32 protein-coding genes and 1 tRNA gene are annotated in these 41,902 nt (G+C 58.3%); 10 read left to right on the forward strand and 23 right to left on the reverse strand.

Going from position 1 to position 41,902, the window contains the following annotated elements; all coding sequences use genetic code 11:
• Nucleotides 1-149: 149 nt before the first annotated feature.
• The 5 genes from ATHL_RS16580 to ATHL_RS16600 form a co-directional block, all read right to left on the reverse strand.
• Nucleotides 150-3,098 carry a tetratricopeptide repeat protein gene (locus ATHL_RS16580; RefSeq protein ID WP_062196073.1) on the reverse strand — a complete coding sequence of 983 codons (2,949 nt, stop codon included), beginning with the start codon at nt 3,096-3,098 and terminating at the stop codon, nt 150-152.
• A 12-nt stretch (nt 3,099-3,110) separates the two neighbouring features.
• Entirely contained in the window at nt 3,111-3,494 is a 384-nt protein-coding gene (locus ATHL_RS16585) for a hypothetical protein (protein WP_062196074.1), read from the reverse strand.
• A gap of 227 nt (nt 3,495-3,721) precedes the next feature.
• A complete protein-coding gene (gene infC / locus ATHL_RS16590; RefSeq protein ID WP_084001653.1) occupies nt 3,722-4,327 on the reverse strand; it encodes a translation initiation factor IF-3 in 606 nt (201 codons plus the stop codon).
• A 187-nt stretch (nt 4,328-4,514) separates the two neighbouring features.
• Nucleotides 4,515-6,323 carry a threonine--tRNA ligase gene (gene thrS / locus ATHL_RS16595; protein ID WP_062196130.1) on the reverse strand — a complete coding sequence of 603 codons (1,809 nt, stop codon included), beginning with the start codon at nt 6,321-6,323 and terminating at the stop codon, nt 4,515-4,517.
• Between the two features lie 296 nt (nt 6,324-6,619).
• Nucleotides 6,620-6,693: transfer RNA gene (locus ATHL_RS16600), tRNA-Val, on the reverse strand.
• A gap of 79 nt (nt 6,694-6,772) precedes the next feature.
• Between ATHL_RS16600 and ATHL_RS16605 the strand changes: the two genes are divergently transcribed.
• The 5 genes from ATHL_RS16605 (at nt 6,773) to ATHL_RS16625 (ending at nt 11,346) form a co-directional block, all read left to right on the forward strand.
• Complete coding sequence (locus ATHL_RS16605) at nt 6,773-7,039, forward strand: YbeD family protein (protein ID WP_062196078.1); 267 nt, start codon at nt 6,773-6,775, stop codon at nt 7,037-7,039.
• Nucleotide 7,040: 1 nt separating this feature from the next.
• Complete coding sequence (locus tag ATHL_RS16610) at nt 7,041-7,991, forward strand: DMT family transporter (protein WP_084001657.1); 951 nt, start codon at nt 7,041-7,043, stop codon at nt 7,989-7,991.
• A 79-nt stretch (nt 7,992-8,070) separates the two neighbouring features.
• Nucleotides 8,071-9,003 (forward strand): DnaJ C-terminal domain-containing protein, encoded by a 933-nt coding sequence (locus tag ATHL_RS16615; RefSeq protein ID WP_062196079.1) that lies wholly within the window; start codon nt 8,071-8,073, stop codon nt 9,001-9,003.
• 34 nt (nt 9,004-9,037) lie between these two features.
• Nucleotides 9,038-10,204 (forward strand): S1C family serine protease, encoded by a 1,167-nt coding sequence (locus tag ATHL_RS16620; protein WP_062196082.1) that lies wholly within the window; start codon nt 9,038-9,040, stop codon nt 10,202-10,204.
• A 47-nt stretch (nt 10,205-10,251) separates the two neighbouring features.
• A complete protein-coding gene (locus ATHL_RS16625) occupies nt 10,252-11,346 on the forward strand; it encodes a baeRF10 domain-containing protein (RefSeq protein WP_062196083.1) in 1,095 nt (364 codons plus the stop codon).
• Between the two features lie 58 nt (nt 11,347-11,404).
• On the opposite strand, the gene ATHL_RS16630 is transcribed toward ATHL_RS16625, so the two are convergent.
• Nucleotides 11,405-12,673 carry a hypothetical protein gene (locus ATHL_RS16630; RefSeq protein WP_062196085.1) on the reverse strand — a complete coding sequence of 423 codons (1,269 nt, stop codon included), beginning with the start codon at nt 12,671-12,673 and terminating at the stop codon, nt 11,405-11,407.
• Between the two features lie 97 nt (nt 12,674-12,770).
• On the opposite strand from ATHL_RS16630, the gene ATHL_RS16635 reads away from it, so the two are divergent.
• From ATHL_RS16635 to ATHL_RS16645, 3 genes are all read left to right on the forward strand, one after another.
• Entirely contained in the window at nt 12,771-14,045 is a 1,275-nt protein-coding gene (locus ATHL_RS16635) for a glucose-1-phosphate adenylyltransferase (RefSeq protein ID WP_062196087.1), read from the forward strand.
• A 26-nt stretch (nt 14,046-14,071) separates the two neighbouring features.
• Nucleotides 14,072-15,439, forward strand: a complete 1,368-nt coding sequence (locus ATHL_RS16640) for a glycerate kinase type-2 family protein (RefSeq protein ID WP_084001659.1) — start codon at nt 14,072-14,074, stop codon at nt 15,437-15,439.
• A 211-nt stretch (nt 15,440-15,650) separates the two neighbouring features.
• Nucleotides 15,651-18,479 carry a cation-translocating P-type ATPase gene (locus tag ATHL_RS16645; RefSeq protein WP_062196089.1) on the forward strand — a complete coding sequence of 943 codons (2,829 nt, stop codon included), beginning with the start codon at nt 15,651-15,653 and terminating at the stop codon, nt 18,477-18,479.
• Nucleotides 18,480-18,571: 92 nt separating this feature from the next.
• Here ATHL_RS16645 and ATHL_RS16650 read toward each other — a convergent pair whose 3' ends face one another.
• The 5 genes from ATHL_RS16650 to ATHL_RS16670 form a co-directional block, all read right to left on the reverse strand.
• Nucleotides 18,572-19,189, reverse strand: a complete 618-nt coding sequence (locus tag ATHL_RS16650; protein ID WP_062196091.1) for a hypothetical protein — start codon at nt 19,187-19,189, stop codon at nt 18,572-18,574.
• A 170-nt stretch (nt 19,190-19,359) separates the two neighbouring features.
• A complete protein-coding gene (locus ATHL_RS16655) occupies nt 19,360-21,264 on the reverse strand; it encodes a glycoside hydrolase family 127 protein (RefSeq protein ID WP_062196093.1) in 1,905 nt (634 codons plus the stop codon).
• Nucleotides 21,265-21,300: 36 nt separating this feature from the next.
• Nucleotides 21,301-22,188, reverse strand: coding sequence for a carbohydrate ABC transporter permease (locus tag ATHL_RS16660; protein WP_062196098.1), 888 nt, complete (start codon nt 22,186-22,188; stop codon nt 21,301-21,303).
• 16 nt (nt 22,189-22,204) lie between these two features.
• Entirely contained in the window at nt 22,205-23,137 is a 933-nt protein-coding gene (locus tag ATHL_RS16665; RefSeq protein ID WP_062196100.1) for a carbohydrate ABC transporter permease, read from the reverse strand.
• A gap of 285 nt (nt 23,138-23,422) precedes the next feature.
• Nucleotides 23,423-24,865: an ABC transporter substrate-binding protein gene (locus ATHL_RS16670; RefSeq protein WP_062196102.1), complete on the reverse strand. Its 1,443-nt coding sequence runs from the start codon at nt 24,863-24,865 to the stop codon at nt 23,423-23,425.
• Between the two features lie 279 nt (nt 24,866-25,144).
• Between ATHL_RS16670 and ATHL_RS16675 the strand changes: the two genes are divergently transcribed.
• Nucleotides 25,145-26,428: a response regulator gene (locus tag ATHL_RS16675; RefSeq protein WP_062196104.1), complete on the forward strand. Its 1,284-nt coding sequence runs from the start codon at nt 25,145-25,147 to the stop codon at nt 26,426-26,428.
• Here the strand turns inward: ATHL_RS16675 and ATHL_RS16680 are convergent.
• From ATHL_RS16680 to ATHL_RS16695, 4 genes are all read right to left on the reverse strand, one after another.
• On the reverse strand, nt 26,379-28,616 hold the full coding sequence (locus tag ATHL_RS16680; protein WP_062196105.1) for an ATP-binding response regulator: 2,238 nt from the start codon (nt 28,614-28,616) through the stop codon (nt 26,379-26,381). The genes ATHL_RS16675 and ATHL_RS16680 overlap by 50 nt on opposite strands.
• 132 nt (nt 28,617-28,748) lie before the next feature.
• Nucleotides 28,749-29,945 carry an ABC transporter permease gene (locus ATHL_RS16685; protein WP_062196107.1) on the reverse strand — a complete coding sequence of 399 codons (1,197 nt, stop codon included), beginning with the start codon at nt 29,943-29,945 and terminating at the stop codon, nt 28,749-28,751.
• Nucleotides 29,946-29,958: 13 nt separating this feature from the next.
• A complete protein-coding gene (locus ATHL_RS16690; protein WP_062196108.1) occupies nt 29,959-31,209 on the reverse strand; it encodes an ABC transporter permease in 1,251 nt (416 codons plus the stop codon).
• 11 nt (nt 31,210-31,220) lie between these two features.
• A complete protein-coding gene (locus ATHL_RS16695; RefSeq protein WP_062196115.1) occupies nt 31,221-32,165 on the reverse strand; it encodes an ABC transporter ATP-binding protein in 945 nt (314 codons plus the stop codon).
• Between the two features lie 203 nt (nt 32,166-32,368).
• Between ATHL_RS16695 and ATHL_RS16700 the strand changes: the two genes are divergently transcribed.
• Nucleotides 32,369-33,736: a hypothetical protein gene (locus tag ATHL_RS16700; protein WP_062196116.1), complete on the forward strand. Its 1,368-nt coding sequence runs from the start codon at nt 32,369-32,371 to the stop codon at nt 33,734-33,736.
• Nucleotides 33,737-33,859: 123 nt separating this feature from the next.
• Here the strand turns inward: ATHL_RS16700 and ATHL_RS16705 are convergent, their stop codons facing one another.
• The 8 genes from ATHL_RS16705 to ATHL_RS16740 form a co-directional block, all read right to left on the reverse strand.
• Nucleotides 33,860-34,351, reverse strand: coding sequence for a DinB family protein (locus ATHL_RS16705; protein ID WP_062196117.1), 492 nt, complete (start codon nt 34,349-34,351; stop codon nt 33,860-33,862).
• Between the two features lie 39 nt (nt 34,352-34,390).
• Nucleotides 34,391-35,659, reverse strand: a complete 1,269-nt coding sequence (locus tag ATHL_RS16710) for an ABC transporter permease (protein ID WP_062196119.1) — start codon at nt 35,657-35,659, stop codon at nt 34,391-34,393.
• Nucleotides 35,660-36,943 (reverse strand): ABC transporter permease, encoded by a 1,284-nt coding sequence (locus ATHL_RS16715; protein ID WP_062196121.1) that lies wholly within the window; start codon nt 36,941-36,943, stop codon nt 35,660-35,662.
• 13 nt (nt 36,944-36,956) lie between these two features.
• The gene (locus ATHL_RS16720; RefSeq protein WP_062196123.1) at nt 36,957-38,519 is read right to left on the reverse strand and encodes an ABC transporter ATP-binding protein; all 1,563 of its coding nucleotides are present in this window, start codon (nt 38,517-38,519) and stop codon (nt 36,957-36,959) included.
• A gap of 143 nt (nt 38,520-38,662) precedes the next feature.
• Nucleotides 38,663-39,088, reverse strand: coding sequence for a SufE family protein (locus tag ATHL_RS16725; RefSeq protein WP_062196125.1), 426 nt, complete (start codon nt 39,086-39,088; stop codon nt 38,663-38,665).
• The gene (locus tag ATHL_RS16730) at nt 39,085-39,942 is read right to left on the reverse strand and encodes a sulfurtransferase (protein ID WP_062196126.1); all 858 of its coding nucleotides are present in this window, start codon (nt 39,940-39,942) and stop codon (nt 39,085-39,087) included. Before ATHL_RS16730 ends, ATHL_RS16725 begins: the two co-directional genes overlap by 4 nt.
• 189 nt (nt 39,943-40,131) lie before the next feature.
• Nucleotides 40,132-41,184, reverse strand: coding sequence for a BMP family lipoprotein (locus ATHL_RS16735; RefSeq protein WP_062196127.1), 1,053 nt, complete (start codon nt 41,182-41,184; stop codon nt 40,132-40,134).
• Between the two features lie 200 nt (nt 41,185-41,384).
• Complete coding sequence (locus ATHL_RS16740) at nt 41,385-41,717, reverse strand: YbjQ family protein (RefSeq protein WP_062196128.1); 333 nt, start codon at nt 41,715-41,717, stop codon at nt 41,385-41,387.
• Between the last annotated feature and the right edge of the window lie 185 nt (nt 41,718-41,902).

Raw genomic sequence — 41,902 nt, forward strand, 5'->3', positions numbered from 1 at the left:
GGGGATGGCAGGGGCGGCGGTGGTGGGCGTTTCAGAGGGCGGAACCACCACCGTGATCACCACCGGCGTAACCTCGGGCTTCGCCGAGGTTAAGGGGGCGCAGGCGATCAGCCCTGCCAGCAATCCGAGAACCAACCTCCATTTTTTCATCATGATCCTCCCTGATCTCCCAGGTACTGGAGCAGGTCCTCGCGGAACGAAAGGCAAAGCTTCTGCGCAATCTCCACACGGGTGATCTGATCCGGTGAGTTTTGGCCCACTTCCACACAGCGGGCATAACGATCGAGGGCCAGGTCGTAATCCTTCTGGCTCTGGGCAAAATTCTTCTCGCTTTCCGAAAGAAACCCAAGCCACTGATACGCTGTGCCCAGCGTTTGATACGTCTGCGCCAGATAGCGTTCGCGCCCGGCCTGCCCGAAAGGCTCAACCAGTGCCTCCAGCTCGCGTACTGCGCCTTCGGCCACAGTACGCGCCGCCGCAGAGTCGCCCAGGTAATAATGAATCTCGGCCAGCAGGCGCATGGCTGTTCCCTTCCCCAGGCGGGCGATGAACTCAACGGGGGTGCCGCTTTCTTCGCTCACCGAAGGCAAGGTCTCTGCCTGGTGATAGGCCTCCAGAGCCTGTTCTACCAGCGCTCTGGCCTGCCTTAGCTCTTCTTCCGGGTGGTTGGCGGGTGGTACCCGCCGCTTGGCCGATGCGAAAAAGACACTCCCCAGCCCGATGTAGGCGTTTCCATAGGCCGGATCGAGGGCAATTGCCCGACGAAAAGCCGCTTCGGCCTCATCGGTGAGGGCTTGCTGGGCCGGTAAATCGCTATCTGAGAGGAAAAGGCTTTCTCGCCCGATAAAAAATTGCACCGCTGCCGAATCAGGAGTAAACCCCTCGGCCTGGCGGAATGCCTGGAGTGCCTCCCGCTCCTGCCCAAAACGCATGCGAGTCAATCCGAGTGCCACCCACGCCAGGGTGCTGGCCTGGCGGTTGATCTCAGGTTGAATCTCGATGCCCGGGTGGGTTACATCGCGTATGAGCAGGTCGCCGCCGGTGGTATAACCGTTCGACGAGACCTCGAAGCGGTAATCCAGCTGGGGAGCCAGCCAGAATTCCAGCTTCAGGCGGGCTGGCTGCTGGCGGGTATCCATATCGCCAAACACAACCATCTGGGCATTCAGGCGCTCGGCCAGCGCCGCGGCAGATGCCGCCCGTTCGGCGGGGGTGAGGCCGGTGACGCGCCCGATCTGCACATTTTGCCGCTGTAATTCGGGGCCATCCTGCCAGACAAGCAGGTTGGGGTCGGTGGCCAGTTCACTGCGCAGTTTGTTGGCCACCCAGCCGCTCACCAGTTTTCCTCCCTCGCCGGGTACCGATCGCTGGTTGCCCTGTCCGTCAATCAGGCCGAACTCGGCCACCGCTATATTGAAGACGCCGTTCATCTTTGCCGGGGTTTTAAAACGGACGTTCAACCCGGTGAGGAAAAACAGCGCCACCAGCATCCCTGCCAGCGCCACAGCTGAGACCGGGAAGACCACCCGCCGCAGTACCAGTGCCTGCCGATACCGCCGCTCGCGCGCCTGTTCCTCTACCAGCGCCTGGCAGCTGGCCTGGAGGAAGGCCTGTTCATCCAGGCTGAGCAGGGTGGGGTTCTGACTGGCCCATTCGTTCACCTGTTGCAGGCGTTTTCCGCGGAAAAGCGCTCCGGGGTCTCGTTGCAAACGCAACCAGTCGGCGGCCCCATCGGTTAACTGGCGGTGCAACAACAACCCTTCGCGGTCTTCTTCCAGCCACTGGCGCAGGGTGGGCCACTCGCGAATGAGCGCCTCGTGGGCCACCTCCACCGTCTTTACATCGCCCGGTTCAACCACCCCCGTGGTCACCAGCCGCGCCTCGACGAGGATGGAAAGCACCGTGTCGATGGTCAATGGATCGATGGCGCGTGTGATCAGTTCAGAAAAAGGCGCACGCCTTCGCGTATCCTGCGCGTCTTCATTCAATTCCGTCAGCCGCAGGAAGATCATGCGCGCCACAGGGCGCTGTTCGGCGGTCAGCCGTTGTTGAAAAACGGCTTCAGCTGTGCGGGCAATCGCCCCGCGCACCCCTCCGGCCTCGGTATACCCTGAAAGCGTCATCGTGCGCTGCCGCCGCCGATTCCACGTCTCGAGCAGGGCATGAGAGAGAAGGGGTAATGCCCCAGGCTCGTTGCCGATGTCATCGAGCATCACCTCGACCAGCCCTTCCTGAATTTTCCAGTTTCCCAGGGCCGCCGGTTTGACGATGGCATCAAACAGTTCATTGCGCGTCATCGCCCCGATGAATTCCTGCTGACTGGCGACCAGATCGCGCAGACGGTCATACTGGGCCAGGCGGGCGTAAAAATCGGCCCGCAGTAAAATCAACACGCTGACGGGCTGGTCATCGGCGGGGTCGCAGATAGAGAGCAACGCTTCAAAGAACACCCGGCGTTCTTCTTCCTGATGACACTGAGAGAACACCTCTTCAAACTGGTCAATGACCAGAAACAGGCGCGGGCTTCCGCACCTGGCGAGAATTTGCCGGAGGATGAGGATCAGGCTGTGGGGGTCTTCCTGCAGGGATGTGACCGTTGCCGCCAGAGAAGCGGGGGATGCGGCGTCGTACGTAAGCGCTGCGGCCAGAGCATCGACGGGATGGGCGCTGGGCGTAAAAAGGCGGTACTCCCATTTCGGGCTGTCGGTAGGCGGCAGGGAATCGTCTCCCAGGCGCACCCCGCGTTTCAACGCCGGCACCACCCCCGCCCGCACCAGCGAGGATTTTCCGCTCCCCGAATCGCCGATCACCGCCAGAAAGCGTGTGCTTTTCAAACGGTTCACCAGCCGGGCGGTGAGCAACTCGCGGCCAAAGAAACGGTCGGCATCTTCCTCGTTGAAGTACTGCAGCCCCAGGTATGGAGGGGCTCCCGGCTCGGGAGGGAGGTTTTCGAGCTCTTTGACTTCCTGAGCGCTGATCAGGGTTGAATGAATGTTGATCGTCGCATGGCGGAAATCACCGGCGAGGTTGTACACATCGCCGGCAGGGTTCTGGTCTGGTTTCTTCGGGTTCTGCCGCGGCGTGGAGGGTTTTCTCATGAACGGGGAAGATTAACGGGTCATTTTTCCCACCGCCAGAACGATCTGTGTGGCGATGGAAAGAACCGTGGGCAGTACATCGGCCACGTTCTGAGCGGCCTGCTTGAGGCCTTCGCCGGTGATCTGCAACATCGTCCGGTTGGGCTTGGGTTCCTTCGCCTGTTCCACCAGTGCTTTGGCCGTCGCGGCCACGGCCTCCACCTGTTCTTTCTTCTCCGCCGGTACGGCAGCGGTCAGCTCTTTTGAAAGCTGGCCAATCAACTGCTGCAATTCGCGGCGCGAATCCTCGTCGCCGGTCTGCATCTGACCGACGGTTTGCTGGACATTCTCCAGAGTGGACGCGATATTGAGAATCGCACCGCGGAAGTCTCCCGAAAGGTTGTATTGATCGGGCATGGTTTTATTGCTCCCTGTCACCTTAAGCCGGTGAAGCTGTGGTTTTATGATATTTTATATCATATAAGTATAGTATATACTATTCACGCGGTGCAGACAAGGAAATGGGAAGGAAAAAACCACCCCTCCGCCCCCCAAAAGAAAAAAGCCCCGGCCATGCCGGGGCAAAAGGAAACCCGGCTCCGGGTGAGGGAGCCAGAAATCAGATGAATGGATGAAAGGGGCTTCTAGCTCTGAGCCTCGCCAGCGCTTTGCGCGGTGGGCGCAGGAGCTTCACTGCGTTTACGCCCCGGTTTGGCCGGTGAAAGCACCATGCTCATCACCCGCCCTTCCATGGCCGGGGGTTGCTCGATGGTAGCAATGTCGGCCAGTTCCTCGGCAATTTCACGCAGGTCTTCCAGCGCCAGCTCGGGGTAGGTCACTTCGCGCCCGCGGAAGCGGATGGTCACCTTGACCTTGTTGCCCTCCATGAGCCAGCGGCGGGCGTCGCGCGTCTTAAAACCGCGGTGATGCTCGTTGGTTTTGGGGCGCAGGCGGATTTCTTTTACCTCGATCTTGGTCTGCGCTTTCTTGGCTTCGCGTTCCTTCTTGGCGCGTTCGTAGAGGAACTTGCCAAAATCCATCACGCGGCACACGGGCGGCGTTGCTCCCGGAGCCACCTCGACCAGGTCGAGTTCAGCCTCTCGGGCAATGCGCAGAGCTTCTGAAATGGATACAACCCCCAGGTTTTCTCCTCCGGGGCCAATCAGGCGCACTTCCGGCACCCGGATCATCTCGTTGACACGAAAAGTCTGTGTACTTATGGTCTTCTCCTCACAACATGTGCTTACCAGATTGAAATCGTCCGACTCACCCTGTGGCGCTTCGAACCGTAAAAATCATACCATAAATGAGGGTGTAGATCAACTTTTCCGGCGCCCCAAACGCTAACAGGTGCGGTAGTTACCCGAGGTGAGGGTTACCCTGAGGGGGCAACCCTCACCGGTCAATATGTGGTTTCATGCCCCTCTGCGGAGCGGGTCATAGCTCTGCAGAACGGGTGCGAATGCGGTCGGTAATCAGCGCGATAAACTCTTCTACTGGCATAACCTGCTGACTGCCGTCGCGTTTGCGCAGGGCTACTGCTCCGGCGTTCATTTCTTTCTCACCGACCACCAGCATGTAGGGCACCTTCATCAATTGTGCTTTGCGGATTTTCGCGTTCATCCGGTCGGGCGTCAGGTCGGCTTCCACGCGCACGCCCAGGTCGTAAAGGCGGTTCTGCAGGTTGACCGCATACTCATTCTGGCTGTCGGTGATGGGAATGATGCGCACCTGTTCTGGTGAGAGCCACACCGGGAAGGCCCCCGCGTAATGCTCCAGCAGGAACCCGATAAGGCGTTCATGGGTGCTGAGAGGTGCGCGGTGCAGGCACAGAGGGGTTTCGGGCTGGCCGGCTTCGTTGGTAAAGGTTAATTCAAAGCGCGCCGGTTGGGCAAAATCTACCTGGTTGGTGGCCAGGGTAAACTCTCGCCCGATGGCACTGCGCACCTGCACGTCGATCTTGGGGCCATAAAAGGCGGCTTCGTCGGCGATTTCAATATACGGGATGCCGTTCTTTTGCATGGCCTGGCGCACCATATCCTCGGTTTTCTTCCAGAGTTCGGGGTTGTTCACGTACTTCTTCCCCAGCCCCCTGGGATGATGCGTGCTGAAGCGCATGTAGTATTCCTGAATACCGAACAGTTCGAAGTACTCCAGGTACATCTTGATCACATCTGTGAATTCCTGCTCGAATTGCGCTTCTGAGCAATAAATATGAGCGTCATTCATCTGCAGTGAACGCACCCGCATCAGGCCGAACAGCTCGCCGCTTTTCTCGTAGCGGTAGCAGGTGCCATACTCGGCCAGGCGCAGAGGCAGGTCGCGGTAGCTCCGCGGGCGGCTGGCAAAAATCTTGTGGTGCATGGGGCAGTTCATGGGCTTGACGTAATAACGCACCCCTTCCAGCTCCATGGGCGGGTACATGCTCTCGGCGTAATACGGCAAATGCCCCGAGTGCACAAAGAGGTCTTCTTTGGCCAGATGAGGGGTGCGCACCCGGACGTAGCGGTGCTTGAATTCCACTTCCTTGGCCAGTTTTTCAATTTCTTCGATGATCGCCCCGCCGCGCGGAGTCCACAGAGCCAGCCCCGGGCCAACTTCCTCGTCGAAGGTGAAGATATCCAGTTCGCGGCCCAGCTTCCGATGATCGCGTTTTTTGGCCTCTTCAAGGCGCCAGAGGTATTCTTCCAGCTCTTTCGGGTCATTCCAGGCCGTGCCATAGATGCGCTGGAGCATGGGGTTGTGTTCATCGCCGCGCCAGTACGCCCCCGAGACGTGGAGCAATTTAATGGCCTTCGGGTTAATCTCGGCTGTGTTCTCCACATGCGGCCCGCGGCACAGGTCCACGAAGGAATCGTGCTGGTAAATGGAGATTTCGGGCTTCTCTTCCACGGGGTTGCCGTCTTCATCTACTTCACCGCGCTCCAGCCCTTCAATCAGTTCCAGTTTATAGGGCTGATCCTTGAAGATTTGCCGGGCTTCCTCCGCGGAAACGACCCTGCGCACAAAGGGATGCTTTCCTTTGATAATTTCCACCATGCGCTTTTGAATTTGCTCCAGATCTTCCGGAGTCAGTGTGCGCGGGAGGTCGAAATCATAATAAAAGCCATCTTCAATCGCCGGGCCGATGGCGATTTTGGCGCCGGGGAACAGTTCCATCACCGCCTGCGCCATGACATGGGCAGTCGAGTGGCGGATGCGATAGAGTTTGGAATCCTCATAACGTTCACGCATTTTTGCTACCATTTCAGCACCTCCTTGCTGACCAGAATAAAAAAACTCCGCTGCCCGGGCTGGTTCACAGACCAGCTTTCTGGGGCGAGCGAAGTTCGCACGTGGTTCCACCCAGGTTCGCGCCCGCAGGCGCGCACTCATCAGGCCGGTAACGGGGCCAATCGTCTTGCCTTACTTCTGGGCCGGTTCGGGCAAGCCGCTCGCGGGTGGTTTTCATCGGCGTCCTTCCCGGAGGGGGTTCTCAGTCTACGACCCCGCTCTCTCTGTCGGTGTCCGCCGGTTACTCGTCCCGGTCGTCGCGTTTCCAGTGGGCGGTATAGGGCTCGAACCTACGACCTCACGGATGTCAACCGTGTGCTCTAACCAGCTGAGCTAACCGCCCGCGTGAGCCTTATTATAGCCAGATTAGGCGGGTTTTGCAATGGTAACCCGATGAAAAAATTATGATATACTCTATCGCTATGCCTCTTGATCGTGAAGTTTACGACTTTCCTACTGCCATTCCTCTCAAAGTCATTGGCCGCAATGAGGACGAATTTGAGCAGTTCGTGATGGGGCTGTTCTACAAGCATGTGCACGTCGAAGATATTCACCGTGTCAGCCAGAGGCTCAGCCGCGGCGACCGCTACCTCGCCCTCACCGTTACCTTTACCGCGCATTCCCGTGAGCACCTGGATGCCGTGTATGCCGAACTGCAATCGCACCAGCGGGTGCTCTTTGTGATCTGAAATGCCCTCGTCACCGCACAGCGCCTGGCGCGCCAACGCCCTGCTCATCCTCGTCACGGCCATCTGGGGCTTTGGCTTCGTGGCCCAGCGGGTAGGCATGCAGCACATCGGGGCGTTCACGTACAATGCCCTGCGTTTTGGCATCGGCAGCCTGGTTTTGCTGGCCTTCGTCCCGCTTCTGCGGCGCTTTAATCCACCTGCCGGCAGGCTGGAGGGGCGGGCTTTGCTTAAAGCCGGGGCAGCGGCAGGAACGTTGCTTTTCATTGCGGCTTACCTGCAGACGGCCGGGCTGGCTTACACCGGCGCAGGCAAAGCCGGGTTCATCACCGGCTTCTACGTGGTGCTGGTTCCCCTGCTGGGGTTATTCTGGCGGCAACGCACCAGCCCTTTCACCTGGGTGGGTGGAGCGCTTTCTCTGGCGGGGTTGTATTTGCTCACCATCAGCGAGAGCTTGCAGGTCAACCCTGGCGATCTGCTGGTGCTCTCCAGTGCTTTCTTCTGGGCGGCTCACATCCAGGCCATCGGGTATTTCTCCCGGCGGGTAGAGCCACTGTCTTTTTCCATTGTCCAGTATGTGGCGGTAGCACTTTTCAGCGCCCTCGTGGCGCCCTTTTTTGAAGGGAACACCCTTTCGCAAATCACTGCCGCCGCAGGCGCGGTGCTTTATGGCGGGGTGATGGTGGTGGGGGTATCTTTCACTCTGCAGGTCATCGCTCAGCGCGAGGCACACCCTGGCCATGCCGCTGTGATCATGGTCTCGGAAGCCATGTGGGGGGTCGTGGCGGGCTGGTTGCTGCTGGGTGAGGTGCTTACCCCGCGCGCGCTGGCCGGTTGTGCTCTGATGCTTGTGGCCATGCTTCTCTCTCAGGCAGGCTCTTATTTGTCTTTCAGCCTGCCCCGTCGCAACACCCAGCCTGAAGTGCTCAAAACCGATCGTTCAACCTCCCTGTGATCTGACGCATATAAGAAAATCGTTAGATCATTCCTCCATTGCTTGACTCTTCCTCCCCCCTGTGCGTAGAATCTAAAATATGGAATACAAAGACTATTACAAAATCCTCGGCGTAGATCGAAATGCCAGCGAGGAAGAAATCAAGAAAGCCTTTCGCAAGCTGGCCATGAAATACCATCCCGACCGGAACCCCGGCGACAAAAAAGCCGAGGAGACTTTTAAGGATATTAACGAGGCTTACGAGGTTCTGAGCGACCCTGAAAAGCGCCGCCGCTACGACCAGCTGGGTGAGTCGTATACCCGCTGGCAGCAGGCGGGCGGTGCTCCGGGTGGCTTTAACTGGAATGAGTGGTTTAGCGGTGCCCCCGGCGGAGTGCGCGTGGAGTATACCAACCTCGATGACCTCTTCGGCGGCGGCGCCGGGGGGTTCTCCGATTTCTTCCAGGCCATTTTTGGGGGTATGGGCGGCGGAGCGGCCACCCGCACGGCCACCCGCACGGCTCGCTCGCGCCCACCTGCGGTAGAGCATCCTGTGGAAATCACCCTGCAGGAGGCTTACCGGGGTACGGAACGCACCGTCACCATCGATGGGCGCCGGTTGCAGGTAAAAATCCCGCCAGGCGCCGATAACGGCACCAAAGTACGCATGGCCGGTGTGGGGCAGCCCGGCCCGAATGGCACCCGCGGTGATATCTACCTCGTCGTGCAGGTCATCCCGGACTCGCGCTTTGAGCGGAAAGGGAATGATCTCTATACCGATTTTGATCTCGACCTGTACACTGCCGTGCTTGGGGGCGAAGCCCGTGTGGATACGCCCGACGGGCAGGTTGTCCTCACCATCCCTCCGGGTACTCAGCCTGGCCAAACCTTCCGTCTGGCAGGGCGCGGCATGCCGCACCTGCGTAACCCGCAAAACCGGGGAGACCTGTTTGCCCGGGCGCGGGTATCCCTGCCACGCAACCTGACCCCGCAACAACGGGAATACTTTGAAAAACTGGCCCGGCTGAAGTGACCGCCGACCACGGATTGGATTTCAAGGAGGCACCATGAAACGCAGTTTTCCTCTGGCTTTTCTGCTGGTTGTGCTGGCGCTCACGGCCCTTTCCTGCCGTGTCAGCCTGCCGGGCGGGTTGCAGTCTGAGACACCCACCCTCATCCCCACCCTCAGGGTGGAGAAGGTTCCACAGGAGAACGCCCAGCCTCCACAATCTCTTCCTGACCTGGTCGATCAGCAAAACACGCTGGTCAACCTCTACGAACGGGTGAACCCCGGGGTGGTCTCGATCCGCGTGTACACCGCAGGCGGCGGGGGGCAGGGTTCGGGGTTTGTTTACGATACTGAAGGCCACATCATCACCAACTACCACGTTGTGCAGGATGCCGAAGACCTTGAAGTGGATTTCCCCTCCGGGATCAAGGTACGCGGGAAGGTTGTGGGCACCGATCTGGACTCTGATCTGGCGGTGGTCAAGGTTGACGTGCCTTCCAGCGAACTCACACCGCTTCCGCTGGGCGATGGCGAATCGCTCAAGGTGGGGCAAACGGTGGTGGCCATTGGCAACCCCTTCGGGCTGGCCGGCACCATGACCGCGGGGATTATTTCTGCCAAGGGGCGTACCCTTGAATCGCTGCGTGAAGCCCCCGGCGGAAACTATTTTTCGTCCGGCGCCATCATCCAGACCGATGCCGCCATTAACCCCGGTAACTCCGGGGGGCCGCTCATTGACCTGGACGGGAAGGTGGTGGGCATTAATCGCGCTATCGTGGCCAACAATGCCTTTGGCGAATCCACCAATAGCGGCGTGGGGTTTGCGGTCAATGTAGATATTGTCAAGCGCGTCGTTCCAGAGCTGATCAAGAATGGCAAATACAGTTATCCCTATCTGGGGGTGACCAGTCAGGAAGAAATCACCCTGCTCATGGCCGAAGAGCTGGGCCTGCCCCAGGCCACCGGTGCCTACGTGCTCCAGGTTACTCCGGGCAGCCCGGCAGACAAGGCCGGAATCCGTGCCGGAACGCGCCGTACCAGTGTGGCAGGGTTGTATGCAGGGGGCGATCTCATCATAGCGGTTGATGGGCAGGAGGTTCGCGTCTTTGGCGACCTGCTCACTTACCTGATGACCAAGAAAAGCCCCGGAGACACCATCGTTTTAACCATTTTGCGCGATAATCAACGAAAGGAGGTCAGCGTCACCCTCGCAGAACGTCCGTAAGCACGTTATCGTATTCGCTTACCCTTTCAATTGAATAGGAGGATGCCATGATAACCGAGCATGACTTGCGGGAGCTGGTGGAATTCACTGCCAACGCGCCGGTGCTCAGTCTGTATCTGAATCTTGACCCCACTCTGGGCAACGCAGATGCGCATAAACTGCGCGCGCGCAGCATTCTCAAGGATATTTATCTGCCGCAAGATGTAGAGGCTATCACCCGTTACCTGGATCATGAGTATAACTGGTCAGGGCGGGGGTTGGCGATTTTCTCATGCGCTCCAGAGGGATTCTTTCGCGCCTACCCGTTAGGTGTGCCCGTGCGGAGCGCTGTTCATATCAGCGACCGACCAAGTGTTAAAATCCTCACTGAACTGCTCGATAACTACGGCGGCTACGGCGTGGTCCTGATCGATAAACAGGGCGCGCGTGTATTTCACTTTCACCTGGGCGAACTGGTGGACCAGGAAGGCTTCATGGGCGAAGAGGTCAAGCACGTCAAACGCGGGGGGGCGTCGACCTTTCCGGGTCGGCGGGGGGGTGTGGCTGGACGCACCCGCGCCATGGAAGAGCAAATTGACCGCAACATGAAGGAGGCCGCCGAGTTCTGTGTGCGCTTTTTCGAATCCCGCCGTATCCGGCGTATTCTCATCGGCGGCACCGATGAGAACGTCAAACATTTGATGAATGATCTGCCTAAAACCTGGCAGAGCCTGATCGTCGGCACCTTCCCGATGAGCCTGACCGCCAACCAGAACGAAGTGCTGGCGCGCGCCCTTGAAGTGGGTGCCCAGGCCGAAGCCGAAAGCGAAGCTCAACTGGTAGATCAGCTTGTCACCGGCGCGGCCAAGGGCAGCGGCGCGGTGGTGGGGCTGGAAGATACCCTGGCCGCCGTCAACGATGGTCGCGTGCAACTGCTGGTGATTGCCGAGGGGTTCCGTAAGGTGGGGTATCGCCACCGGGAGACCGAAGCTCTCGCAGTGAAACCACCCGATGACGATGATCCCACCGCCTGGGAAAAGGTGTTCGATGTCATCGACCTTGCGGTCAACCGTGTCATGCGCAGCGGCGGTGAAGTGGAAGTCATTCACAGTGTAGAAGACTTTGAAAAGGTCGGGAACATTGGTGCCCTGTTGCGTTATTGATCTTCTCAGGCGCCGTTAAATTCGGGGGCTGGTAGAGAAGTGCCAGCCCCCGGATTTTTCATTTCACCATTTGTTGGAGTTGCTCAAAAGAGGTCACCCGGGCAATGGTGTTGAGGAACTCGGCCAGAGAGGCGCTTTTCTGGCGCAGTGCCTGCACAGCCGGGCCTACGGGATCTTCACCGGCGGCCCCACCGCCAGGGGTATCGTTGTAGGCACCGTAGAAGGCAAAATAGGCCTGATTAAGCTTGCGGATGAGATACCCGTGCTCCCAGAACACCTTGCGACGCGCTTCCATATAGGCCTCGGCTTCTTCGATCTTCCCTTCTGCCAGAAGGGCTTCAGCCTGAAGGCGGGTGATGCGCATCTCTTTACGGAAGTCGAACGATGGGGGGGTGGCTGGCTTCTCTGGCCCCGGAGAAGCAGGTGCCGGTACCTCTTCGGGAGGGAGCTTTTCGGGGTAAAAGCGCGCCACCACCGCCCGGCCGATTTCCTTGCCAGCGATGCTTGCGGTGGTTTCGTTGATGGTGCGCATTTCTGGTGAGGCGTCATAGAGCATCCCCAGAGGGCGGAGTGTGAGGTAATTGTGCGTCCACTCGTGCGCCACTACTTCGGTCAGCCAGTTCAGGTCGCTGGTCGATTGCACCATTGTGGGGTAGACCCCCACCCCGCCGATGCCCACGACCAGCGTCGACTTGTTGAGTGATCGGGCCACTTTTTCTTCGATGGCGATGCGTTCTTTCAGCGATAGTCCTGGCACCAGGGAAATGTTTGCCTCCTGTTCGATGCGCTCACGCGGAGATACGATGAGTGCGTAGGGCAGCGGGGTGACACGGTAAAGCACCGGCGGCAGAGGCTGCCCCCCGGTGGTCAGACCCAGGCTGGCGAGCACCGTACTGACCTGTGCCTGAAGGATGGACTCGGCCAGCGGGCCCAGGCGTGCCTCCTCGGCCTGAGCTGCTTCCAGTTCGGTGCGTTTCTCGCGCGAGGCAGTTTCGGGGTCTTTCACCGCCGGGTCAGCGTAAATGGTAGCCACTTCCCGATTCAACCCGTCGATTCTGGCTACCAGATCAAGATAACGGAATACCGCCTGCTTTTGATCTTCCAGGCTCAGGTAACGCGGTGCATCCAGAGCGGCCTGAGTGTTTTTTGTGGCCAGGGCATTGAGCACCCACTGCACGTATTCAAATTCGTCCCGCCGCACGAACGCACGCACCCGGTCGTAATCATCGGTAAACAGCCCATCACTGCGGCTTAAAACCAGCCCCAGCAGGAGCAGGAAGATTGTGCGTTGAAGAACTTCCTGAACAGTAAAAAGAATGCGCACCATGCGCCTGATTATAGCCGCATTCGGGGGTAGTTTTCTTTTTTCAAGGCATTGTATAATGGGTTCAAGAGCGGTGCAAAAAGGATAACAGGAGGAAACCATGCCTTCACTCGATAACATTCTGGCCATCATTCTGGGCGGCGGTCGGGGCAGCCGGCTTTATCCACTCACCAAACTTCGCTCTAAACCTGCCGTTCCTATGGGCGGTAAATATCGCCTGATCGATATTCCCATCAGCAATTGCATCAATTCCGGCATCTACCGCATCGCTGTCCTCACCCAGTTCAACTCGGTCTCCCTGCATCGCCACATCACCCAGACTTATGTCTTCGACGTATTCCACACCGGCGCAGTCTACATCTGGGCGGCAGAGCAAACCATGGAAAACGCTGACTGGTACCAGGGTACTGCTGATGCTGTTCGCAAACAGCTGTTTCAGATTCGCTCTGCCCGCGCCGATTACGTCCTGATCCTGGCCGGGGATCACCTTTACCGCATGGATTATTCTGAAATGGCGCGTTTCCACTGGGAGCACAACGCCGATATTACCGTAGCGGTACAGCCCGTGCGCGCCGATGAAGCCCACCGGTTGGGCATCCTCAAGCGCGATTCTGAAGGGCGCATTTTGCGTTTTGCCGAAAAGCCCAAAGACCCTGCCCTGCTGGCCGATCTGATCAGCCGTGATGACCCCATTCGCCCTTACCTCGGCTCGATGGGTATTTACATGTTTAAAACCAATGTGCTCATCGATGTGCTTGAAAACAACGCCTTCAACGACTTCGGCGGCCAGGTGATCCCCCATGCCCTGAACACGCACCGAGTCTACGGCTTCGATTTCGATGGCTACTGGGAAGACATCGGAACCATCCGCGCTTTCTACGAGACCAACCTTGCGCTGGCGGATCCCAATCCCCGTTTTAACCTCTACGATCCTCAGCGGCCCATTTACAGTCACGCGCGTTTTCTCCCCGGCTCTATCCTCGATAACTATGTCCTGGAGCACGTTTTGCTCACTGAAGGCTGTTCGCTGAAACGTTGTGAGGTGCGCCATTCGGTCATTGGCCTGCGCAGCCAGATTCGTTCTGGCACGGTGATTCTGGATAGCATCCTGATGGGCGCCGATTACTACGATTCTGGCTGCATGAGCGATGACTCAGATGAAGGCCCTGAACCATGCATCGGCATCGGGCGGGATTGTTTCATCCAGGGCGCGATCATCGATAAAAACGCGCGCATCGGGCGCAATGTGATCATCAAGCCCTTCCCCCGCGGTGTGGATATGGAGACCGAGAACTGGACGGTTCAGGATGGCATTGTTGTGGTTCCCAAAGGCGCCATTCTGACCGCCGGAACGATCATCGCTCCGAAAGTCTGACCCCACACCCGGCCACCGCCGCCGCGATGAACCCTGCTTCTTTTCTGACCGCATCCCTGCGTGCGCACCCGGCCGGTGAGGGCATGGCGCGCGTCATGGCCGCTGCGGTTAACGCCGTAGACCCCCGGGAGGCGGTACGGCGCTACCTGCGGCGAGAAGGCCAGCGCCTGTGGGTGGGAGATGAGCTTTATGACCTGCAAAGCGTGCGCCGCGTGTGGGTGGTTGGAGCCGGTAAAGCCGGTTACCCCATGGCGCAGGCGGTGGAAGATATCCTCGGCGCGTGGATCGCGGGCGGACTGGTGATTGTGAAAGATGGGTATGCCCCGGAAGCCGTCCGCCTTCCGCACATCGAAATCGCCTTTGCCGCTCATCCTGTTCCCGACGAACGCGGCGTAGAGGGTACGCGGCGCATCCTCTCCCTGCTTCAGCAGGCGGGTGCCGATGACCTGGTGCTCTGCCTGCTTTCGGGGGGTGGGTCAGCCCTGCTCACCGCCCCAGCGGAGGGCATTTCGCTTGCCGACGTTCAGGCGCTTACCAGCCTGCTCCTTGCCTGCGGGGCGGCCATTGATGAAATCAACGCTCTGCGGAAACACATCGATCAGGTCAAGGGGGGGGCGCTGGCACGCATGGCCGCCCCTGCCCGGGTTGCCGCTCTCATCCTCTCCGACGTTATCGGTGATCGGCTGGATGTCATCGCTTCAGGGCCGTGTTTCCCCGATGAAAGTACTTTTTCTGATGCCTGGAGCGTGCTTGAACGATACGCTCTGGCCGACCGGGTGCCCGAGTCCATTCGGGTGCATCTGCAGGCCGGACTGCGGGGTGAAACAGGTGAAACTCCCAAGCCCGGTGACCCGCTCTTTCAACGTGTACAAAACCTGGTTGTGGCCAGCAATTTACAGGCGGCGCGTGCCGCACTTCACCAGGCCCGTGCCGAAGGCTGGCATACACTGCTCCTGACCACCTTTCTCCAGGGAGAGGCCAGCCAGGCCGGGCGTGCCCTGGCCTCAATTGCCCGGCAGGTGGCCGCTACCGGTGAGCCGCTCCCCCGCCCTGCGTGCCTGGTCGCCGGAGGTGAAACCACCGTTACCCTGCACGGTCAGGGGCTGGGAGGGCGCAACCAGGAGCTGGCGCTGGGCGCCGTGGAAGATATGCGCGGCCTTGAAAACGCCTTCCTCATCGCCCTGGCTACGGATGGTGGTGATGGCCCCACCGACGCCGCCGGGGCGGTGGTGTCGGGTGATACGCTCGCCCGTGCGTTCTCCCGTGGCTTTCATCCCGGGCACTTCCTGGCGCGCAATGATGCTTATCACTTTTTCCAGCCCCTTGGAGACCTGTTGCTCCCCGGCCCTACCCGCACCAACGTCAACGACCTGACTTTTCTCTTCCTGCTCTGATGCGTTTTTGCTGCGTGGCTCTGTCTGGCTGTGGGTATTCAGGAACATTGACGGGGTAAAGCTCGGAAGATTGACCTTAGTACGCCGCCGCAGTTTGGGTTTATACTTCTACGAAGGCGATCTTCCCGGCAGGCGTGTGTAATCCGCGGTGCTCTGCGGCTGTGCTTAAGCCGGGGGTTGCCCACGCATCTTTACCAGCGAGGAGTTCTTCATGGAAAAACAGGTGGTACCTGCATCCAGGGATTCATCGGGCGAAGTGAGCATCACCTGGCACGCCATGAGCGCCAATGAGGTCATCCGTACCCTGAGTACTCACCTCGGAGAAGGTCTGACCTCAGAAGAGGCGGCGCGCCGGTTCGAACAATACGGCCCCAACCAGCTGGCCGAAAAACCCCGCCCATCTTTCTTTCAGCTTGTCCTCTCCCAGCTGAATAATTTTGTGGTCATTCTGCTCATCGTGGCCGCGGTGGTATCGGCCCTCCTCGGCGAATGGGTCGAGGCGGCGGCCATCCTGGCCATCGTCGTTCTGAATGCTATTCTGGGTGTGGTGCAGGAAAGCCAGGCCGAAGAAGCCCTGGTGGCATTGAAGAAAATGGCTGCTCCCGAAGCCCAGGTGCTCCGTGATGGACGGCGAGTGACCCTGCCTGCCTGGCAACTTGTCCCGGGTGACATCGTTTTCCTTGAAGCGGGTAATTACGTGCCCGCCGATGTGCGTTTGCTGGAGGCCGTCAACCTCAGGGTGGAAGAAGCCGCCCTTACAGGTGAATCGGTACCGGTGAGCAAGGTGGCTGTGGATCACATCGCCGCCGATGCCGCGCTGGGAGACCGGAAGAATACTGCCTTTATGGGCACGCTGGTTTCGTATGGACGCGGTAAAGGGGTGGTGGTGGCCACCGGCATGCGCACCCAGCTTGGCCTGATCGCCGGCATGCTGCAGAGTGTGGAAGAAGAAGAAACTCCCCTTCAGAAACGCCTCGACCAGCTCGGTAAAACCCTTGGCTGGGGGGCGCTTGCAGTGTGCGGGCTGGTTTTTGTGGTGGGGATTGCCCGCGAACTGCTGGACGGGCAGTTCAACCTTTCTGCGCTGGTAGAAATGTTCATGATCGCCGTCAGCCTGGCCATCGCCGCCGTGCCTGAGGGCCTGCCCGCGATCGTTACCATCAGCCTGGCGCTTGGCATGCGCGAGATGGTGCGCCGCCACGCCCTTATTCGCCGTCTGGCCTCGGTTGAAACCCTCGGTTCCGCCACCGTCATCTGCTCCGATAAAACCGGCACCCTCACCCAGAACGCCATGACCGTTACCCGTCTGTGGGTTGACGGGGTTACGCTGGAGGTTACCGGAAGCGGCTACAACACCAGCGGAGAATTCCTCCGTGATGGCCAGAAGGTTGACCTGCACGAATACCCGGCTGCCACCACGGCTCTGTGGGTGGGCACCCTGAACAATGACGCCCAGCTCGAACCCCTGGAAGGTGAGAACGGTTCTGGCAGTGTGCGCATCATCGGCGATCCTACTGAAGGCTCCATTCTGGTTGCCGCCGCCAAGGCGGGCATTTTCCAGGGTGAACTTGGCGCCCATTATCCACGCTCGCAAGAAATCCCCTTCGACTCGGCCCGGAAACGCATGGTTACCGTGCATCACATCGAAGAGGTCATTCCTGAAGACAGTTCTCCCATTTACAATGGCCACGTCCGCCAGTGGTATGCGGTGGTCGTCAAAGGCGCCCCGGATGTCGTTCTGGAGCTGTGCAGTCATTACCAGGACCTGCAGGATCATCCGCAACCACTCACTGCGGAGAAGCGCCAGCAAATCCTTGCCGCCAATGACGCCATGACTCGTGATGCCCTGCGCGTGCTGGGGCTGGCCTACCGGCTGGTGCCCGTTTTGCCTGAAGAAATCCAGAGCGAAACCCTCGAAAAAGACCTGATCTTCGTCGGGCTGGTCGGCATGATCGACCCCGCCCGCGCCGAAGTGCGCCCGGCTCTCGAGAAAGCGCGCAAAGCTGGCATCCGTACCATCATGATCACCGGAGATTACCCCAACACCGCACGTGCCATCGGCGAGAGCATTGGCCTGCTCAAGCCCGGGCGCCAGGTGCTGACCGGCCCTCAGATCGTCGAGATGGACGACGCCACCCTCATCCGCGAAATCGAACGTACCGATGTCTTTGCGCGCGTTTCGCCTGAACACAAAATGCGCATTGTGGATGCCCTGCGCGCCAACCACGAAGTGGTTGCCATGACCGGCGACGGCGTCAACGATGCTCCGGCTATCAAACGCGCGGATATTGGCGTGGCCATGGGCATCACCGGCACCGATGTGGCCAAAGAAACCGCCGATATGGTGCTCACGGATGATAACTACGCCAGCATCGTGGCCGCCATCGAGCAGGGGCGCATCATCTACAGCAACATCCGTAAGTTCGTCTACTACCTGCTTTCCTGCAACCTGGCTGAAATTGCCACCATTTTCCTTTCCACGGTGGTGATTGGTAAATCGGCTCTCACCGCCTTGCAGCTTCTCTGGCTCAACCTGGTTACCGACGGCGCGCCTGCCCTGGCCCTTGGCACCGAAAAGGGCGACCCTGACATTATGGAACAACCCCCGCGCCCTCCCCAGGAACCGATTATCAACCGCAATATGCAGATCGGCATTGGCTTTCAGACGCTTGCCATTACCGCGGTCACCCTGCTGGCTTTCTGGATTGGCTCTACCGATCCACAGCACCATCTCTATGCTCAAACGATGGCCTTTGTGACCCTGAGCGTTTCCGAACTTCTGCGTGCCTACACTGCCCGTTCTGAGTACTATCCGTTGTTAAAAATTGGCCTGTTCAGCAACCGCTGGATGAACCTGGCCGTGCTTTCTTCCCTGGTGTTGATTCTGGCGGTGGTCTACCTTCCCTTCCTCCAGGATGTCTTTGGCACCGAAGCCCTTGGGTGGCCTCAGTGGGCCGATATTCTCCCCCTGGTTGTGGTGCCCTCGGTGGTGGCCGAGCTGACCAAGGTGTTCTTCCTGCGCCGCATGCGCCGCGGGTAAACCACACAAAACCTTCGAGCCACAGCGGGCTGGCTTATCTATCAAGAGCCAGCCCGCTTTTCTTTATCAGGGAAATATTTGAACGCTTATTCTCACTGCGAAGAACCGCCCGTCTCAAGCATTTGCTGGCATTCTTTCGTATCCAGTGAATGGACGGGAAGATTCTCTGGAGTGGGCAGGTCTGATGGCCCTGGCTGGGGTGAGGTCACCGAGATTCCTGCGCGGGTACAGGTTACTTTGCCTTCAAGAGACTTTGCCTCTTGAATGGTTGCCAGCTTCTTCTCAAAATCCACTCTGGCCAGGAACCGAAGTGTGCTTTCGATGCGGCAATCCGCATCTTTATAATCGAGATTACCGGTCATCGGAATGTCCACAGAATAATAATGGATCATTTTTCCTGGCTCTGCGATTGGCACACCCTCCATCACGGAGGAACCCTCCATGTGCATGGTATGGCCATCTCCAATGGGACCATCTACCTGCACACGTGCGGCAAATTCAACTGTGGTACAACCATGAACCACTCCGCTAAACTGTAATCCCTCCGGGATGGGTACATCCCAGGTAAAACCATATCCTTTTCCCTGCCACTGCGACTCCGTGTTTTCCCGGGTTTCTGTGGTCTGAGCAGGCGGCTGAGAACCACACCCCACCAGGAGAGTCAAAAAGGCAAAAATCGCCCCACACCACAGAAAAACTTTTTGGGCCATTGGTCCCTCCCATCGCCGTCTTCATTCGGGTGAAGGCTTTTTCATTATAACTCTCGGGGTATGGGAATCAATCATCGTGTTCATCGAAACGGGTACTTACCCTCTTCTGCATACAAAGGGGAGGTGCCTCCAGAGGCACCTCCCCTGCGCTTTTCTCGCCAGGTTGCCGATCAGGCGCGTAACCAGACGCGCATTTCACCCGGTTCGCGGTTATCCCAGGTGCAGTATGGCACCGCGGTGAGGGTGATCTCTTTTTCGCCGGGCGCCTCAGGACGGTAGAGCACCTCGCCCCAGCCTTCGGCTTCGATGGCCCGCCCCGGCCCGTGGATGACCGCTACCCCACCCAGCAGATCAGGGCGATATTCAACGGTGCAGGCCTTCAAGAAGCCTTCTGGGTCGATCGAAATCCGGTCGAGAGGGGTGGTGGGGTTATCCACACTCTCCAGGCAGTACACCACCGGCCCACGCTGAATGGCTACCCGCCCTTCGAGCTGACGCACAGCCGGGTTCGACCATATCAGTTGCACGGGCATATCCATCTCGTAAACCACGGTGTCTCCGCTCTGCCACTCACGCCGAACAGCCAGGTAGCCATCCGGGCCGGGCTGAACCTGCAAAGCCTTTCCATTCACGCTCAGGCGGTAGCCGGGGCACCACTCTGGCACGCGCAGATGCAGGGTGAAGGTTGCCGGGCGCTCCAGTTCCATCTGAAGGGTGACCTTTCCATCCCAGGGGTACTGCGTTTCTTCCCGCAGGGTAAGGGCGGTGCCCGCTACTTCCAGGCTGGCGTGGTTGCTCGCGAAGAGATGCACCCACACATCCTCGGCGCCGGTGGAGTAGAAGTATCCCCCGACGCTGGCGAGCAACCGGGCGACGTTCGGCGGGCAGCACGGGCAGTAGAACCATTCTTCATGATGGCGACTGCCATTGGTCGAAAGCGGGTTCTCATAGAGGAAGCGATCTCCCGAAAGCGTCACCCCGCTGAGGAAGCCGTTGTAGAGTCCACGTTCCATCACATCGGCAAAGCGGCGGTCGCCCTCGAACTGGAGCAGGCGATGATTCCAGAAGATCAGCCCGATGGTGGCACAGGTTTCAGCGTAAGCGGTTTCATCGGGCAGGTCATAATCCTCGGTGAATCCCTCGTTATGGCGTGAAGGCCCAATACCGCCGGTGATATACATGCGCCGGTGGATCAGGTTGTCCCACAAGCGGTCGCACGTCTCACGCAAAGAGGGGTCGTTATTCTCATGTGCCAGGTCGGCCACGGCACTGAAGAGATACATTGCGCGCACTGCATGCCCCACGACCTTATCCTGCTGGCGGATGGGCACATGGGCCTGACAATACTCGTAGGTTTTGGCCCAGAACGAAGCCGGGTCTTCTCCCCGTTCACGCGCTTCGATATCGAAGTAATGGGGCTGCTGTCCGCGTTCATCGACAAAAAACGTGGCCAGCTTGAGATAGCGGGGGTTGCCGGTGGCGTGGTAGAGCCGTACCAGCGCCAGTTCGATCTCCGGGTGGCCGCAATAGCCGCGCTTTTTCCCGGGTTCGGGGCCAAAGGTGGCATCGATGTGATCGGCGTAGCGGGCCAGTGCATCGAGTAATTTGCGCTGGCCGGTGGCCTGCGCATGGGCCACCGCGCCTTCCATGAGGTGCCCCGCGCAGTACATTTCGTGCCAGTCACGCAGGTTCTTCCAGCGCATCTCCGGCTGGACGACGATAAAGTGGGTGTTCAGGTAGCCGTCGGGCTGCTGGGCGGCGATGACCTTATCGACCACCCCATCCAGTGTCTGGGCCAGTTGCGGGTCGGGGTGTGTGGCCAGCGAGTAGCTAACCGCTTCGATCCATTTGGCCACATCAGAATCGCCGAAGATTTCCACAATGGGTGAAGGCACTTTTCGGGTGAAGTTGAGGTCGAAGGCGGCAATTCGCCCCGTCTCCTGCAATTTGCGGTGGATATGCTGCAGGGTGACCCTGCGGTTGGTCTCCTGGCGGGGAGCCCAGAAACCATCGGTGAGTTGTACCTGTGTGAAAGGAACAGGCTGAAGGGACCGTTGAACGTTGGGCATGGTCATTCTCCGTAGGGTTAAGAGATCGCGATTGGTCTAAGTTTACTTCAAACCGGTGAGGGTGATTCCCCCGCTTTCAAAGAAATACCGCTGTGCGGCGAAGAACAGTGCAATGACTGGAATGGTCATCGCGGTTGAGGCGGCCATCAGCAAATCCCAGCGCGAACGCATGATGCTGCGGAACCCTGCCAGGCCGATGGAAACCGTAAATAAATCGGGCGATTTAATGTACAGCAGCGGCCCGACAAAATCATTCCAGGTGCCCAGAAATGCCAGAATGGCGATGCTCACCAGTGCCGGTTTTGCCAGCGGCATGAAGATGGTCCAGTAAATCTGGAACTCATTACAACCATCGATGCGTGCCGCATCGCTCAACTCTTGAGGGATGGTGCGGAAGAACTGGCGCATCAGGAAGATGTTGAAAGCCCCGCCCCCGAAGAAGGTGGGCACGGTGAGCGGAAGGTAGGTGTCAATCCAGCCGAGGCGCGTGAACATGATAAAAATGGGCACCATGAGCACGTAATAGGGCATCATCATGGTGGCCAGCACAATCACAAACCAGAAGTCGCGACCGGGGAAGGTAATGCGCGCAAAGCCATACGCACAGAACGACGACGCCAGCAGCACCGCCAGCATGTTCACCCCTACGAGGAAAGCCGTGTTGCGAATATACAGCCCGAAGGGTTTGTATACCAGCGCTTCCACGTAGTTTGACCACATCGGCGGATCGGGGAGAAGCCTGGGGGGGTACTGGAATACCTGTTGTTCTGCTTTGAGCGAACTGCTGATCATCCAGACAAACGGCATGAGCATGATCACTGCCCCTACCACGAGTACGATCCAGATGAACACCCGCCAGAGGGTCAGTTTGGGGCGGTTGACTTTTACTGCGCTGGCCTGGCCTGCCAGAGAAGCTTCTACAGTTGCCATGCTTTTCCTCCTTTGCTCACTTGGCCTCTTCGTAGTACACGTTGCGGCCAATGTACCGGAAAACAATCAGAGTCAGGACAAGGATGATGAAGAAGAGGAGCCAACCCAGTGTTGCCGCATACCCCATCTCCAGATTGCGGAAGCCCACCCGGTACAGATAAAGCACATAAAACAGCGTCGAGTTCTGAGGGCCGCCGTCGGTCAGCAGGTAACCGGCGGTGAACACCTGGAACGAGCCGATGATTCCCATGATCAGGTTGAAGAACAACACCGGAGACATCAGCGGAATGGTAATGTGAATCATCCTCTGCCAGCGGCCTGCTCCATCGATCTCGGCGGCTTCGTAATATACTTCTGGAATGCCCTGCAAACCGGCGAGGTAGATCACCATGCCTCCGCCAACCCCCCACAACCCCATCAGAATAATGGCCGGGAGGGCAAACCGGGTGTCGATCAGCCAGCTGATCTTGGCGAACCCCAGCGCGCGCAGCACGGCATTAAGCAGGCCATATTCGGTGTTGAAAATCCACGCCCAGAGCACGGCATTGGCCACTGCCGGTACAATGCTCGGCATGTAATAAATGGTGCGGAAAGCCCGAATGCCCCGCACCCGGGTATTCATCAACAGAGCCAGTAAGAAACCAAGCACCAGTCCCAGGGGTACCGAGACGAAGGTGTAAATACTGGTGACTTTTAAAGACTGCAACAGAAGTTTGTCATTAAAAAGCCGCTGGAAATTCTGCAAGCCGACAAACTTTGGCGGACTGATCAGGTTCCAGTCCGTCATGCTTAACCAGCCCGAAAAAACCGTTGGCCCCAGGAACCAGAAAAAGAACCCGAGGATGAACGGGGAGATAAAAATATACCCGATCAGCGTTCTTCGAAATTGCAGAGTGTGAAAAGGGTTCTTAAACGGGACTTTCCTGGAAATGGTCTGAGCAATATTCATAATCCCCGGCGCCTCGGAAGCCTCAATGCCTGACAGGCCCTGGCCCTCCTGCGCCTCCTCCTTTCTACGTTTTTACGGAGAGAACCTCTGCCCCCACCGCAAAAAAGGTGCGATCAACCCATCCGCTGACAGCTTCGCGTCTCCGCTAAAAAACATCCTGGCTGGCACTGGCTTCCGGTTTACCATTAATCATAGCGAAACTCAACCGGTGCGCCAGTGCCAGCGCTATGCCTGATGATCAGCGATGATCAGGCATGGGCCTCTGTCTGATCCTGGATGCGAACCTTACGACCCCTTCGTGGCTTCTTCTTCGAGGATCTTATTGGCTTCAGCTACTGCCGGTGGCAGGGCTTCTTCGGCGGTGGCTTCACCAATGCGAATTTTATCCCAGGCGGGCTGCATCACGTCGTTGGTCTTGGGATACCCCGGCGGCATGTAAAGCACCTTGCCGTAGTTGGTCACATACTTGGTGACGATCAGCTCATATCCTTCGGGGTGCACCTCGGGGTTGAGCCAGGTTTTCAGGCCTTCGGGGGTCATCAGCGCGGTCTGGCTCGGCAGCCACAGGCCGATCTTGCAGAACTGGGTTTGATAATACGGTGTGGAGAGGAAGCGCACCCACTTCCAGGCGGCGTCGGGATGTTTGGAAGCGGCCAGAGCCGAATGGAGGTGCGCCTGCATGTTGGTGGCGGGGACTTTCATCTTGGGTAAGACCGCCGTTCCGAGGCGCCCCTTCATTTTGTACATCCACGAAAGCGCCCATGAGCCGTCAATGGCGATGGCCAGTTTGCCATTCTCCAGCATCTGCACCGTGCTCATCCCAAGCTGCTGGGTCACCTCATCGGAAGGCGCTACATGCTGCTTGAGTGAGAGGTCGTACACCCTCTGAATGGCTTCCAGCGCTTCCGGTTTATCCAGGACGAACAATCCCGTGTTGAGGTCGATAAAGTCGCCTCCGTTAGAGGCCACTGCCGAATGCAATGGAATCCACCAGGTAGGCCAGGAAACCCCCCAGCGTTCCACGTTGTCTTTGTCAAAACCGCTGTCGGCGGGGGTCTTCCCGTTGCGGTCAACCGTCAGCTTAATGGCGTAGTCGAGGAAAGTATTCCAGTCCCAGGCTTCGTCCGGATCGTTGCTGGGGAAGGGCACGCCGGCTTTTTCCAGGGTATCGGCGTTGTAATAAATGTGCGGCGCCACCCAGCAGGAGCCAATCCCATACCATTTCCCTTTGTACGTACAGCGCTGTTCTTCCTGCGGCTCGATGAAATAATCCTTGGCGCCGATCAGCGGATCAGATTTGACGTAGTTGGTAATATCCAGCAGCAGGCCATCGCGCGCATAGGTGCGGAAAACATCCGAACCGATAAAGGCCGTATCGGGCGGGGTACCGGCGGCCACGCTGGCCAGGAATTTTTCGGCATACTGTTCGGGCGTGTGGAGCCAGGTTACCTTGACCTCAGATTGTTCCTTCTGGAACTGCTCGATGGCTTTCTTCACGCCTTCATCTTCTTCGGGGGCGCCCCAGCCCATGAAGGTAATTTCCACAGCCTGCGCACTGGCCGGAGCCGCTGTGGGGGCTTCTTCCTTGGGCTGAGAGCCCGCAGAGGCTCCCTGGTTGCTGGCGGCAGGGGTGGCCGTCTTGGGGGCACAGGCCGCCAGGGCCGCCCCAAGGCCCGTTAAAACAGACGCTTTGAGAAAATTTCGCCGATTGAAGGGCTTTACAGTCATTTTTTCCTCCTGAATATGGATCGAGAACCAGAAATGGAAAGACAAAGGGAGAACGAATCAGATGGAACGCTCCGCAGAACACACCTCCTCAATTGGTGGACGAAATGGGATCGCTATGCACGAATCAAAAAACCAACGACACTTCACAGTATAATGAAGGGGCGCGGGCCGACCAAGTTTTTTCAGCCAAACATCAGCCCGAAAGCGGACATAAATCGGACTTAACGCACGGCTCCGGTAGCCGGTTCGGCCAGGAATCAATAGGTGAGGGGCAGCGGTATGAAAATTGACAGCGATCTCTTTTTTCAGGTGGTACGGAGCGCTCTCAACCATCTTTATGATCCTTATTTTCTGCGTACCAGTCCGCTGGTCAAATGGTTCGACCTGGGCGACCGCCCCGATACCCCCGCCGTCCTCCAGCGCATCCTGAATGAAGCCATCAACGAACTGCAACCACGCGAAGGCGACCCCAACGCCGCCCAGAAACGCAAATCGTACGAGCTTATCCTTTACCGCTATGTGCACCAGCTCAACCAGGAAGAGGTTGCCAACCAGTTCGGCTTGAGCGTGCGTCATTTGCGCCGCGAGCAGAATGCCGCCATCGTTCAACTGGCGGCCAACCTGTGGAATCGCTATCACCTTGGCTCAGAATCTTTCGTGGTGAAAGACCCCGACAGTGACGAGCCTTCAGGCACCTCGGTTGCCACTTCTCCCCAGAGTGATCTTTCGGCGCCTCCAGACGTGCCCCGCCGCGATGACTTGAGCTGGCTCTCTCCGCGCACCATCACCCAGCCGGCTAACCTCGGGCAGGTGTTTGCAGGCGTGATCGACCTCAGCCGCAACCTGATGAACCAGTACCAGATCAAATTAACGGTCGAGGTACCCCCGGACCTGCCTGACCTGGCGGTGGAACAGGTTGCTCTGAGGCAAATTTTACTCACTCTGTTCAGTGTGGCCATTTGCGGGCAAACCGGTGCAACCCTGAAGATCAGCGCAGAGGCGCAGGAAAACACCGTGCAGGTAACCTTCCTCTGTGCTTCACCCGGCGCACCTTCACGAGAGATCAGCGCCGATGACCGCGCCAATGTAGATCTGGCCGCTCAATTCAGTGAGCTTTACGGCGGGCATTTATCGTGTTCGAACACCCTCAATCCCTTCCATGCCCGACTGCAATTGCCTGTCTTCCGGGCTCAGACTGTGCTGGTCATCGATGACAATGCCGATTTCATTCAACTGATCGAGCGTTACCTTACGGGAACAAAGTATCGCGTGGCAGGCGAAAGGAACCCCGCCCTGGCCATCGCCGCCGCCGAAAAGCATACCCCTGCCGTTATCCTGCTCGACGTGATGATGCCGCATATCGATGGCTGGGAAGTTCTCGGTCGACTGCGCACGCATCCGGCGACCGCCTCTATCCCGCTCCTGGTGTGCACCATCCTGCCTCAGGAAGAACTGGCCCTTTCTCTTGGCGCCAGCGCTTACCTGAGAAAGCCCATCTCTCAGGAACAACTGCTCACCGTGCTGGAACAGCTGACGGCGCGCGCGGAGCAATCACCTCACTGAGTGCACGGATGCTCGAATACAACTCTCTGGTCGAGAGCCCCCCTTTGCGAATGACCATCAACGAGTCGCTGACGATGGGCGCGCCGGTGGGGTCTTTCGAAGACATCACGATCACCGGAATCTCCCGGATCGACTCGTCTTCCTGTTTCTCTCGCAGCACCTGAAAACCATCCATCTCAGGCATGATCAGGTCGAGAAGCACCACATCGGGTTTCCGTTCTCGCATCAGTTCCAGAGCCTGGTTTCCGTCTCTTGCCCGCAGGATGGTGTATCCTTCCTCTGCCGAATTTAACACGCGCGAGAAAAGCTGAAGCACTTCGATATCATCATCCACCAGAAGAACGGTGCGCACCCCTTCGCCCAGCTGGCGGATTGCCCCGATCAGCCTGGCCCGGCTGATCGGCTTAAGCAGATAGTTTGCCACTCCCAGCCGTCTGGCGGCCTCGTCTTCGCCGGTTACCCAGCAGGTAATTACCGGCGTGAGGAAAGGTAAATGACCGATGATCTGATCCACCGCCTGGGAAGAAACATCCACTGTGGCACCGTTCAGAACCAGCCCCTGAGACGGAGAGCGGCTCAATTCCTCCAGCGCGGCTTCCAGACTTTCCACGGCCACAATTTCCACTTCGTCCAGATAACGGTTGAACACCCGCTGTAAAGCGGCACTGCGATCGAACACCACAAACCGGGGCAGCACCTCGGGGATGGGGGCTTTGGAACGGCGTGCTTCGACTTCAGGCTGGTGATAGGGGGTGACCCAGCGCCGGTAACCGGGCACTTCTCCATGGGGCGTCAATTGCTCCACCATGGGAATGCTGAAGAAGAACGTGGTGCCCTTCCCCAGTTCGCTCTCCAGCCACATCCTGCCACCATGAAGCTCAACGAAGCGCTTGCTGATGCTCAGCCCCAGGCCGCTCCCGCCCTCCCGACGGATGGAGTTATCCAGCTGTTGAAAAGGCTCAAAAAGGCGTGTCTGGTCTGCCTGTGAGATTCCCGGCCCCGTATCGGCCACACTGATGATCATGTTGCTCCCCTCAGAATAGGCGCGAACCGTCACCCCACCGGCGGTGGTGAAGCGCCCGGCATTGCTGAGCAGGTTCAGCAACACTTCTCGAATGCGCGTCCGGTCGCAGAACAACGGAACCGGCTCCTGCGGGATGGCTACCCTCAAATACAGGTTCTTCATCTCAAAGAGGATCTTTGTGGCGTTCACCGCCGATTCCACCAGTTCTTGCAGGGTCGTCCATTCACGCACCAGCGTCATCCTGCCCGCGTCAATCTGGCTGAGATCGAGTACATCGTTCACCAGTTCGGCCAGATGCTGGCTGTTGCGCTGAATGGCGGCGATATCGGCCAACAGGGCGGGGGGTAAATCGCCGTAAACATGCGGCGCCTGGGTGATCAGCTCGCTGAAGCCGATGATCATGTTCAACGGAGTGCGCAATTCATGGCTGACGTTGGCCACAAACTCTTCCTTTACCCGCCGCGCGTCCTCGGCGATCTGCATGAGCGCCTTGAGCCGGTCTGAAAGGCGGGCCAGCTCACGGTTCGCCTGGAGCAGGTCTTCCTGAGTCTGGATCAGCTCCATACGCTGGTGGCGCGATTCTTCCATCTGCTCGCGTGCCATCTGAAATTCTTTGAAGGCTCTCTGCACCACCCCCACCACCGAGCCCGTGGCCAGTGCCCCGATAAACCCGATCAGCACACTGTTCACTCCGATCATCAGGCGCAGAAAATCTGGCATGGGGAAGATCACCGGGCTCTGGGCGGTTGCCACCAGCGTGGCGATTAAAAGTAACTCCGAGAAAATAGCCAGTGTCCAGCCGTTGACGATGACTGCAACCAGCGGAATTGAAAGGTAAAAGAGTGCAATCTCGGGCCGCCTGAAGAACACCCAGCCCAGGGTAATTGCCCCAAACAGGCCGGTCAACCAGAGCAGGTGGGCCAGCGTGGGATGTTTTTCGATCAGCGCGAGGGAGGCCCATACCGAAAGCACCACCGGCAGGGTGATCAGCAATACACTGCTCAGATAACGTCCCGGTTGAGAAGCGCCCAGAAGATAAGCCCAGACCAGGTAGATACAGACCACCGCCAGCGCCAGCGATCGGGTCACCGTCTGAGAAATTTCGCGGATGAAGCTTCGGGTATCTTCGTCAAGAATATGTACATTTCTCAATAAATGCAGCATCCGGGGCACCTCGGCTTTTTTTTTACCATTTTACCGCTCCGCTATCCATTGCGTGAAGTGCCCGCAGAAAAACAACCGCGGGAAAGGTTAAGACCTCCCCGCGGCCAGCGATCAGGGTGCCTTTCAGGCGCGTTATTGCCGGTAAAAACGCCACACGCCGATGCCCAGAAATACACCTGCAAATCCGAGCAGCACACCCACCTCGGGGAGAATGCCGGCGAGACCTTCGCCGCGCAGAGTCAGGTCAATCATCCCCTGCATGGCCCAGGTGGTGGGCAGCACTTTCACTGCCTGCTGGACCGCGGCAGGGAAGAGTTCCAGTGGATACCAGCACCCGCCCAGCAGGGCCATCACCATGCCAAGCAAAATGCTGAGGTTGTTGGCCTGAGAGTCACTGCGGATGATCGTCCCCAGGGTACAGCCCAGCGCCCCGGCTGCCAGCGCAGCAGCCACCAGGAGCACCATCAACGCCAGCGGCTCGCGGCCCCATGGTACCCCAAGCACCACCACGCCAAAGCCCACCAGCAGGAGCATTTGCACCAGCGCCATTGCCACCTGCCCACCGATCGTCCCGAGCAGAAAGGCCGCCCGTGAAGTAGGCGTGGTGATCAGCCGCGCCAGTGTCCCGGCGTTTCGTTCGGCGGCAAACAGGGCCGAGATACCCAGCAGTGGGATGAACACCCAGGTGATCAATTGCCCTGCCGAAGAGTTGGCCTTCGGGTCGTAGAGAATCTCATCGGAGGTCTGCGCCTGGTTCACCACCAGCCGGGAAGGAGCCGACCTCTGCAGATTGGTTGCCAGTTCCATTGCACGGTCAAAATACGCCTCTCGCTCCGCCGCTGAAGAGAAAGGGTGGCGTGTTTCGGCCTGCTGAACGGCCAGACGCGCTGCCTGAAGGCTCAATCCCACCTTTCGCAATGCCGATTGAACGGAGCGCTGTGCCGCGAGGGCGTTCAGGTTATTGGGTTGCGTGTAAAGGGTGATCTCCCGGCTGCCCTCTCGCAGGGTGGCCAGCGTGACCCCCTCTGGAATGAGCAGCCAGAAAGCCACCTTACGCTCTGAAAACCGGCTCTCTGCCTCGGCCCGGCTGGCTTTTTGCGGTCGGACGACGGTGGAGTGCTCCAGTTCGGCCAGAATTTGAGCTGAAAGCTCTGACTGTGCCTCATCTACCACAGGCAGGACGGAACGCGCGTCCGAATTTCCCCCGCCTGTTCCGCCCGAAAGCAGGAAGGTAAAGAGAAGCGGCAAAATGAGGAAGAAGAGCCACTCTGATGGAGAAGAAAACCTCAGGAGAATATCTTTGCGCATGATGGCCAGAATTTTTCGCATCGCTCATTCTCCCTTATTGAACCAGATTGCGGTTGCGTGCGAACAACCCCACCGAGACCGCAAAGAGCACTGCACCCATTCCCAGGAGCGCGGTCAGCACACGACCAAGGTCAGCCAGTGTACCTCCAAGTGCCAGAATGGTGAAGCCGTCCAGCCCCCAGGCGTTAGGGGTGAGGCGGCTGAGGATTTGAACGAACGGGGGGAGCATTTCAAGGTTGATGAAGCTTCCCCCCAGAATGCCGAACGTCAGCATCAGGGCCGAACCGATCGAGGCCACCTGGCCGGGAGTGCGGGCGAAGGCGGTGATCAGCAATCCCCAGCCGGTGGCGGCAAAGGAAGCGCAAAGGATAAGCGCGACAACGCCCACAAAGTCTCCCCACTTCAGGTTGAAAAGCAAACTGCTCGCGCCGATCAAAATGCCCAGCTGAAGCACCCCGGTGAGGAACGTTCCAAGCATCTTCCCGCCGAAAACCTGCGCCACTGTGGTGGGCGTGGTCAGCAGCCGTTGGAGGGTGTGCTGGCGGCGCTCGGCGAGGAAAGTTCGCCCCCCGTAGGTGGCGGTAAACATCAGGAACAAAAGCGCCATTCCTGGTGCCATATATGCCATGACGTCAAAGCTCTGGGGTTCGGCTGCCGCCGTGCCCTTCACAACAAGGTTGAGAGGGGTTTCTCCGGCTTCTTCCCGGGCGGCAAGCTCCCTGCCCATCGAACGGCCAACCGTTTCAGCCTCGGCGGGTAGAAGCCAGCCGCTTTCCAGCATCGAGAGCGTGGCCGTCATTCCGGTGATTCGTCCTTCTTCCACCCGGGTGAGGAATTCTTCCAGAATGGCTTCCACAATGCCGGCGCTGGTGGGGCGGGATGGACTGGCATACAGCTCAATCTGAAGCACCCGTGCTCCCGGGGTAAACACACTGTGCGAAAAACCCGCCGGTATCAGCACAAGCCCGGCTACCCGGTCTTCGTCCACGGCCTGGCGCGCGGCAGCAACGTCTGTGACCAGGCGGGGTTCGAGCAGTTCGGCCAGCGTGTCTGACTGAAACACCTCGACGAGGGCCTGGCCCAGTTCTCCGTCATCCTGGTTGACCAGAAGAACGGGGATGTCGCGTAACCCCGAGGAGGCTCCCGATGGGGCGCTCAACCTGCCGGTGATCAGTCCCAACCCCAGGGTGAGCAGAAACGGCGCGGCCAGCATGAGGAGGATGGCCGCCCGGTCGCGGAAGGCCAGCTTCAGATCTTTGATGGCAAGCAGGAGTGTTTTCTTCACGGCCTGACCCCTCAATCGCGCAGGGCGCGGCCCGTGAGGTGCAGAAAGAGCGCTTCCAGGTTCGGTTCCTGGATCTGTACCGTGCGCAGTCTAAGGCCAACCTCACCGCAGAGCTGAACCGCCGGGGGGAGCATTTTCTCAGCCGATTCGCCAAGCAGAGCCAGGCTGTGATCTTCGGCTTTTACCCGCACCACCCCTGGCAGGCGAGTGAATGGCTCAGCCAGCGCCCCCACACTCTGGTCTTCTTCGAACTGCAACCTCAGGGTTTGTAGCTCTCCCACCTGCCGAACCAGCTCTGCCTGGGTTCCCAGGGCGATCAACTCGCCATGGTCGATGATCCCCACCCGGTGTGCCAGTTCCTGGGCTTCTTCCATGTAGTGGGTGGTGTAGAGAATGGTCATTCCCTGGCGGTTGAGTTCTTTGACGGTATCCAGAATAGCCCGGCGAGATTGCGGGTCGATGCCGACGGTGGGTTCGTCCATAAAAAGCATGCGCGGGCGGTGAAGCAACCCCACCCCGATGTTCAACCGACGCTTCATCCCGCCAGAGAGCGTCCGCACGCGATGATGAGCTTTTTCCTGCAGGCCGGTCTGCGCCAGCACGGCGTTGACCCGCTGGCGCAACTCTTTCCCCGCCAGCCCGTACATTTGCCCCCAGAACACCAGGTTTTCACGGGCACTCAGGTCTTCATAAAGGGCAATTTCCTGCGGGACAATCCCGATGAGCCGCCGCACCTGATCGGCCTGTTTCACCACCGAGAACCCCCCAATGATTGCATCGCCAGAAGTAGGCGGGAAGAGCGTGGAAAGGATGGAGAGGGTGGTGGTCTTCCCGGCGCCATTTGGCCCGAGCAGCCCAAAAATCTCTCCCTCAGCAATTGAAAAGCACAGGCCTTTCACCGCCAGTGTCTCGCCATACGTTTTGACCAGATCGTGGACTTCCAGAATGGGTGGCATGGGTTCTCCTCTCGGGGTGTTCTATTTATTGTACGAAAGTTTTCCTCTAAAGTTTCGCTTCCTGTCCCATTCGAGAGAAAAAGATGAGGGTCTCCGGTCTCTGCAGACGCGAGCATTAACAAAACGTAGGTTGTAATTCCTGACAGAGGTGTATAATATATTTTGGATCGAAAATGTCTATAATTTGGAATGGAGGTTTTCTTATGCTCAAACAGGAGCCGGTGATCACCAAATATCAGGATATTCCCTGCTGCCCCGACCTGAAGACATCATCCACGTGCGATGTGCTCGACTTCCGCCGACACCTCATCTTCCCTACCAGTGTGCGCACCGAGCAGGGGCAAATCGTCCAGGTAGAGGTGATCCTCCATACACGTTTCTCGCGCTGCCCTGGGCCGCTTGCCCTGGGCGATCTGGTGTATTCCACCACCCTCCTCCCCGGAGAAAAGGTGCGGCTCGCCACCACCGACCGACGCAGCCGGTTCAGTTTCGACAGTGAAAGCAAGCTCAGCTATCGCAGCGAACAGATCTCGGAAGATCAGTATCGCCTGCGCTCCCTGCGTGCCTTCATGGCCGATGAAAACGTCACCGACCGCGGCTCCGATAACTACTCCGAACAGGGCAAGTGGGATTTCCACGGTGATGCCAGCGGCTCCATTGGCTTCCTCTCGGCCAGTGCCAGCACCAACGCCCGCGGTAGCCACAGCGCTTCATCCACCCGCGACTATCTGCGTGAGCACCGCGCCCACGCTCAGATGGCCGATAACCTTTCTGTGGAAGCCACGCGCAAAGCTCATTCGCTCTCCATCGGTGAGGTCTCTTCACGCACCCATGCTGAAGGTGAATCGGAGGATCATTTCGAAGCGTCCTCGCGTGAGTTCAGCAATCCCAACCGCTGTCATGCGGTCACTTTCCTGTTTTACCGCCTCAATAAAACCGAGACGATTAAGTTTGAGCTGGTAAGCATCGAACGGCGTGTCCTCGACCCTGTGACCCCCATGCCGGTGCCCGCCAACCCCTTCCGTCCGGTGGGTGGGGTAGCCGCTGTGCCGCAGGAGGTTCCTGCCACCAGCCCCAAACGCCTTGAAATTCAGGAAGCCGCCATTACCAGCGAAGTTCGGCTGCGTTCGCTGGCTTCCGTCAGCTCGAACCCTCAGCAGGTGGCCAACTTGCGCGCGGCGGCATTCGGGCAGGTGCTGGTTGGCACAGCTGCCAGCCCGGTGGGTTTTCAACAACCCATCAGCGATGACCTGCGCGCCAAAGCGCTGGCCGAGGTGGATGCCCAGCTTGTCCGCCAGGGGCTCATCGAAAAACCCGGCGGTGAAGTTTCCAGGCGCCTCCAGACCGAAATCAACTACGAGCGCGAAACCTCCATTCCAACTGCGGGAGTCATTGTTAAAAGCTGTATGGATGATTGTGGCATCTGTGAACCAGAGGTTGTCGAAAGAGAAAAGCTGGAGCTAGAACGCCTGGCGTTGGAGAACAAACTCCTCGCCCGCAAGATTGAACTGCTGGAGAAATCGCAGGAATACCGCTGCTGCCCGGCGGACGAAAGCGAGCCTACCGGGTAAAACAACGACCTTTATTCAAAGTGGGGAGTTCAATTCATACCGGCCAGGGGGCAAGCCGGGTTTTTTAATGGAATAACTGAAGAGGATCAAACTCATCGAGAGCCTGATCCTCTTCTTGTTGAGCTATCCGAAGAAAATAAAATCAATATCGCCCGGCGATTGCCCCCTGGCGGTGAGAAGCTGGGCCAGCTCAGCGTGGTGCTGCATGCCATGCAGAATGACGTGTTGAAGGACGCGCCAGCGGAGAAAATCGTGCATTACCCCATTCCGATCGGCCAGCCGGACGCCCCCGATGATCTCTTCTTCAGTCAGCCGTTCCAGAAAGGCCTGCCAGGCCTGCTCTTCTTTTTCGAACCCTTCCCGTAAGGCTTCGAGGGTTGGGTATGTCTCAATCGCCGGGGGTTGAGGGCGTTCACCGGTTTCCAACCGCCGCCGCCAGAGAAAATCGGTGCGCAGCAGGTGGAAAAAGATGGCATGAATGGAGCCCTGCCCGTAGCCGGGATTTGCGGTAACCTCCGACGGGTTGAGTTTTGCCGCGCAATCCAGCAGTCGCCGTGTGGTATGCCAGTGATAGGCAAAGAGCGTCTGAAACTGCCTCTGCACAAACGAGCTCATGGAGATAATCCTTTCAGGCGGGTTAAGCTCTGGCCCGGCCTATTCCTTCTCGTAAGGGGTGCCGTCGGCGGCAGGCATTTGCCCGCGGCCCACCAGCCCGGCCAGCACTACCATGGTGGTGATGTAGGGAGCCATGGCCATGAACTGGATCGGGATGCCCGTGCCCAGAATGGTCAATTTGGTGGCCACCGAATCGGTGAAGCCGAAGAGCAGTCCGGCGAAGAAGGCCCCGAGGGGGGTCCAGTTTCCAAAGATCATCGCTGCCAGCCCGATGAAGCCCTTTCCGGCGGTCATCATTTCATCAAAGCGCCCCACCGAACCGAGGGTAAAGAACGCCCCGCCGATGCCTGCCACCACTCCGCCGAGCAAGACGGCCATATAGCGGGTGGCAAAGACGTTAATTCCCAGTGTGTCGGCGGCTTTCGGATGTTCTCCCACCGAGCGCAGGCGCAATCCCCAGCGGGTGGTGAAGAGTGCCACCTGCAGGATGATTAGCAGAAGGAAAACCAGGTAAACGAAAAGGTTGGTGTTGAAGAAAAGCGGCCCAAGGATGGGGATATCGGCCAGCAGTGGAATGGGAACCCGCGGGAAGATCGGCGGGTTATTCAGTTCCTGATACGTTTGCAGGAACTTTGAGGAAAGGTAAGAGGTCATTCCGGTGGAAAAGATGTTGATCACTGTGCCGGAGATGATCTGATTGATCTTGTATTTAATCGAGAGGACGGCGTGTACCCAGGCCAGCAGCACACTCGAAGCCACTGCCGCCAGCAAACCCATCCACATATTTTTGGTCACACTGCCCACCAGCGCGCCCACCATGGCCGCCATGAGCATCATACCTTCGATGGCGATGTTCACCACCCCGGCGCGTTCGCACAGCACGCCCGAGAACGCCCCCAGGATGATGGGCACGGCCAGCAATACTGCCGCGCTGAGCATGCCCAGCAGATTAAGCGACTTGCCCGCGGTGGCCCAGGTGAGAAAACTGAACACGAAGAAAGCCACCACCACTCCCAGCACGGCGTTCGTCCAGCGCCCAAAACCACGTACGAGCTGTACCATGCCGAGCAGGAAGTTCACCACGGTGAGAGCCATGAGGGTGCTGAACGCCGGTACCACCCAGTTGCCGGCAATGCCCTGGGTCAGCCCGCCGGGGGTCATCACAAAGGTTGCCATCTGGCCGGGCTGCACCTTAAGGGTGAAGACCAGCAGCATGATCAGCGCAGAACCAAGCTCCACCAGGCCCATTACCCGCTGGCGTGTGGGAGAGACAGCTTCCCATTTTCGATGAACGACGATGGTAGCCATTTACTTGTTTCCTCCTCCCCAGCTTCCAACGAAGACCGCTTCTTCAGCCTCTTTGGGCACTTTCACCCGGTAAATGGTGCGGATGATCGCCGGTGCCGCGACAAACACCAGGATGAGCGCCTGGATGATCGAGACGATGTCATTGGGAATACGCAGGAGTTCCATGCGGGTGGCGCCGTTGCGCAGTGCGCCGAAGAGCAGAGAAGAAAGGATCACGCCCACGGGTGTGCTGTTGCCCAGAAGCGCCAGTGCAATACTATCGAAGCCGTAGCCCGGCGAGAGACCCAGCGCCATACTGCGGTTGACCGCCAGAATCTGATTGGCCCCCGCCATGCCCGCCAGTGCGCCCGAAAGCGTCATGGCGAGGATGATGTTGCGGGTAATGTTCATGCCAGCATACCGCGCCGCGTTGGGGTTGGCTCCCACCGTGCGCAGGTCGAACCCCCAGGTGGTTTTGAAGAGCAGCCAGTGCACCAGCCATGCCATTCCCAGGGCGATAAAGAACCCGAGATGGAAGCGGATGGGGGCGGGAAAGAATTGCGGTATTTCTGCCGTTTTTTCGATCATCGGGCTGATGGGCAGACCACCGGAGCCGGGGCGAGTCATGGGGCCACCGAGCAGCCATTCGGTCAGGCGGAAGGCAATCCAGTTCATCATGATGGTGTTAATCACCTCGTGCCCGCCGGTCTTGGCTTTAAGCCAGCCAGGGATGAACCCCCAGACGGCCCCGCCCAGCGCACCGGCCAGAAAAGCCAGCGGCATGTGGATGAAACCCGGCAGGCCCTTTACTGCATACCCCACATACGTGGCCGCGGCCGCTCCCATGAAGAGCTGGCCTTCTACGCCAATGTTGAACAACCCTGAGCGAAAGCCCAGTGCCACCGCCAGACCCGCGAAAATATAGGGGGTGGCATTCACCAGGCTTTCAGGGATGGGGTTGAGCGCGCGCCGAATTTCCAGCGCGTCGCCCGATTGGAATGCCTGCACAATACGCACGGGGTCACCCAGGGCACCGGTAAACAGGGCCGTATAAGCCTGAACGATGGTATTCCATGCAGTCACCAACCCACTGCCCAGAGAGACTCGAAAAGCCTCCCAGACGGATTCACTGGTCAAAATGATCAGCACAGCGCCCAGTAAAAGCCCCGTTACCACCGCCAGGGCCGGCACCAGCAACACCCGGCCCACGCGCTGCCACCCACGCACCCGTTCGTTCACGGGGGGGCGGGTCACCTCTTCCAGGAAAACTTTACCAACATCGGGTTTATTTTCTGGTTTGCTCACAATTTCACCCCGTTTAGAACGTCGACTCGACGATGCGTTCTCCCTCCTGCGGGGCGCCTGCCTGCTCAGGGCTGACGCCAGCCATCAAGAGGCCAATGTACGATTTGGTGGCGCTCTCTGCCGGCACGATGGCCACAATCTTTCCCCGGTACATCACCGCAATTCGGTCAGAAAGCTCCATGACTTCATCCAGCTCAGGAGAAACCAGCAACACCGCACAGCCCTCATCGCGCTTCTGGACGATTCGCTGGTGGATATATTCAATCGAACCCACATCCAGCCCGCGCGTGGGCTGCGAAGCCACCAGCAGATGAATGGGGCGCGAAAACTCGCGGGCAATGATCACCTTCTGCTGGTTCCCACCCGAAAGAGAGCCCACCGTAGTGGAAGCGCTCGGCGTGCGGATGTCAAAGTCGGCAATCAGCCGGTTGGCAGTTTCGTAAATGATCTCCCGTTGCAACTGCACCCCCCTGGCAAAAGGCGGCTTGTAATAGGTGCACAAGACAATATTCTCTGCCACCGGGAAAGAAAGCACCAGGCCATCGCGCTGACGGTCTTCGGGGACGTGGGCCGTACCCAGTTCAATGATTTCCCGCGGGGTGGCGCGGGTCACATCCTGACCCAGTAAACGGATTGAGCCGCTCACCGGCTGGCGCAGACCGGTCACCGCTTCGACCAGCTCGGTTTGACCGTTGCCCTGCACCCCGGCCACGCCCAGGATTTCTCCCGCGCGCACATCAAAGCTCACCCCGTCCACGGTGATCTGCTTCTGCGCGTCAGTCACCACCAGATCGTGCACTTCAAGCACCACATCACCGGCGCGGGCAATGCGCTTTTCAACCTCCAGCCGCACCTCACGCCCCACCATCATCGCAGCCAGCGTCTGACGGTCAGCCTGTGCGGGCACCGTCTCACCCACCACAGCGCCGCGCCGAATAACCATAATACGGTCGGCCACATCCAGCACTTCGCGCAGTTTGTGGGTAATAAAAATGATCGATTTCCCCTGCCGGGCCAGTTCGCGCATGATGACAAAAAGCTCATCGGCTTCCTGCGGAGTAAGCACAGCAGTAGGTTCATCGAAGATCAGAATATTGGCTTCGCGGTAGAGTAGTTTGATGATCTCAACCCGCTGTTGCACCCCTACAGGAAGATCACGCACATAGGCATTCGGGTCAACTTCCAGGCCATACCGACTGGAAATTTCCCGGATACGCGCCGCAGCCGCGGGGCGGTCGAGAAAATCACCCATACGCACCGACTCGGCCCCCAGCATGATGTTCTCAGTGACAGTAAAAACCGGGATCAACATGAAGTGCTGATGCACCATGCCGATCCCGGCCCGAATTGCGTCAATGGGTGAATGAATGGTGATCTTCTCTCCCCTGATGAAAACCTCCCCTTCATCCGGTTGATACAGACCGTAGAGAATGTTCATCAGGGTAGATTTCCCGGCGCCGTTCTCACCGAGCAAGGCGAGAATTTCCCCCTCGTTGAGGGTCAGATCGATGTGATCATTTGCCAGCACCCCCGGGAAACGCTTGGTAATTCCTTTGAGTTCCAGGACAGGTGGCATCCCTACTCCTTAAACGGAAAAAGGTTGCCTGTATTGTAACATAAACCAGGCAGGAAAAACGCAATTGTCTGATAAGTTAAAACCGAGGGCAGGGCAGGATGAAGCCTGCCCTGCCCTTCCCCACGACCGGCAACTTCCGGCGCTTAACGAATCTGCTCTACCGCCAGCCGTTTGATGTGCGCCACAATCGCCGACATCCCGTTCATCCGCTGTGAGGTGAGCACCTCCTGCAACCCCATGGCGAGGTAAAAATCGGCGGGAAGGTCGAGCACCGCTTCAGGTGAGGCGCCTTTTAGCCCCTCGGCGATAATCGCCGCGAACCCGCGCACCGTTGGCGATTCTTCAGGCACCTTAAAATGGAAGTGCATTCCCCCTTCGCGGATCTCAGCCGCCACAGCGACAGGAGTCATACATTCAGGCACAGCCTCCATTTCCATCTCCCTCCCCTGAAGCCACCCTGGCAGGGGAGGCAGGCTTTCGGCATACTGGAGCAAAAGTTCGAGCTTCTCCCGCCCTTCGCACAGGCGGAAGTCTTCCACAATCTCAGCCAGGCGGGCCGGCAAATTCATGGCGTGGCCCCCTTTCGGATAGGTGCCCCAACCAGGTTGCCCCATTCTGTCCAGGAACCGTCATAATTCCGCACCTGCGGATACCCCAACAGATATTTCAGCACAAACCACGTCAAAGAACTGCGCTCCCCGATGCGGCAGTAGGCAATCACCTCACGATCAGGCCCGATGCCCTTCTCCTCGAACAGTTTTCGCAGTTCGGCTGGGGGTTTGAAGGTGCCCGTTTCCGGGTCTACGGCCAGCGACCACGGAATGTTAACCGCCCCCTGGATGTGCCCACCGCGCATGGCGCCCTCTTGAGGATAATTGGGCATGTGTAACAGTTCACCCGTATATTCCTGAGGTGAGCGCACATCCACCAGAGGTTTATTCGCCGAAACATGCGCAAAAACATCCTCCCGGAAGGCGCGGATCTCGCGCACCGGCGGCTTGGCTTGATAACCTGTGGGCGGGTAGGAAGGAACCTCTTTGGTGAGTGGGCGGCCTTCCTTCACCCACTTCTGCCGCCCGCCGTTCATAATGCGCAGATGCTCGTGGCCGTAATAAGAAAACAACCAGAAAGCGTAACACGCAAACCAGTTATTCTTATCTCCATAAAAAACCACGGTGGTCTCGTTGCCAATCCCCAGCGAAGAACAGAGTTTTTCAAACCCGTCCTGGCTTAAAAAATCACGCCGCACAGGGTCCTGCAGGGTGGTGAACCAGTCCACCTTCACTGCACCGGGGATGTGCCCCGTCTCGTAGAGCAGGGCATCTTCATTGGACTCAATCAGCCGCACTGTGGGGTCATTCAGGTGTTCGGCAACCCACGCGGTTTCCACCAGCATTTCAGGATGAGCATAACTCTCCACCATAGGTAGGCCTCTTTTTTAAGGATTTATTCTTAAATATTATAAAAAATCGGATAAGTTTTGTCAATATTTTGAGGGCGTAAAAAAGGGCAAACGCATTCCTGGAGCATGCAGTCGGAATGCCTCTACCCCGCTAAAAAAAGACCCCCTTCCCTGCGGAAGGAGGTCTCTGATCCAAACCAATCGTACCGACTACTTGATATCGGCCAGTTTGATTTTGCCGTCGATGATGTCTTTCTTGAGCTGTTCGATCTCGCTCTTCAGCTCAGCGGGGACCTTCGAATCCAGGTTGTGATAGGGGGCCAGGCCCACGCCGCCATTCGCCAGCGTACCCACCACGTTGGTGCCGCCCTTGAAGGTGCCATCCTCCACCGACTTGGCCACGTTGAAGGTGGTCACGTCCATGAACTTCATCACCGAGGTCAGGGTGATATCGGCATAGTCCGGGGCGGTGAGGTACCAGTCAGAGTCCACACCGATGATCAGGGCATTCCCGCGTTCCTTGACGGCAGCGGCAGTACCCAGGCCCACCGGGCCGGCCACCGGCATGATGATGTCTGCACCTTCGTCCATCAGGGTGATACCAAATTCCTTACCCTTGGTCTGATCATCGAAGCTGTTGGTGAACAGCCCCTTGTTGGGGTCATTCAGGTCATATCCCAGCACTTCCACGTTCGTGCCCTTCAGCTGGTTGTAGTACTTGACGCCGCGGGTAAAACCATCCATGAAAATGGTTACCGTGGGGATGGACAGACCACCGAAGGTGCCCACTTTGCCGGTCTTGGTCATGCCAGCCGCCAGGTACCCCGCCAGGAAGGCCGCCTCATCCGTGGCAAAGACCTGCCCCACCACGTTGGCAACCGGGGGATCATAGGAAAAGTCCACAATGGAGAATTTGGCATTGGGATTGGCCTCAGCCAGGGCTTTCGTGGCATCGCCCAGCAAGAAGCCCACCGTCACGATCAGGTCGCATTTTTCTTCCAGGAAAGCGTTGATGTTCTTCTCATAGTCGGCGACTTCTTTAGACTCGAGGTATTTGGCTTCCCACCCGAGTTCCTTCTGCGCCATTTCAGCGCCCTTCCAGGCGGTGGCGTTGAAGGATTTGTCATCGATACCGCCCGTGTCGGTCACCTGGCAGATCTTTTTCTTCGCCGCCGGGGCCTGAGTGGTTGCGGCCGGCTGGCAGGCGCTCAACACGAGCGACAGGACTACCACGACGGCCAGAAACAGGGAAAGCTTTTTCATTTTTTTCTCCTCCAAGAGAAAAGAGAATGGAATGACGCTTGGCAGGAAAACCAGGGTCAGCTTGCTGAACCCTGGTTTACCGCTAAACGTTCAACTGGTTTAAGTATAATGAGTATCCAGAGGGTTTACAAGAGAAATTCTGTTCCCCCTGGGGTGAGGTTCATCCTGTTCTTTGGCCAGTTCTCCCCCACCCGGGATCATCAGACGACTTTCTCAACCACCACCGCCGTCCCATAGGCCAGCACCTCAGTCACTCCGTCCATCACATCGTTGGCGTCATAGCGCATTCCAAGAATGGCGTTGGCGCCCCGCTCTTCCGCATGACGGATAAGCAACTCGAAGGCTTCCTGCCGGGCGTGTTCGCACAATTCGGTATATGTGGTGATGTTCCCACCAAAGATCGTTTCAATCCCGCCTACAAAATTTCCCACAATGCTCCGAGAGCGCACCGTTACCCCGCGCACCACCCCCAGGTTGCGCACCACCCGGTACCCCTCAAAACCAAAGGCCGTCGTGACCATCTTTTCATCCATCGGGACTACTCCTTTCTTCTTTTTCGATTATAGGGGAACTGGGAGCACGGGGGTATCAAAAAAGCGTCAAGCCGTTCACTCTGGCTTGATCACAGCTCTTCCAGGCAGGAAAGCCCCTCAGGGGGTGGGTGTAGGGGTCGCCGAGGGGGTGAGGTTTGCACCGGGCGTGATACTGCCAGTAGGCA

Source organism: Anaerolinea thermolimosa, from assembly GCF_001050195.2.
Classification (GTDB): Bacteria; Chloroflexota; Anaerolineae; order Anaerolineales; family Anaerolineaceae; genus Anaerolinea; species Anaerolinea thermolimosa.

What these genes read in the sequence shown, in the direction of transcription:
- ATHL_RS16580 (WP_062196073.1), bottom strand. Translation starts at nt 3,098, where the DNA reads ATGAGAAAACCCTCCACGCCGCGGCAGAACCCGAAGAAACCAGACCAG.
- ATHL_RS16585 (WP_062196074.1), bottom strand. Translation starts at nt 3,494, where the DNA reads ATGCCCGATCAATACAACCTTTCGGGAGACTTCCGCGGTGCGATTCTC.
- thrS (WP_062196130.1), bottom strand. Translation starts at nt 6,323, where the DNA reads ATGGTAGCAAAAATGCGTGAACGTTATGAGGATTCCAAACTCTATCGC.
- ATHL_RS16605 (WP_062196078.1), top strand. Translation starts at nt 6,773, where the DNA reads ATGCCTCTTGATCGTGAAGTTTACGACTTTCCTACTGCCATTCCTCTC.
- ATHL_RS16610 (WP_084001657.1), top strand. Translation starts at nt 7,041, where the DNA reads ATGCCCTCGTCACCGCACAGCGCCTGGCGCGCCAACGCCCTGCTCATC.
- ATHL_RS16615 (WP_062196079.1), top strand. Translation starts at nt 8,071, where the DNA reads ATGGAATACAAAGACTATTACAAAATCCTCGGCGTAGATCGAAATGCC.
- ATHL_RS16620 (WP_062196082.1), top strand. Translation starts at nt 9,038, where the DNA reads ATGAAACGCAGTTTTCCTCTGGCTTTTCTGCTGGTTGTGCTGGCGCTC.
- ATHL_RS16625 (WP_062196083.1), top strand. Translation starts at nt 10,252, where the DNA reads ATGATAACCGAGCATGACTTGCGGGAGCTGGTGGAATTCACTGCCAAC.
- ATHL_RS16630 (WP_062196085.1), bottom strand. Translation starts at nt 12,673, where the DNA reads ATGGTGCGCATTCTTTTTACTGTTCAGGAAGTTCTTCAACGCACAATC.
- ATHL_RS16635 (WP_062196087.1), top strand. Translation starts at nt 12,771, where the DNA reads ATGCCTTCACTCGATAACATTCTGGCCATCATTCTGGGCGGCGGTCGG.
- ATHL_RS16640 (WP_084001659.1), top strand. Translation starts at nt 14,072, where the DNA reads ATGAACCCTGCTTCTTTTCTGACCGCATCCCTGCGTGCGCACCCGGCC.
- ATHL_RS16645 (WP_062196089.1), top strand. Translation starts at nt 15,651, where the DNA reads ATGGAAAAACAGGTGGTACCTGCATCCAGGGATTCATCGGGCGAAGTG.
- ATHL_RS16650 (WP_062196091.1), bottom strand. Translation starts at nt 19,189, where the DNA reads ATGGCCCAAAAAGTTTTTCTGTGGTGTGGGGCGATTTTTGCCTTTTTG.
- ATHL_RS16655 (WP_062196093.1), bottom strand. Translation starts at nt 21,264, where the DNA reads ATGACCATGCCCAACGTTCAACGGTCCCTTCAGCCTGTTCCTTTCACA.
- ATHL_RS16660 (WP_062196098.1), bottom strand. Translation starts at nt 22,188, where the DNA reads ATGGCAACTGTAGAAGCTTCTCTGGCAGGCCAGGCCAGCGCAGTAAAA.
- ATHL_RS16665 (WP_062196100.1), bottom strand. Translation starts at nt 23,137, where the DNA reads ATGAATATTGCTCAGACCATTTCCAGGAAAGTCCCGTTTAAGAACCCT.
- ATHL_RS16670 (WP_062196102.1), bottom strand. Translation starts at nt 24,865, where the DNA reads ATGACTGTAAAGCCCTTCAATCGGCGAAATTTTCTCAAAGCGTCTGTT.
- ATHL_RS16675 (WP_062196104.1), top strand. Translation starts at nt 25,145, where the DNA reads ATGAAAATTGACAGCGATCTCTTTTTTCAGGTGGTACGGAGCGCTCTC.
- ATHL_RS16680 (WP_062196105.1), bottom strand. Translation starts at nt 28,616, where the DNA reads ATGCTGCATTTATTGAGAAATGTACATATTCTTGACGAAGATACCCGA.
- ATHL_RS16685 (WP_062196107.1), bottom strand. Translation starts at nt 29,945, where the DNA reads ATGCGAAAAATTCTGGCCATCATGCGCAAAGATATTCTCCTGAGGTTT.
- ATHL_RS16695 (WP_062196115.1), bottom strand. Translation starts at nt 32,165, where the DNA reads ATGCCACCCATTCTGGAAGTCCACGATCTGGTCAAAACGTATGGCGAG.
- ATHL_RS16700 (WP_062196116.1), top strand. Translation starts at nt 32,369, where the DNA reads ATGCTCAAACAGGAGCCGGTGATCACCAAATATCAGGATATTCCCTGC.
- ATHL_RS16705 (WP_062196117.1), bottom strand. Translation starts at nt 34,351, where the DNA reads ATGAGCTCGTTTGTGCAGAGGCAGTTTCAGACGCTCTTTGCCTATCAC.
- ATHL_RS16710 (WP_062196119.1), bottom strand. Translation starts at nt 35,659, where the DNA reads ATGGCTACCATCGTCGTTCATCGAAAATGGGAAGCTGTCTCTCCCACA.
- ATHL_RS16720 (WP_062196123.1), bottom strand. Translation starts at nt 38,519, where the DNA reads ATGCCACCTGTCCTGGAACTCAAAGGAATTACCAAGCGTTTCCCGGGG.
- ATHL_RS16725 (WP_062196125.1), bottom strand. Translation starts at nt 39,088, where the DNA reads ATGAATTTGCCGGCCCGCCTGGCTGAGATTGTGGAAGACTTCCGCCTG.
- ATHL_RS16730 (WP_062196126.1), bottom strand. Translation starts at nt 39,942, where the DNA reads ATGGTGGAGAGTTATGCTCATCCTGAAATGCTGGTGGAAACCGCGTGG.
- ATHL_RS16735 (WP_062196127.1), bottom strand. Translation starts at nt 41,184, where the DNA reads ATGAAAAAGCTTTCCCTGTTTCTGGCCGTCGTGGTAGTCCTGTCGCTC.
- ATHL_RS16740 (WP_062196128.1), bottom strand. Translation starts at nt 41,717, where the DNA reads ATGGATGAAAAGATGGTCACGACGGCCTTTGGTTTTGAGGGGTACCGG.